At 60.8% G+C, this 55,032-nt stretch carries 60 protein-coding genes and 2 riboswitches (1 of these 62 only partly in view); of the genes, 41 read left to right on the forward strand and 19 right to left on the reverse strand.

Annotated features, from left to right (window positions below; translation table 11 throughout):
* Positions 1–1,102, reverse strand: a 1,102-nt coding sequence (locus VE934_RS15565) for an arginine--tRNA ligase (protein ID WP_324889139.1), incomplete at its 3' end; no start/stop codon positions are given.
* Between the two features lie 61 nt (positions 1,103–1,163).
* Positions 1,164–1,255, forward strand: a riboswitch (glycine riboswitch).
* A 7-nt stretch (positions 1,256–1,262) separates the two neighbouring features.
* Positions 1,263–1,361, forward strand: a riboswitch (glycine riboswitch).
* 110 nt (positions 1,362–1,471) lie between these two features.
* On the opposite strand from VE934_RS15565, the gene VE934_RS15570 reads away from it, so the two are divergent.
* Entirely contained in the window at positions 1,472–2,779 is a 1,308-nt protein-coding gene (locus VE934_RS15570; RefSeq protein ID WP_324889141.1) for a D-amino acid dehydrogenase, read from the forward strand.
* Here VE934_RS15570 and VE934_RS15575 read toward each other — a convergent pair.
* Positions 2,770–3,696 carry an HTH-type transcriptional regulator ArgP gene (locus tag VE934_RS15575; protein ID WP_324889143.1) on the reverse strand — a complete coding sequence of 309 codons (927 nt, stop codon included), beginning with the start codon at positions 3,694–3,696 and terminating at the stop codon, positions 2,770–2,772. The two genes, VE934_RS15570 and VE934_RS15575, sit on opposite strands and share 10 nt — an antisense overlap.
* Before the next feature lie 84 nt (positions 3,697–3,780).
* Here VE934_RS15575 and VE934_RS15580 point away from each other — a divergent pair, with 84 nt between their 5' ends.
* Entirely contained in the window at positions 3,781–4,416 is a 636-nt protein-coding gene (locus VE934_RS15580) for a LysE/ArgO family amino acid transporter (RefSeq protein ID WP_324889145.1), read from the forward strand.
* On the opposite strand, the gene VE934_RS15585 is transcribed toward VE934_RS15580, so the two are convergent.
* Positions 4,413–4,865, reverse strand: a complete 453-nt coding sequence (locus VE934_RS15585) for a DUF2214 family protein (RefSeq protein ID WP_324889147.1) — start codon at positions 4,863–4,865, stop codon at positions 4,413–4,415. The genes VE934_RS15580 and VE934_RS15585 overlap by 4 nt on opposite strands.
* Before the next feature lie 30 nt (positions 4,866–4,895).
* The gene (locus VE934_RS15590; RefSeq protein ID WP_324889149.1) at positions 4,896–5,819 is read right to left on the reverse strand and encodes a LysR family transcriptional regulator; all 924 of its coding nucleotides are present in this window, start codon (positions 5,817–5,819) and stop codon (positions 4,896–4,898) included.
* 266 nt (positions 5,820–6,085) lie between these two features.
* Here VE934_RS15590 and VE934_RS15595 point away from each other — a divergent pair, with 266 nt between their 5' ends.
* Positions 6,086–6,391 (forward strand): hypothetical protein, encoded by a 306-nt coding sequence (locus tag VE934_RS15595; RefSeq protein ID WP_324889151.1) that lies wholly within the window; start codon positions 6,086–6,088, stop codon positions 6,389–6,391.
* Between the two features lie 97 nt (positions 6,392–6,488).
* Here the strand turns inward: VE934_RS15595 and VE934_RS15600 are convergent, their stop codons facing one another.
* On the reverse strand, positions 6,489–7,703 hold the full coding sequence (locus tag VE934_RS15600) for a CaiB/BaiF CoA-transferase family protein (protein ID WP_324889153.1): 1,215 nt from the start codon (positions 7,701–7,703) through the stop codon (positions 6,489–6,491).
* Positions 7,696–8,637, reverse strand: coding sequence for a hydroxymethylglutaryl-CoA lyase (locus tag VE934_RS15605; protein ID WP_414693860.1), 942 nt, complete (start codon positions 8,635–8,637; stop codon positions 7,696–7,698). The genes VE934_RS15600 and VE934_RS15605 overlap by 8 nt, the downstream gene beginning before the upstream one ends.
* An 81-nt stretch (positions 8,638–8,718) precedes the next feature.
* Between VE934_RS15605 and VE934_RS15610 the strand changes: the two genes are divergently transcribed.
* Complete coding sequence (locus tag VE934_RS15610; RefSeq protein ID WP_324889155.1) at positions 8,719–9,447, forward strand: IclR family transcriptional regulator; 729 nt, start codon at positions 8,719–8,721, stop codon at positions 9,445–9,447.
* Positions 9,448–9,457: 10 nt separating this feature from the next.
* Here VE934_RS15610 and VE934_RS15615 read toward each other — a convergent pair whose 3' ends face one another.
* On the reverse strand, positions 9,458–10,384 hold the full coding sequence (locus tag VE934_RS15615; RefSeq protein ID WP_324889157.1) for an aldose 1-epimerase: 927 nt from the start codon (positions 10,382–10,384) through the stop codon (positions 9,458–9,460).
* Between the two features lie 33 nt (positions 10,385–10,417).
* Positions 10,418–11,359, reverse strand: coding sequence for an SMP-30/gluconolactonase/LRE family protein (locus tag VE934_RS15620; protein ID WP_324889160.1), 942 nt, complete (start codon positions 11,357–11,359; stop codon positions 10,418–10,420).
* A gap of 145 nt (positions 11,360–11,504) precedes the next feature.
* Here VE934_RS15620 and VE934_RS15625 point away from each other — a divergent pair, with 145 nt between their 5' ends.
* The 4 genes from VE934_RS15625 (at position 11,505) to VE934_RS15640 (ending at position 18,714) form a co-directional block, all read left to right on the forward strand.
* Positions 11,505–12,287: an SDR family oxidoreductase gene (locus VE934_RS15625; protein ID WP_324889329.1), complete on the forward strand. Its 783-nt coding sequence runs from the start codon at positions 11,505–11,507 to the stop codon at positions 12,285–12,287.
* A 305-nt stretch (positions 12,288–12,592) separates the two neighbouring features.
* Positions 12,593–14,803: a malate synthase G gene (locus VE934_RS15630; protein WP_324889162.1), complete on the forward strand. Its 2,211-nt coding sequence runs from the start codon at positions 12,593–12,595 to the stop codon at positions 14,801–14,803.
* A gap of 299 nt (positions 14,804–15,102) precedes the next feature.
* A complete protein-coding gene (locus tag VE934_RS15635; RefSeq protein WP_414693861.1) occupies positions 15,103–15,672 on the forward strand; it encodes a fasciclin domain-containing protein in 570 nt (189 codons plus the stop codon).
* Between the two features lie 486 nt (positions 15,673–16,158).
* Positions 16,159–18,714 (forward strand): DUF1631 family protein, encoded by a 2,556-nt coding sequence (locus VE934_RS15640; protein WP_324889164.1) that lies wholly within the window; start codon positions 16,159–16,161, stop codon positions 18,712–18,714.
* Positions 18,715–18,951: 237 nt separating this feature from the next.
* Here VE934_RS15640 and VE934_RS15645 read toward each other — a convergent pair whose 3' ends face one another.
* Positions 18,952–19,575 (reverse strand): hypothetical protein, encoded by a 624-nt coding sequence (locus tag VE934_RS15645; protein ID WP_324889166.1) that lies wholly within the window; start codon positions 19,573–19,575, stop codon positions 18,952–18,954.
* Between the two features lie 85 nt (positions 19,576–19,660).
* Between VE934_RS15645 and gspG the strand changes: the two genes are divergently transcribed.
* The 10 genes from gspG to gspF are packed head-to-tail and all read left to right on the forward strand — an operon-like array spanning position 19,661 to position 29,054.
* Positions 19,661–20,068, forward strand: a complete 408-nt coding sequence (gene gspG / locus VE934_RS15650) for a type II secretion system major pseudopilin GspG (protein WP_324889333.1) — start codon at positions 19,661–19,663, stop codon at positions 20,066–20,068.
* A complete protein-coding gene (locus tag VE934_RS15655; RefSeq protein ID WP_324889168.1) occupies positions 20,049–20,507 on the forward strand; it encodes a prepilin-type N-terminal cleavage/methylation domain-containing protein in 459 nt (152 codons plus the stop codon). The genes gspG and VE934_RS15655 overlap by 20 nt, the downstream gene beginning before the upstream one ends.
* Positions 20,504–20,857 (forward strand): type II secretion system minor pseudopilin GspI, encoded by a 354-nt coding sequence (gene gspI, locus VE934_RS15660; RefSeq protein WP_324889170.1) that lies wholly within the window; start codon positions 20,504–20,506, stop codon positions 20,855–20,857. The genes VE934_RS15655 and gspI overlap by 4 nt, the downstream gene beginning before the upstream one ends.
* Positions 20,857–21,516, forward strand: coding sequence for a PulJ/GspJ family protein (locus VE934_RS15665; RefSeq protein ID WP_324889172.1), 660 nt, complete (start codon positions 20,857–20,859; stop codon positions 21,514–21,516). The genes gspI and VE934_RS15665 overlap by 1 nt, the downstream gene beginning before the upstream one ends.
* The gene (gene gspK / locus VE934_RS15670; protein WP_324889174.1) at positions 21,513–22,493 is read left to right on the forward strand and encodes a type II secretion system minor pseudopilin GspK; all 981 of its coding nucleotides are present in this window, start codon (positions 21,513–21,515) and stop codon (positions 22,491–22,493) included. The genes VE934_RS15665 and gspK overlap by 4 nt, the downstream gene beginning before the upstream one ends.
* Positions 22,490–23,725: a type II secretion system protein GspL gene (gspL, locus tag VE934_RS15675; RefSeq protein ID WP_324889176.1), complete on the forward strand. Its 1,236-nt coding sequence runs from the start codon at positions 22,490–22,492 to the stop codon at positions 23,723–23,725. Before gspK ends, gspL begins: the two co-directional genes overlap by 4 nt.
* Positions 23,722–24,213 (forward strand): type II secretion system protein GspM, encoded by a 492-nt coding sequence (gene gspM, locus VE934_RS15680; RefSeq protein ID WP_324889178.1) that lies wholly within the window; start codon positions 23,722–23,724, stop codon positions 24,211–24,213. Before gspL ends, gspM begins: the two co-directional genes overlap by 4 nt.
* A 44-nt stretch (positions 24,214–24,257) precedes the next feature.
* The gene (gene gspD, locus VE934_RS15685) at positions 24,258–26,387 is read left to right on the forward strand and encodes a type II secretion system secretin GspD (protein WP_414693862.1); all 2,130 of its coding nucleotides are present in this window, start codon (positions 24,258–24,260) and stop codon (positions 26,385–26,387) included.
* Between the two features lie 8 nt (positions 26,388–26,395).
* Positions 26,396–27,784, forward strand: a complete 1,389-nt coding sequence (locus VE934_RS15690; RefSeq protein WP_324889337.1) for a GspE/PulE family protein — start codon at positions 26,396–26,398, stop codon at positions 27,782–27,784.
* A gap of 31 nt (positions 27,785–27,815) precedes the next feature.
* The gene (gspF, locus tag VE934_RS15695; RefSeq protein WP_324889181.1) at positions 27,816–29,054 is read left to right on the forward strand and encodes a type II secretion system inner membrane protein GspF; all 1,239 of its coding nucleotides are present in this window, start codon (positions 27,816–27,818) and stop codon (positions 29,052–29,054) included.
* A gap of 17 nt (positions 29,055–29,071) precedes the next feature.
* Here gspF and VE934_RS15700 read toward each other — a convergent pair whose 3' ends face one another.
* The gene (locus tag VE934_RS15700) at positions 29,072–30,106 is read right to left on the reverse strand and encodes a hypothetical protein (RefSeq protein WP_324889182.1); all 1,035 of its coding nucleotides are present in this window, start codon (positions 30,104–30,106) and stop codon (positions 29,072–29,074) included.
* Positions 30,107–30,908: 802 nt separating this feature from the next.
* Here VE934_RS15700 and VE934_RS15705 point away from each other — a divergent pair.
* Both VE934_RS15705 and VE934_RS15710 read left to right on the forward strand, forming a co-directional pair.
* The gene (locus VE934_RS15705; protein ID WP_324889184.1) at positions 30,909–31,334 is read left to right on the forward strand and encodes a hypothetical protein; all 426 of its coding nucleotides are present in this window, start codon (positions 30,909–30,911) and stop codon (positions 31,332–31,334) included.
* A gap of 68 nt (positions 31,335–31,402) precedes the next feature.
* Positions 31,403–32,176, forward strand: a complete 774-nt coding sequence (locus tag VE934_RS15710; protein WP_324889186.1) for a Crp/Fnr family transcriptional regulator — start codon at positions 31,403–31,405, stop codon at positions 32,174–32,176.
* Positions 32,177–32,201: 25 nt separating this feature from the next.
* Here the strand turns inward: VE934_RS15710 and VE934_RS15715 are convergent, their stop codons facing one another.
* Positions 32,202–33,506: a zinc-binding metallopeptidase family protein gene (locus tag VE934_RS15715; RefSeq protein WP_324889188.1), complete on the reverse strand. Its 1,305-nt coding sequence runs from the start codon at positions 33,504–33,506 to the stop codon at positions 32,202–32,204.
* Positions 33,507–33,711: 205 nt separating this feature from the next.
* Here VE934_RS15715 and VE934_RS15720 point away from each other — a divergent pair, with 205 nt between their 5' ends.
* Complete coding sequence (locus tag VE934_RS15720) at positions 33,712–33,897, forward strand: 4-oxalocrotonate tautomerase (RefSeq protein ID WP_324889190.1); 186 nt, start codon at positions 33,712–33,714, stop codon at positions 33,895–33,897.
* 25 nt (positions 33,898–33,922) lie between these two features.
* Here VE934_RS15720 and VE934_RS15725 read toward each other — a convergent pair whose 3' ends face one another.
* Positions 33,923–34,087, reverse strand: coding sequence for a hypothetical protein (locus tag VE934_RS15725; RefSeq protein ID WP_324889359.1), 165 nt, complete (start codon positions 34,085–34,087; stop codon positions 33,923–33,925).
* Here VE934_RS15725 and VE934_RS15730 point away from each other — a divergent pair.
* Both VE934_RS15730 and VE934_RS15735 read left to right on the forward strand, forming a co-directional pair.
* On the forward strand, positions 34,026–34,175 hold the full coding sequence (locus tag VE934_RS15730) for a cysteine-rich CWC family protein (protein WP_324889339.1): 150 nt from the start codon (positions 34,026–34,028) through the stop codon (positions 34,173–34,175). The two genes, VE934_RS15725 and VE934_RS15730, sit on opposite strands and share 62 nt — an antisense overlap.
* Before the next feature lie 8 nt (positions 34,176–34,183).
* Positions 34,184–34,969, forward strand: coding sequence for a class II glutamine amidotransferase (locus tag VE934_RS15735; protein ID WP_324889192.1), 786 nt, complete (start codon positions 34,184–34,186; stop codon positions 34,967–34,969).
* Here VE934_RS15735 and gshB read toward each other — a convergent pair.
* Both gshB and VE934_RS15745 read right to left on the reverse strand, forming a co-directional pair.
* Positions 34,959–35,906, reverse strand: coding sequence for a glutathione synthase (gene gshB, locus VE934_RS15740; protein WP_324889194.1), 948 nt, complete (start codon positions 35,904–35,906; stop codon positions 34,959–34,961). The two genes, VE934_RS15735 and gshB, sit on opposite strands and share 11 nt — an antisense overlap.
* A 30-nt stretch (positions 35,907–35,936) precedes the next feature.
* Positions 35,937–37,136, reverse strand: a complete 1,200-nt coding sequence (locus VE934_RS15745; RefSeq protein WP_324889196.1) for a benzoate/H(+) symporter BenE family transporter — start codon at positions 37,134–37,136, stop codon at positions 35,937–35,939.
* A 141-nt stretch (positions 37,137–37,277) separates the two neighbouring features.
* Between VE934_RS15745 and thiL the strand changes: the two genes are divergently transcribed.
* The 5 genes from thiL (at position 37,278) to bamE (ending at position 41,320) form a co-directional block, all read left to right on the forward strand.
* The gene (gene thiL, locus VE934_RS15750) at positions 37,278–38,252 is read left to right on the forward strand and encodes a thiamine-phosphate kinase (protein ID WP_324889198.1); all 975 of its coding nucleotides are present in this window, start codon (positions 37,278–37,280) and stop codon (positions 38,250–38,252) included.
* Positions 38,253–38,417: 165 nt separating this feature from the next.
* Positions 38,418–38,885 carry a phosphatidylglycerophosphatase A family protein gene (locus VE934_RS15755; protein ID WP_414693864.1) on the forward strand — a complete coding sequence of 156 codons (468 nt, stop codon included), beginning with the start codon at positions 38,418–38,420 and terminating at the stop codon, positions 38,883–38,885.
* Positions 38,886–38,893: 8 nt separating this feature from the next.
* Complete coding sequence (locus VE934_RS15760) at positions 38,894–39,388, forward strand: CinA family protein (protein WP_324889343.1); 495 nt, start codon at positions 38,894–38,896, stop codon at positions 39,386–39,388.
* A gap of 7 nt (positions 39,389–39,395) precedes the next feature.
* Entirely contained in the window at positions 39,396–40,631 is a 1,236-nt protein-coding gene (locus VE934_RS15765; RefSeq protein WP_324889200.1) for an MFS transporter, read from the forward strand.
* A 122-nt stretch (positions 40,632–40,753) separates the two neighbouring features.
* Positions 40,754–41,320, forward strand: coding sequence for an outer membrane protein assembly factor BamE domain-containing protein (gene bamE, locus VE934_RS15770; protein ID WP_324889202.1), 567 nt, complete (start codon positions 40,754–40,756; stop codon positions 41,318–41,320).
* 128 nt (positions 41,321–41,448) lie between these two features.
* Here the strand turns inward: bamE and VE934_RS15775 are convergent, their stop codons facing one another.
* The gene (locus tag VE934_RS15775) at positions 41,449–42,195 is read right to left on the reverse strand and encodes a DUF4386 family protein (RefSeq protein WP_324889204.1); all 747 of its coding nucleotides are present in this window, start codon (positions 42,193–42,195) and stop codon (positions 41,449–41,451) included.
* Between the two features lie 48 nt (positions 42,196–42,243).
* Positions 42,244–43,248: an NAD-dependent epimerase/dehydratase family protein gene (locus VE934_RS15780; RefSeq protein WP_324889206.1), complete on the reverse strand. Its 1,005-nt coding sequence runs from the start codon at positions 43,246–43,248 to the stop codon at positions 42,244–42,246.
* 89 nt (positions 43,249–43,337) lie between these two features.
* Here VE934_RS15780 and VE934_RS15785 point away from each other — a divergent pair, with 89 nt between their 5' ends.
* The 4 genes from VE934_RS15785 to VE934_RS15800 all read left to right on the forward strand — a co-directional run bounded on the left by VE934_RS15785 (position 43,338) and on the right by VE934_RS15800 (position 46,240).
* Positions 43,338–44,225: a LysR family transcriptional regulator gene (locus VE934_RS15785; protein WP_324889208.1), complete on the forward strand. Its 888-nt coding sequence runs from the start codon at positions 43,338–43,340 to the stop codon at positions 44,223–44,225.
* 206 nt (positions 44,226–44,431) lie between these two features.
* Complete coding sequence (gene sugE / locus VE934_RS15790; protein WP_324889210.1) at positions 44,432–44,752, forward strand: quaternary ammonium compound efflux SMR transporter SugE; 321 nt, start codon at positions 44,432–44,434, stop codon at positions 44,750–44,752.
* Positions 44,753–45,001: 249 nt separating this feature from the next.
* Complete coding sequence (locus tag VE934_RS15795) at positions 45,002–45,748, forward strand: hypothetical protein (protein WP_324889213.1); 747 nt, start codon at positions 45,002–45,004, stop codon at positions 45,746–45,748.
* Between the two features lie 54 nt (positions 45,749–45,802).
* Entirely contained in the window at positions 45,803–46,240 is a 438-nt protein-coding gene (locus VE934_RS15800; RefSeq protein ID WP_324889215.1) for an FKBP-type peptidyl-prolyl cis-trans isomerase, read from the forward strand.
* A gap of 134 nt (positions 46,241–46,374) precedes the next feature.
* Here the strand turns inward: VE934_RS15800 and VE934_RS15805 are convergent, their stop codons facing one another.
* Positions 46,375–47,370, reverse strand: a complete 996-nt coding sequence (locus VE934_RS15805; RefSeq protein ID WP_324889217.1) for an LLM class flavin-dependent oxidoreductase — start codon at positions 47,368–47,370, stop codon at positions 46,375–46,377.
* A 72-nt stretch (positions 47,371–47,442) separates the two neighbouring features.
* Positions 47,443–47,730, reverse strand: a complete 288-nt coding sequence (locus tag VE934_RS15810; protein ID WP_324889219.1) for a DUF3606 domain-containing protein — start codon at positions 47,728–47,730, stop codon at positions 47,443–47,445.
* 247 nt (positions 47,731–47,977) lie between these two features.
* Between VE934_RS15810 and VE934_RS15815 the strand changes: the two genes are divergently transcribed.
* The 7 genes from VE934_RS15815 to hprK all read left to right on the forward strand — a co-directional run bounded on the left by VE934_RS15815 (position 47,978) and on the right by hprK (position 53,393).
* A complete protein-coding gene (locus VE934_RS15815; protein WP_324889221.1) occupies positions 47,978–48,466 on the forward strand; it encodes a nuclear transport factor 2 family protein in 489 nt (162 codons plus the stop codon).
* Positions 48,467–48,479: 13 nt separating this feature from the next.
* The gene (locus VE934_RS15820; protein WP_324889223.1) at positions 48,480–49,406 is read left to right on the forward strand and encodes an alpha/beta hydrolase; all 927 of its coding nucleotides are present in this window, start codon (positions 48,480–48,482) and stop codon (positions 49,404–49,406) included.
* Entirely contained in the window at positions 49,403–50,446 is a 1,044-nt protein-coding gene (locus VE934_RS15825; RefSeq protein WP_324889225.1) for an alpha/beta hydrolase, read from the forward strand. The genes VE934_RS15820 and VE934_RS15825 overlap by 4 nt, the downstream gene beginning before the upstream one ends.
* 21 nt (positions 50,447–50,467) lie before the next feature.
* A complete protein-coding gene (locus VE934_RS15830) occupies positions 50,468–50,929 on the forward strand; it encodes a GNAT family N-acetyltransferase (protein WP_324889227.1) in 462 nt (153 codons plus the stop codon).
* A 525-nt stretch (positions 50,930–51,454) separates the two neighbouring features.
* The gene (gene hpf / locus VE934_RS15835; protein WP_324889228.1) at positions 51,455–51,787 is read left to right on the forward strand and encodes a ribosome hibernation-promoting factor, HPF/YfiA family; all 333 of its coding nucleotides are present in this window, start codon (positions 51,455–51,457) and stop codon (positions 51,785–51,787) included.
* Positions 51,788–51,929: 142 nt separating this feature from the next.
* Positions 51,930–52,403 (forward strand): PTS sugar transporter subunit IIA, encoded by a 474-nt coding sequence (locus VE934_RS15840; RefSeq protein ID WP_324889230.1) that lies wholly within the window; start codon positions 51,930–51,932, stop codon positions 52,401–52,403.
* A 39-nt stretch (positions 52,404–52,442) separates the two neighbouring features.
* Positions 52,443–53,393 carry an HPr(Ser) kinase/phosphatase gene (gene hprK, locus VE934_RS15845; RefSeq protein ID WP_324889232.1) on the forward strand — a complete coding sequence of 317 codons (951 nt, stop codon included), beginning with the start codon at positions 52,443–52,445 and terminating at the stop codon, positions 53,391–53,393.
* Positions 53,394–53,639: 246 nt separating this feature from the next.
* Here hprK and fur read toward each other — a convergent pair whose 3' ends face one another.
* Positions 53,640–54,092, reverse strand: coding sequence for a ferric iron uptake transcriptional regulator (fur, locus tag VE934_RS15850; protein WP_324889234.1), 453 nt, complete (start codon positions 54,090–54,092; stop codon positions 53,640–53,642).
* A gap of 139 nt (positions 54,093–54,231) precedes the next feature.
* Here fur and VE934_RS15855 point away from each other — a divergent pair, with 139 nt between their 5' ends.
* Positions 54,232–54,807, forward strand: a complete 576-nt coding sequence (locus tag VE934_RS15855; RefSeq protein ID WP_414693865.1) for an outer membrane protein assembly factor BamE — start codon at positions 54,232–54,234, stop codon at positions 54,805–54,807.
* On the forward strand, positions 54,804–55,032 hold the beginning of the coding sequence (gene dapB / locus VE934_RS15860) for a 4-hydroxy-tetrahydrodipicolinate reductase (protein WP_324889236.1). Its footprint extends 593 nt past the window's final position; 229 of the gene's 822 nt are visible here — the first part of the coding sequence; its start codon is at positions 54,804–54,806; its stop codon lies off the right edge, out of view. The genes VE934_RS15855 and dapB overlap by 4 nt, the downstream gene beginning before the upstream one ends.

The following is a 55,032-nucleotide window of genomic DNA, read 5'->3' on the forward strand; positions in this document are numbered from 1 at the left end:
GGTAGCCTTGCGGAATGCCGTCCCCTGCCGCCTGCAGGCCGGCCCGCACACGGGCAATCGTGCCGTGGTGGTCCATGCCCTGGATGTTGATGGCCTTGGTAAAGCCACGCTCCCACTTGGCCAGGTGGTAAGCCACATCAGGCACAAAGTAGGTGTAGCTGCCGTCGCCCTTTTTCATCACGCGATCTTTGTCGTCGCCGTAGTCGGTGGACTTAAGCCAGAGCGCGCCGTCCTGCTCATAAGTCTTGCCGGCTTCCTTCAGTTTGGCGACGGCCGATTCGACCCGACCCGAGCTGTACAGGCTGGACTCGAGGTAGTAGTTATCGAAGCGGACCGAGAAGGCCTGCAAATCCAGATCCTGCTCGTGGCGCAGGTAAGCCACCGCAAACTGGCGAATCGCATCCAGGTCTGTGATGTCGCCAGAGGCCGTGAACTCCCGGTCATCAGACTTGACGGTTTTCTTGTCCTTGAAGTCCCGGGCAATGTCGGCGATGTAGTCGCCGTTGTAGGCAGGCTCCGGCCAGCCGGCATCACCAGGCTTGAGCCCTTGCGCGCGAGCCTGGGTGCTGGTGGCCAGCGTATGGATCTGCACCCCGGCGTCGTTGTAATAAAACTCGCGGTGCACGTCCCAGCCCTGGGTTGCAAACAAATTGCAGATGGCGTCGCCCAGCGCCGCCTGCCTGCCATGGCCCACGTGCAAAGGGCCGGTCGGGTTGGCTGACACAAATTCAACCAGCATGCGCCGCGCTTTGTCGGCGGGCCTGGTGCCATAGCCGACGCCAGCCGCGAGCACCTCGCGCACGGTCTCCTGTTTGGCGGCGGGTTTGAGCCGAAAGTTGATAAAACCCGGCCCGGCAATGTCAATTTCATCAACCCAGCGCTGGTACACCGGCGCTGCCAGCAGCGCGTCGCGCAGGCTTTCCGCGAGCTGGCGCGGATTGAGCTTGAGCGGTTTGGCCAGCTGCATGGCGGCGGTCGAGGCGAAATCACCATGCGCAGCAACCTTGGGGGATTCGAAAGCCGCCTTCTGGCCGGCGCCGGGTGACAGTTTTTCCAGCTCGGCGGCCAGGACCGCGAGCAATTCTTGTTTGACTAGGAGCATGGCCTGATTTTACGGGCCGGTATCCCTGTTGCCCCCTGCGCAGCTTGGGCATGGCAAAATACAGTTTCATTCAAGAGAGTGTTTGCGCATAGCGCAAACCGCCGAAGGCGCAATCTCCCATGATCGCTCAGGCTCCCGTATTGAATGAAAAACGCCGAATCTGGAGAGCGTTGCCGCGCAATGCGGTGACCACCGAAGGAGCAAAGCCTGCACAGCGCCGAATGCGCCAGAGGCTGAATCTCTCAGGTACCAAGGACAGTGGGAGCGGCACCCTGGCGGGTGCACGCTGCCGCTCTGAAATGCTACTTATTTCATAGCTGCTTACGCGCATGCGCCGTGGGCTTGCGACCTTTTTTCCTTGGAACTCTCATGAAAATCACCGTTTTAGGCGCCGGCGTGACCGGCATCACGTCTGCCTGGTTTCTGCACCAGGCGGGTCACGAGGTAACCGTTGTGGACCGTCAGCCCGGCGCGGCGCTGGAAACCAGTTTTGCCAATGGCGGGCAGGTCTCGGTCAGCCACGCCGAACCCTGGGCCAACCCTGGCGCACCGCTCAAAGTGCTGAAGTGGTTGATGCGCGAAGACGCGCCGCTGCTGTTTCGCTTGCGCCCGGACCTGAACCAGTGGCTCTGGGGTCTGGACTTTCTGCGCCAGTGCACACCGGGGCGTACACGCCACAACATCAAACAGATGGTGAACCTCGGGGTGTACAGCCGCACCAAGCTGCAGCAGTTGCGCGCCGCCACCGGCATGGACTACCAGCAAAAGACTGAAGGCATCCTGCATTTCTACACCAGTGAAAAAGAGTACGCAGACGCGCAGGGTCCTGCCGCCGTGATGCGCGAGTACGGCTGTGAGCTCGACATGAAAACGCCGGATGAATGCGTGGCCATTGAACCCGCGCTGGCTGCCAGCCGCGGCCAACTGGTAGGCGGCAGCATGACGGCGAGCGATGAGTCGGGCGACGCGCACCAGTTCACCAGCAAACTGGCAGCGCTCTGCGCCTCAGCCGGTGTGGCTTTTATGTACAACACCCGCGTCGTGGGCGCGCGCAAGGAAGGTGACACCTTGGTGGGCGTGCAGATCGCCAATGCCGACGGCATCGTAAGCGAGCTGAAATCCGACGCCTATGTGATGTGCCTTGGCGCTTACAGCCCGCAGTGGGCCAGGCTGTTGGGCCAGTCGCTGCGCATTTACCCGGCTAAAGGTTACTCGGTCACCCTGCCCGTCATCAACGAGGCGGCTTCCTTTAATGTGTCGCTGACCGACGACGAGTACAAGCTGGTGTTCTCGCGTCTGGGCAACCGCCTGCGTATTGCCGGCACTGCAGAGCTGGACGGCTACAACACCGACCTGAACCTGGTTCGCTGCGAGGCGATTGTGCGGCGCGTGCGCCAGCTTTTTCCCGACATGACCGATGGGCAAAACGCGCAGTACTGGACCGGCTTGCGGCCCGCCACGCCGTCCAATGTGCCGTATATCGGCGCCTCCAAAACCCGCAACCTGTTTCTCAACACCGGGCACGGCACCCTGGGCTGGACACACGGCTGCGGATCGGGCGCAGCAATTTCCGACATCATCAGCGGGCGCGCGCCCGAGGTGGACTTTGCTTTTACAGGCTTGGTGCCAGAGCGACGGGGGCTCTGGATGGGCAAGCCAGCGACGGCTCAGGCCTGACGCAGGCGGTCGCGGGCAGCGTCTTTCACGGCCCGCGTCAGCCGCTGCGCGAGCACTGGCTCCCGCGCCCAGTGCTGCCAATACAGGGCCACGTCCACGTAACGGCCCGGCAGCACCTCAGCCAGCGGCGGTCGGTGCGCGCGGCCGGCAAGCAGCAGCTCTGGCACCATGCCCCAGCCCATGCCCAGCTCCAGCGCCACCTCGAACGCATCCACAGCAGGCACAAAATGGCGCGGGTAACTCGCATTGCGCAGCTCAAAGTGCTGCTCAAGAAAAGTGTCCTGCAGGGCGTCTTTGCGGTTGAAGATGACGGCCGGGCTTTCCAGCAAGTGGTGGATAGACAGCGCGCCCTTCGAAGCACCTTTTTTCCACTGCGCGATCAAGGCCGGTGCCGCCATGCAGCAATAACGCATCGTCCCCAACGGTTCAGCCACGCAGCCGCGCAGGGGCTCTGCCAGAGTAGTGACGCAGCCGCTCACGTCGCCGCTTTGAAGCGCGTCATGGGTGTGGTCCTGATCGTCAATCACGATCTCCAGCAACAAATGGTGCTTGCGCAGGGATGCAGCCATCCCCGGCAGAAACCAGCTGGTGAGAGAGTCAGCATTAACGGCCACGCTCAGACTGCGCAACTGAGCCGACTTGCCAGTTGCACCATGGCCTTGCTGCCCGTCCAGCGTGCCCAGCAAATCCGCTTCCATCAAGCGGACCTGACGCAAATGTGCCAGCAAGGTCTGGCCCGCCGGCGTTGCACGCGCGACCTTGCCGCGCACCAGCAGACGCTGGCCCATGCTGTCCTCGAGTGCCTTGATGCGCAAGGAAACCGCGGCCAGAGTCAGGTTCAGCGCTTTGGCGGCGCCGCTGAAACTGCCGTGTTCAATGACGGCGGCAAGGGCATCAAGCTGGCGAGCATCGAGCATGTAATTGGTTAACTTTTAATTGAGCAAATTTGATTTTAGTTAATTTTCTTAAATTTATATGCCGTGCGGCAGATACTTTGGCTGATGACATCCCTGATCAACTCCTCGTTTTTTGCCGGCATGGTGCTGAGCCTGTCGCTGATCATGGCGATCGGTCCGCAAAACGCGCACATCATTCGCATGGGCTTGTTGCGCCAGCATCTATGGTTGACCATCGGTGTGTGCGTTGCGACCGATGTGGTGCTGATCGCCATCGGCGTGGCGGGGGTGGCGCAACTGGGGGATACGTCGGGCTCGGTTCTGCACGTCATGACGGCAGCGGGCGCCATTGTGCTTTTTTTATACGGTGCGCAAGCCCTGCGCCGCTTTCTCAAGCCGGCCCGGCCCGCGGCACCTGATAGCGCAGAAAAACCAGCGGGCCACACCACGCGCCGTCAGGCCGTCGGACTGGCGCTGGCGCTTTCCTGGCTGAACCCGCATGCCTGGCTGGACACCGCCGTATTGATTGGCGCGGCTTCGCTGGCGTATGCCCAACCCCACAACGCTGTATTTGGCGTAGGCGCGGCAACCGGATCGCTGGTGTGGTTCACCGGCCTCGGTGCAGCACTTTGGTGCGTGGGCCACCGGCTTGATTCACCTGCGATGTGGAAGGCACTCGATCTGCTGGTCGCTCTGATGATGTGGGGCACTGCTTTCTGGCTACTGCGAAGTCTGCTCTAGGAACCGAAGCCGCGCGCCAGAAAAACTGCGGCGAGGGGAATCAAGGGAAGAATATGCGCCTGGACCATCACCAGTTTTCGCACTTTCTGCACCTGCACCGGATCAGGCAGCGCGCCGCTCGCACGAAGCTCGCGCCGCCACCTGGCAAACATCAAGGTGGGCTTGATGGATAGCAATCCGATGCCGATAAACAACGCCAGCTTGACGTAAAGGAGGTAATTCGCACCGTACCAGGGCCCGCCCTTGACCCCGTAAAAGACACGTAGCAATCCCGTCACGAAAACCGCGCCAGCTGCAACCCCGTAAATCCCGTCAATTCTGGCCAGCCGTTCGACAACCGCGGCGTTCATCCATTCGGCGCGGCACAAGGCTGCTTCACTCGCAAGAAACACCACCATGGTCAGAATCGCAAGAATATGGGCGTACGCTAGCAAGGCTTCCAGGGTCATGGGGTGTGGCTCCTATTCCGATTTTTTTTGTCAAGCGCGCTGGGCCCGGGCGCCGGCCCAGAAAGCGGGCCGACCGTAATTCTCTTTGAGAAAGTCTATCCACAAACGCACCCGTAAAGGCAGGTGCTTGCGCTGCGGAAACACGGCGTAAATCCCGTTGGGCGGTGCATCAAAAGCTTGCAGCACCGGCACCAGTTGGCCCGCGTCAATTTCGGCTTCCACTTCCCAGGTGCTGCGCCAGGCAATGCCGTGGCCGTTGATACACCAGTCGTGCAACACCTGGCCATCTGAACAATCCAGCGGCCCACCGGGTTTGAGGTGTACCAACTCACCAGCTACCTGAAATGCCCAACCCCGGGTTTGCGACGCATCGCTGGACAAGGTGAGGCAGGCGAAGCGGGCCAAGTCTGTGGGGTGTTGTGGGGTGCCGTGGCGCCGCAGGTATTCGGGTGTGGCCACACACATGCGCCGGTTGTCGGCCAGGCGCACGCTGACCAGAGAAGAGTCAGGCATGTCGCCAACACGCACCGCGCAATCAAAACCCTCACCGGCCAGATCAACCACGCGGTCGCTCAGGTTCAGCGAGATCGTCACGTCTGCATGCAGCTCGCGAAAGATGGGCACCAGTGGCGCCACATGGCGGCGGCCAAAACCCGCCGGCGCAGTGATGCGTAAATGTCCGCTGGCCTTGACGCCTCCCGCAGACACGCTGGCCTCGGCATTGGCCACATCGATCAGCAGCCGCTGGCAGTCCTCCAGAAAGGCGCTGCCTTCATGCGTCAGGGATATGCGGCGCGTGGTGCGAACCAGCAGCTTGACGCCCAGGCGTCCCTCCAGCGCATCCAGTCGTCTACCCATGATGGCAGGCGCAACGCCCTCCGCGTTTGCCGCGGCCGTCAGGCTGCCCCGGGTCGCCACGGAAACGAAAGATTCGAGCTGCTTGAGTTTGTCCATCGCGCCGATTATGCGAATAAAAGGTGGCAATGGCGGCCAAAACCTCTTTCATTATGGCTATGAGGTCGATAGTCGGGTCGCAAAGTCTTTTCTTCTTGATAAATACTGCTTGGGCCTGGATACCCACGGTCTTTACCGGTTTGCGCCTACGCGGGGAGGGGCGGCGGTGAGATACAAATGGTGTTGACGCCGCAACTCCAAGCACCTGCACATTCCGCAGCTGTCCGGGAAAACGGGCTCTGTCTAACTTCCAAGGAGTTTTTTTTATGAAGTCTTCCATTATTCTTGCCGCTGCCCTCGCTGTATTCGCACTGGCCGCCTGTGACAACCGTCCCGCCACCGTTGTGACACCCGCTGTCGTTTCCGTGCCTACACCTGTACCTGGCCCTCCTGGCCCTGCAGGCGCTACTGGCTCTACGGGATCCACTGGCTCCACAGGTTCAACTGGCTCCACCGGTTCCACAGGCTATACCGGCGCAACTGGTTCCACTGGTGCAACCGGCGACACGGGCGCAACTGGCAAAACCGGCGACACCGTCGTGATCGTTCCAGCTACGCCAGCGAAACCGTAATACCTCTCTCGCAAAAAAAGGGCCCTCTCGGGCCCTTTTTTCTTTTGCGCGTTGCCATTCAGATCCGCCCTGATTTCTCAACGGTCGTGACGATATATCAACCGGCGACGCCGCCCTCAAGCAAAGCCTGGATTTCCTTTTCAGCGTAGCCTATCCCGCGGAGCAAACTGTGCGTGTGTTCGCCCAGGCGTGGTGGACTCATGCGCACGCCTGGCCGCGTTCCGCCCAGGGTCAGCGGCATCAGTACGGTAGGGGTGGACTCACCCGCCCTCTTGCCATCCGGCAGGGTCATGGACGCCAGTCCCCCTGTCGCTTTCAGGTGGGGATCATTGAAAAGATCTTCCGGGCGAGTGATGGGTGCGTAAGGCAAACCGTTTTTTTCGAACACGGCCCCGATGTGCGCAGCGCCGTGAACTGACAGTGTGGACCTCAGCAAGGGGATCAGCCATTCGCGCTCTCGAACCCTGTGGTTGTTGCTGAGAAGCCGCACGTCGTCCCGCAGATCGGACAGGCCGAAGGCCTCACAAAACACGGTCCATTGGGTGTCGCTGACCACTGCTAAAAATATCTGTTCGCCATCCTTGACGGTGAAGACGTCATAGACCGCCCATGCTGAAATCCGGCTGGGCATGGGTGCGGCGGGCTCGCCGGTGACGGCGAACTGCATCATGTGCTGCGCCACCAGAAACACATTGTTTTCAAACAACGCGGACTGCACCTCTTGCCCTTTGCCGGTTTTTTCCCGCGCGGCAAGCGCGGCCATAGCGCCAATGGCGCCAAACATGCCGCCCATGATGTCATTGACGCTGCTGCCAGCGCGCAGCGGATCGCCCGGCCTGCCCGTCATGTACGCCAGCCCGCCCATCATCTGCACCACTTCGTCCAGCGCGGTGCGGTGCTCATAAGGCCCCGGCAAAAATCCCTTGTGACTGACATAGATCAGCCGTTCATCCAGTTTTGAAAGGCTTTGATAGTCCAGGCCCAGCTTCTGCATGGTGCCCGGCTTGAAGTTTTCGCTGACCACATCAGCGGTGGCTATCAGCTTGAGCGCGATCTCGCGCCCCTCGGGCGTTTGCAAGTCCAGCGCGATGCTTTTCTTGTTGCGGTTGAACAAGGGAAAAAACCCCGAGCCCGAGCCCAGCAATTTTCGGGTGTTGTCGCCCTTCAAAGGCTCAACCTTGATGACCTCTGCGCCCAGGTCTGCCAGCACCATTCCGCAGGTGGGCCCCATCACCATGTGGGTGAACTCGACGACGCGAAGGCCGACGTACGGCAGCGCATTTTGGTTTTGGGATGGGGACGCTTCAAGCATGTTGGCTTCCGCGCACAAAGTTTTTCGGCAGCCCTGCCTCGGGCGTCATGCCGTACAACGGTTCGTCTGGCAGACCGGCGTGCAGGGGCACGCGTGCCGCAAACAGCCTGGGCAAGTCAACGCCTGTATTCACACCCATTGCTTCAAACATGAACACCAGATCCTCCGTCACCACATTGCCTGATGCCCCGGGAGCATAAGGACAGCCGCCAAGCCCGCCCAGAGAGGCGTCAAATGTTCGCACGCCTTCTTCATAAGCAGCCAGGCAGTTGGCCAGCCCCAAGCCACGCGTGTTGTGCATGTGGGCGGCGCCGGCCTTGTTGCCAATCTCGGCTCGCAGCCGCCTGAAGAGGCGCCGTACCTGGGCCGGATTTGCGTAACCTGCGGTATCTGACAAGCCCGCTTCGTCGGCACCTGCCTCCATGCATTGTTCGGCCAGCCACATCACCTCGTCCTCTGGGACGTGGCCCTGTAGCGTGCACCCGAACGCGGTGGAAATCCCCACCTCCACGCCGACATCGGGCGCAAGGTGCCGGCGCAACGCCGCAATGGCACGGACTTCTTCAATCATCTCTTCCCGGGTCTTGCGCACATTGGCCAGCGAATGTGCAGCGCTGGCCGAAACCGGCAAACTCAATTTGTGTACGCCCGCCTCCAGCGCGCGCTGCGCGCCACGACGATTGGGAACCAGCGCCATCACGGTCAGGCCCGGCAAGGTGGTGGCGTGTTTCACCATCTCGGCCGTGTCCGCCATTTGCGGCAAATAGCTGGCCGGCACAAAGGACCCCACTTCGATTTCGCGCAGACCAGCGTCGTACAAAGCGGTGATCCAGCGCAACTTGTGGGCCGTGGCCATGGTGCGGGGGACGCTCTGCAGGCCGTCACGCGGTCCGACTTCGCTGATCAGCACATGATTTTCAGGAGAAATTGGCATTCATCAAATATTCTGTCAGATAGAATAATGTTCTTTCTGAAGAAATATTGTAGCAAGTCCACAGCGCTGTCAGTTCACCCCATGCCACGCAAAGCCCAGACCGAATCCCTTGCCGATGCAGACGCAGCGCCGGGCGGGGCTGCGTCTGTGGACCGCGCGCTGACCCTGCTGTCAGCCTTCAGAACCGGTGACACCTCCCTGAGCCTGGCCGAACTGGCTGAGCGCACCCAACTTTATAAAAGCACTGTGCTGCGCTTGCTGGCCTCGCTGGAACACGCGAGGCTGATTCAGAAACTGGACGATGGCCGCTACGCACTGGGCGCGGAAGTTGCCCGTTTGCACGGGCTGTATGCAGCCGCGTTTTCGCTGGACCGCGTGGTGCTGCCGGTTCTGCGCGAACTGGTTGCCGCCACTGGCGAAAGTGCGGCTTACCATGTGCGCCAGGGTGATGCGCGCCTGTGTCTGTACCGCGTGGATTCCCCGCATCCCATCCGCGACCACATAAAGGCTGGCGATGTGCTGCCGGCAGATCGCGGCACGGGCGCTCGCATTTTGATAGCATTCAGCACCCGTGAACAAAGGGCAAGAGGCCAAAAAGACCATCAGCTCAACGCCCGCATCCGCGAACAGGGCTACTACACCGCTGTGGGAGACCGGCTGGCCGAAGTCGCCGGCATTTCGGCGCCGGTGTTCCGTGCGGACGGCACCCTGGCCGCGGCATTGACCTTAACCATGCCCGCACATCGGTATGTTGAACGCCACATCAAGGCGGTGGTCCGCGCGGCCGGCAAACTCAGCGGAGAGGTCTGATGCCTGGAGATCAGTCCTGCGCCGCCAGGGACTCGACGCGCCACTCGATGTTGAGCGAGAGCTGCTCATCTTTGCCCAACACGCGCAGACCCGGCTGACCTGGCATGTGGAAGGCATCAATCGGCTGCGTGATCGGCTCAAAGCAGAACGCAGGGCCCTGCGGCGGCCGATAGACCAGGCAGAAGTGCTGATCAGCACCGCCGTCCCGTTCAAAGTCCGGCATGCTGGCGGTAAGCTGCAAGCCCAGCTCCGGCCAGGAGATTCGGGCCGTGCCGCCCCAACCGGTGTAGCAGTTGTCCATTAGCGGACCGTTGGCAGGCGCGCCTTCGTTGAGATTCCAGCCCGCTGGAAAGTTCGCCGTGTGTTCGGTCGGTATGGGGTCATTGCCACAGAGCCAGACGCCCTGCACCGGCGCACTGATGCTGGTCTGCGGCGTGCGCGGAAACCAAGGATGCACGCCCAGGCCATAGGGCAACGGCTGGTCGCCACGATGACGGACCTGCACGTGTTGGTTCAGGCCCCCTGCTACAAGCTTGAAGGTCTGAACAGCGTCATATTCATAAGGGTTGCCGTCGAAGCTTGTGGAGACCAGCGTCATGACCAGCGTGTCCGCCTGCGGCTGTGAAATCTGCCAGGGTTGCAGCCAGCCGTCGCCATGGATGGGGTACACCTCGCCGCTGCGGTTGGGCGCCATGGGATAAAACTGCCCATCCTGGGTGAAACCGCCGCCGCTGATGCGATTGGACCACGGCACCATGGCAAAGGATGCCGTCTGGTAGAGGTCGTTCGTCTTTCCGTCCCACGGCCGCCAGAGATCAATCGGTCCCTGCGGACGATCGAGCTGCCAGGCGGCGACGCTGCCGCCCAGGGAGGGCACAAGCCCAAGGTGTTGGCCAGCATGACGTAGCCAGACAATGGGGTGCAAAGGGTCACTCATCGAAGATCTTTCAAAGTCAAGGCCGCGCAACTCTCACCCGGCAAACATATTGGCGGGGATGCCCGGGCAATCCATGGGGACAGCGAACAGGCCGCCCGCCAGCGGCTCGGCGGCCAGCTGCACGGCCGTAAGACCGGTGCTGGCGCTGGTAATAAAAAGTGTGCGCAGATCCGGCCCACCAAATACGCAGTTGGTCACCTGGCTGACCGGCAGCGGCACGCGACACAACTCCCCGGCACTCACCGGATCATGGCAACTCACGCATGAGGCGCCCCAGTGCGCAATCCACAAGCGGCCTGCAGCGTCCGTGGTCATGCCGTCGGGCACGCCGTCGCCGGGGCTAAATGCAAGCCACAGGCGCTTGTTCGACAAAGTGCCGCTGGCAAGGTCGAAGTCATACGCATAAATGCGGCCATTCTTGGTGTCGTTGAAATACAGAGTCCGCCCATCGGCCGACCAGGTTGGGCCGTTGGTAATTGCAAAACCTTCTTCATGCCGCGTGCAGCGCCCGTCCGGGTCAAAGCGGTACAGCGCCCCGGTCGCGTCGGTGCAGGCGAAATCCATGGTCCCACCCCAGAAACGGCCTTGCGCATCGCATTTCCCGTCGTTGAAACGGTTGCCCGGCAAAGCGGGCTCGGGCTGGTGCAGGTAGCGCGGCTCACCGCCTGATGCAGGGTCAAACAGTGCAAATCCGCGCCGCAGGGTGACGATTAATCCGGGGCCCTGGGCCCTCTCTGCCACCGCAGATATCTCTTCAGAAAAGGCCCACGTCGTGCGCTCTCCAGTGGCCGGATGAAAACGGTGCAGACGGCAAGAAAGAATGTCCACCCAGTAAACCGACTGCTCGCGCTGCGACCACACAACACCCTCCCCCAGCAGAGCTCCGGCTGGCACAACACATTGCGGCTTACCGTACACAGGCTTGGAAAAGGCAGGCTGAGGCGGGGTGTCCGCCTGGCGATCAAAGGTGCTCAATCCAATCTCCAACTACGATATCAGGGTCCGGCTCGCGAATCTCGTCGCGTTAAATCATATCAACGCACAGTGGTGCTTGAAGCCTGGTATTTCGAACTAAATTCATACTTAAATTGCAATGCCAAACACTCTTACCGTTCCCAATATGCGCGCACCTCAAACAAGCCTCTTGTCCCACTTTCCCAGTCTTCAAGGCCGCAACGTTTTTGTAACCGGCGGTGGCAGCGGCATAGGCGCGGCCATCGTGACAGCGTTTGCGCAGCAAGGCGCACGCGTCGCATTTATCGACGTCGCGAAAGATGCCAGTGAAGCCCTGGTGAAGGAGCTGGTGTTGGCCGGCCATGCAGCCCCCTGGTGGCGGGTATGCGACGTGCGGGACATCGCAGCGCTGCAGCAAACCATCACCGAAGCGGCCGCAGCCCTTGGCGATTTTTCGGTACTGGTCAACAACGTGGCCAGCGACGACCGGCACAGTCTGGAGTCCGTGACCCCCGCCTATTACGACGAACGCATGGCGATCAACGAGCGGCCCGCCTTTTTTGCCATCCAGTCAGTTGTGCCCGGCATGCGGCGCCTGGGCGCCGGCTCGGTCATCAATCTCGGCTCTACGGGCTGGCAAGGCAAGGGGGCCGGCTACCCCTGTTACGCCATCGCCAAATCGTCCGTCAACGGCCTGACACGCGGCCTTGCCAAAACGCTTGGGCAGGACCGCATCCGCATCAACACGGTGTCGCCGGGCTGGGTCATGACCGAGCGGCAAATCAAGCTCTGGCTCAATGAGGAAGGCGAGAAAGAACTGGCGCGCAACCAGTGTCTGCCCGACAAGCTGATGCCGCACGACATTGCGCGCATGGTGCTGTTTCTGGCGTCTGATGACGCAGCGATGTGCACCGCGCAGGAGTTCAAGGTGGATGCCGGGATAGTGTGACCTTCAGTCCATCGCAAGCTTGCGGCCACACAGGGTGAGGGCTGGCGTCGGATCCGGATTTCAGTCCGGAATTACACCCATCAATGTCACAGATAACTAACTTTTTGATTAATTAATTATCGGTTAAGTATCAAATACAGTTGAGGTGATGGCCTGTTGCCGTGCAGCGGGCGTATCCGTTCGCTGCGTTTTTGGCGCTTGCCCGCCGCGCTCCGGGTTTCGACGCCTGGCAGCGCGATCTGTCGGCGTCTTTTTGCCAGCGTAAACTTTTCGCTTTTTCTCCCTTCCATTTTTGAGGTTTCTTCATGACTACAAGTCCACGCACATCGCTGCACAGCCTGCAGGTGGCCACCGTGCTGCAACGATTTATTGATGACCAGGTTCTGCCCGGTACCGGCGTTGACAAGGCGACTTTCTGGAAGGGTTTTGACGCCGTTGTTCAGGACCTGGCGCCAAAAAACATCGCCTTGCTCGCAGAGCGCGACCGGCTGCAGACCGAGATGGACAGCTGGCACAAAGCTAACCCCGGCCCGATCGCCGACATGAAGGCCTACCGCGCCTTTCTCGAACAAATCGGCTACCTCGTGCCATCTCCAAAAAAGGTACAGATCACCACCGGCAACGTTGACGCAGAACTGGCCAAGCAGGCCGGGCCGCAACTGGTGGTGCCGATCTTGAATGCGCGTTACGCGCTCAACGCAGCCAATGCACGCTGGGGCTCGCTGTATGACGCGTTGTATGGCACGGAAGTCATCCCCGAAACGGACGGCGCCGACAAAGGCAAGGGCTACAACCCGGTGCGCGGCGCCAAGGTGATTGAATACGCCCGCTACGTGCTGGACCGCACGGCACCATTGAGCAAGGGCTCGCATATCAACTCGACTGGCTACGCTGTCAGGGGTGGCAAGCTGGTGGTTTCGCTCAAGGGTGGCAAAAGCAGTACGCTGGCGGATGCAAAGCAGTTCATTGGCTTTCAGGGCAAAGCCTCTGCGCCGACTTCTGTTCTTCTACAGCACAACGGCCTGCATATTGATATCCAGATCAACCGCAACACCCCCATCGGCAAAACTGACGCGGCTGGCGTCAGCGACCTGGTGCTGGAAGCGGCTCTCTCAACCATTCTGGATCTTGAAGACTCGGTGGCCGTGGTCGACGCGGACGACAAGGTGCTGGCATACAGCAACTGGCTGGGCATTTTGCAGGGCACGTTGACCGAAAGCGTGACCAAGGATGGCAAAACCTTCACACGCGGGCTGAACCCGGACCGCGAGTACACCTCCCCCAATGGCAAGCCCGTCACGCTGCATGGCCGCTCGCTGATGTTTGTGCGCAATGTTGGTCACCTGATGACCAACCCCGCAGTGCTGTACACCGCTGCCGATGGCTCTACCAAAGAAATCCCCGAAGGCATTCTGGACGCCGTGGTTACCACCACGATTGCTATTCATGACCTCAAGCGCAAAGGTAAAACCGGCATCCGGAACTCACGCAAGGGCTCGGTCTACATCGTCAAACCCAAAATGCACGGCCCGGCAGAAGTCGCCTTTGCAGCCGAACTGTTTACACGCGTTGAAAAAATGCTGGGCCTGCCAGATAGCACCGTCAAGCTGGGCATCATGGACGAAGAGCGCCGCACCAGCGTCAACCTGCAGGCTTGTATTGCAGCAGCTTCAAGCCGCGTTGCCTTCATCAACACCGGCTTCCTGGACCGCACAGGCGACGAGATGCACACCGCCATGCACGCGGGCCCCATGATCCGCAAGGGCGACATGAAAACCAGCGCATGGATTGCGGCCTATGAAAAAAGCAATGTGCTGGTGGGCCTGTCATGCGGCCTGCGTGGCAAAGCGCAGATTGGCAAAGGCATGTGGGCCATGCCCGATTTGATGAAGTCCATGATGGAGCAGAAGATTGCCCACCCCAGGGCCGGCGCCAACACAGCTTGGGTGCCCAGCCCGACCGGGGCCACGCTGCACGCGCTGCACTACCACCAGGTCAAGGTCAGCAAAGTGCAAAAGGATCTGGAAAAGACAGATGCCAACAAAGAGCGCAACACGCTTCTCAATGGCCTGCTGCAAGTGCCAGTGACAGCGACGCCCGACTGGGATGAGGCAGCCAAACAGCAGGAGCTGGACAACAACGCGCAAGGCATTTTGGGCTATGTGGTGCGCTGGATTGACCAAGGCGTGGGTTGCTCCAAGGTGCCCGACATCCACAACGTTGGCCTGATGGAAGACCGCGCCACGCTGCGCATCAGCAGCCAGCACATCGCTAACTGGCTGCTGCATGGCGTGGTGAGCAGGGCGCAAGTGAAAGAAACCTTCGAGCGCATGGCAGCCGTCGTAGACAAACAAAACGCCGGCGACAAGTTGTACCGTCCCATGGCTGGCAACTTTGACACCTCGGCGGCTTACAAGGCCGCCTGCGACCTCGTCTTCAAAGGCCTGGAGCAGCCTAGCGGCTATACCGAGCCACTGCTGCATGCCTGGCGGCTCAAGGTGAAGGCTGTCGGTTGACTTCCGCGCCGCAACAGTTTGCTATTTAATTTATAGCGACTCGCGCCCGCCATTAAAGGGCCAACGGTCGTTTTTCTCTATAAACCTGAACCAATGGCGCCCGTGGGCGCCATTTTTTTTGCCAGCGGCCCTGGTTTGGCCCCCAGGTTCAGCCGCTTCAGCACGCTACGCCCACAAGCCCCGGATTCCCCGCTGAATCCAGTTGCGATCTTCCCGCGTATCACTTGCAGGCGGCTCGAACGCTCACCCGCTGTGGCGGATTCCACAGATCGAACCTCAACAACTTTCAGGAGTTTTCTATGAAGAAACTAATCATTGCAGCCGGTGTTGCCGTTCTGCTCAGCGCTTGTGCCGGCGGCATGTCCAACAGCCAGATGTCCGGCGGCCCGTCGGTCATGGTCGGCGGCGCAGCCATGTTCCCCACAAAAGACATCATTGACAATGCCGTCAACTCGAAAGACCACACCACACTGGTTGCCGCCGTCAAGGCTGCCGGCCTTGTTGACACACTCAAGTCGCCAGGTCCTTTCACTGTGTTTGCACCGACAAACGCAGCGTTTGACGCCCTGCCAGCCGGCACCGTTGCCACTTTGCTCAAGCCCGAGAACAAAGCCACGCTCACCAAAATCCTGACCGCACACGTGGTGCCCGGCAAACTGGACGCAGCCGCCTTGAGCCAGCGTGTGATGGCCGGCAATGGCCGCACCACCCTGACCACCGCTTCTGGCGACAGCCTGATCGTCACAACCAGCGGCTCCAACGTGATGGTCACCGATGAAAAGGGCGGCGTTGCCATGGTCAGCATTGCCAACGTGTACCAGTCCAACGGCGTGATCCACGTGGTCAACAAGGTTTTGGTCCCGAACTGATTTTTTTGCGCGAGCACCCCGGTCAGCTGGCCATCCCGGCGGGTGGCGGCTGGCGCGGGGTTTTTTAGCCACAACAAACTGCAACGGTTTGTTGTGGCTTTTTACTGGGCGAGAGGTCTGGCCGTCGCATGTTCAGCAAAAGACGCATTGACGCAGCCCGCGGCGCAAACCAGTACAACTCCTGATTTTGTAGCAGGCAAGCACCGTCAAATAAGGGCCAAGAGGCTTTTTTATGCCTCCACACAAGGGGGACGTACGCTAAGGCGGCGGGTCCATCAACGGCTATAGCACACGGACCCAGTGTATTTAAATGTAATCGGCCGCTTTTTTGGTAGCCAACCAGTTAGGAATCGTTACAAGAAATTCTGGAACAGCCATTGGCAAAAAACAAGTTAAGCACACACTTCGTCTTTGGGGGAGTAAATCGCGGGCTGTCAAAAACTCCCCTTCCCCATTTGAACTTTTTCACACACCCCGTCTTCAACGATGCCCGCCCACGCTGATGTTTTCGACCGCTGTCTGAGGGAGGCTTCCGAAGCTGCGCGGCCTGCGCTTGAGCGATGCATCAGCCACGCCGTAGCAGCACTGCAGGTCGCCGAAACCCAGAGCATGAAGCTGGCAGAGCGTGACGAGCTTGCCCTCGCCTGGCGCGAACTCCTCAAACACGGTGACAACTGGTGCGCGCAGTACCCTGCAGTTTTACTGGCCGCCTTCACCACCAAATCGCCCGGCGCAACACCACCCTCGGGGCAGCTGCTCACGCCGCGTGCGCCGCGTCCCGACCAGAGTCGCGATCCGGTCGCCGACATGTTCTCGCTGGTCGATGACGCCAAGGTGGAGGATGACATTGAGTCCGCGCGGCTGCTTCAACAGGTATTGCCGGTGGTAGAACAGTCTTTAGCCGAACTGGACGCCTTAATGAGTTCAGCGCAGGGACTGGTCAACGTCAGTCCCGAATTCAATCCGGTGCGGCCTGACGTTTTTGCGCAGACATTGCGTGACCTCATCGCTGGCACCACGTCAGAGCCAGCCATCAGCGCGATGTGGATCAAACATCTGGCGGAGCCTTTGGGGCGTGAGCTCAAACAGCTTTATGAGCGCCTGATCAATCTGCTGGAACTCTCGCAGGTGACGCCGGCCAGCTACCGGGTATTGCAGAACCCGGTGACAGTGGCCAAGGCAAAAGGCGGCACAACCGTCAGCGCCAGCGCCAGCTCAGCCTCTGGGCAGGACGCATCGGCCAAGTCCAGGGGCGGTGCGGTCGGTTATGCGTCCGACGAAAGTCCGACCCGCAACCCGCACCCCTACGCGGACCTGTCCAACTACGAAATCCGGGACGAGTTGTTTCAGGACTTTTTATTTCGCGGCGGTGGCAATGCCGATCACGGTCTGGCGCCTTCTTACTACGCCACCATTGAAGAAGAACTGACCGCGCTGAAAGCAACGCCGGACTCGGCCCCCGCGCCGTTGCACGACAGCCGACCCGCTGCCGAGCCCGGCGATTACAAGGGCACCCGCAGTGATCCGCAGCGTGAGGCACTTCCGGCCGGGGATTTTGCGGACGAGGACACTCCGTCGCGCATTGTGGACGTGCTGAGCCAGCTGAGCTCGCAGGTCTGGGGCGTGTACGGACGGGCGCGCGAGCGGGCCCTGGTGCGCACGCAACTGAAAAAGGACGCCACGCGCGTCGGGCAGGTGCTGGGCATGGAGGTGGTGCGCAAACTTGTCAACCAGGTGGCGCAAGACCCCCGGCTGCTGGCGCCGGTACGCGAAGCAATTGTGGCGCTGGAGCCATCGCTGCTGCGCCTGGCAATGGTGGACCCGCGGTTCTTCAGCGATGCGCAGCACCCGGGCAGACGTCTGATGGAGCGCGTTGCCCAGCGCAGCTTCAAGTACAACGATGAGTTTGGCACGCCTTTTGAAGCATTTTTCCAGGCGGTGAGCCAGGGCTTCAACGCGCTGAACACCCAGACCATAGAGGACGCCCGCCCTTTCGAAGCCGAACTGGGCACACTTGAACTGCTCTGGCAATCACAGGACCGTCAAGAGCAGACCCAGCGGAGCGCTATCCGGCAGACCATGCAGTTTGCTGAAGAGCGGCAAAGCCAGGCCGACCAGATTGCCTACGACATGAGCATGCGGGCCGACCTCGACCACGTACCGGGCGTGGTGCTCGACTTTCTCTTCGGGCCCTGGGCGCTGGTGTTGGCACACGCTCGCCTGACGGACCAGGCGCGGCAGATTGACCCCGAAGGTTACGGTTCGCTGGTCACGGATCTGTTGTGGAGCGTCAAGCGCGACGTCACACTCAAGCGTCCTGCCAAACTCATTGAAATGATTCCGGGCATGCTGGGCAAGCTGCACGCCGGACTCGCCTCACTGGGACAGGATCCGCGCGAGACCGAATCCTTTTTCAAGGCGATGGAAAAACTGCACCGCCCGGTGCTCAAGTTGCGCCGCGTGCGTAGCCGCCGCGACGCGGCAGAGTCAGAACCAGCGCCGCTGGAGGTGATGCTTGAAGAAGCTCCTGTAGAGGAGACCGATCTCAGCGACCTCCTCCCCGCGACGGCCGAACAGCGCAAGGCCAAGGTGGCAGGCCAACCCTGGTTGACACCGCAGGAACTGGACAATGCCGGCTTTGAAGACACCATGCCCTCCGGACCAGCTGAGCTCAATGAGGAGCATTCTGAAGACACGGTGCAGCCCCCTGCAGAAACCGAAAATCCTGAAGAAGGCCCAACGGCGCAAGCCAAACCCGGTGCAGAACAGGTCTTGCTGAGTCTGCGCGAGGGAAGCTGGGTCGATCTGCACTCCAAGCGCCGCTGGCTGCGCGCCCAACTGATATGGGCCAGCACACGGGGCACGCTGTTCATGTTTGTCAGCCACGGCGGTCAACCTCACTCGATGACCAAGCGCATCTGCGAGCGCCTGATCACCCAGGGCCTGCTGCGTGCGGTCAATACCGAGGGCGTTGTCGACCATGCACTGGACGCCTTGCGGGCGCAGAGCGAAGCGCCAGCAGAGCCCGTGTCCCGGGTCTAAAAGGCGCGCGTGGTTGCACGCAATGTGTGAAGTCTGGTAAATAGGCCCTGTCCTACGACGGCTTGCGGGCACGACTCCCCAAAATCCCTGGCGCACTGCGCAAAGCTCGCAGTTGAATTGAAGACGCAAGAATCACTTGCGTCTCCCCTTGCCAAGGAGATTTATGCCATTCGCAGTATTTTCGGGCCCAGGCCAGGCAGTACTGCCCGACTGTTTTCGCGCCAGCCTGCAGCCTACTCAAGGCCCCCGTTTGTCCTCACGGCGCAAAGACGTGGGCTGCTGGCGACGGGAATCCGCCCTTGGGGGTGGCCCGGCTGGCACCGCTTCTGGAGGCGCAGCTGCGCTCGCAGCCGGAACGGGTACTGCCGCAGGATTTGAGAGCGCCAAAGCCGGCGTACTTCGCACCGCCGGCGAAACTTGTGCCGACAGTTGCAAAACAGTCCGTACGGGCGACTGCAAATCGTCTGCAACCAGGGCTTCCTTGGGCCCAACCGCCACCAGCACAGAGCCCGGCGCGATCTCCGCACCTACCGGAAAAGCCCGCGCGGGTTTCCCGTCCACTGAAATCAACGCGGCCCCCTGGCCCCGGCCATCTGCAATCACGCCCGCCAGGGTCAGCCGCTCAACCGCCGGCCGGGTCGACGCGTCCAAAACTGGCGGTGAAGCGCCCAGGAGTCTCGCCAGGTCTGAAGGGCTGGTGATGTTGGGCGGAAGCACAGCGGGAATCGCACTGCTACCTGTGCGGCTGGCGCCGGACATCACGGCCTGCGCCCAATACCAGCCCGACGCCAGCACCAGCAGCCAGACCACCGCCGCACCCAGACGCGGAACTGTCGCCACTCGCAAATTCATCATGTGCATGCCTTCATCCTACAACTACCCTGACAACTTCCTGTCCCGACCAGTTTTGACGCCAGCCCACAAGGCAAAGCGGGTGCATGGCTTCCTGAACCGGGGCTTCACACTGATCGAGTTGATGGTGGTGCTGGTCATCATTGGTGTACTTGCCGCGCTGATTGTTCCCAACGTGCTGGACCGGGCGGACGACGCCCGTGTCGCAGCAGCAAAAACCGATGTCAACAACCTCATGCAGGCACTCAAACTCTACCGCCTGGACAACCAGCGTTACCCAACTGCCGAGCAGGGCCTGCAGGCACTTGTCGCACGCCCTGCTGCGGCACCGGTCCCCTCCAACTGGAAGTCATACATAGACAAGCTGCCCAACGACCCCTGGGGTCAACCTTACCGCTATCTCAATCCCGGGCTACAGGGTGAAATTGACGTGATGTCGTTTGGCGCAGACGCCCAGGCAGGTGGCGAAGGCAGGAACGCCGATGTGGGTAGCTGGCAATAAGCGCGCCGGTTTCCCGCTTGGCTCCGGCATGACCCTGCTGGAGCTGATGGTCGTTGTCGCCATCATTGCCATCGCAAGTGTCGGCATCAGCCTGTCGATTCGCGACTCCTCCGAGGCCCAGCTGGAACGCGAAGGCGTGCGCCTTGCTGCGCTGCTTGAAACGGCGCGTGCTGCGTCACGCGCCAGCGGCACTCCGGTACGGTGGCACGCAACGGAAGGCGGTTTTCATTTTGAGGGCCTTGCGCGCGGAACACTTCCTGAGCAATGGCTCGGGGCAGGAATTTTTGCCCAGCCTCCGGCAAGTTTGGTGCTGGGCCCCGAACCCATCATCGGGCCCCAGCAGGTTTCCCTCAGAGCATCCGCCTCTCCGGGTCGTCTTCTGAATGTGGGAACCGACGGGCTGCGTCCTTTTATGGTTCAGGGTGCAGCGCCAATATGAAGCAGCGTGGATTCACCCTGATCGAAGTCCTGGTCGCGCTCGGCATGGTGGCAATCACCCTGATCGCCGGCCTGAGCGCCAGCATGGCATTGACCCGCAGTACCGAGCGCTTGCCCGAAACCATGCTTGCACAGCTCTGCGCCAACAACGCGCTGGCGCAAATGCGCCTGTTTCCCCAACTGCCGGCGCTGGGTGACAGCACCGCAACTTGTCTTCAGGCTGGCCATCAGTTCGAGGTGACGCTGTCGGTCGTGCAGGCGGCTAATCCCGACTTCAGGCGAGTGCACGCGCAAGTCCACCGGCAAAACCTCAGGCTGCTCAAACTCTCCACGGTGGTCGGGCGGTATTGATGAAGCACCTCAACCGCCACGCCGGTTTTACCTTGGTTGAACTGCTGGTATCGCTGAGCGTGATGGCCTTGCTGGCCGTCATGAGCTGGCGCGGGCTCGACGCGATGATAGGCGCGCAACATGCCAACCAGCGCCGCTCCAGCGAGCTGCAGGGGCTTCAGGCCGGGCTCGCCCAATGGACCACAGACCTCGACATGCTGACCGCCACCGGGGCCGTCAATGCGTTGCACTGGGACGGCCAGGTGGTGCGCCTGACCAGACGCAGCAATACCCCGCCGACCGAGGGCCTGGTGGTCGTCGCATGGTCCAGCCGCGCCACCGGCAGAAACACGCAATGGGTACGCTGGCAATCGCCAGCATTGCAAAACCGCAAGGAACTGAGCGACGCCTGGGCGCAGGCGGCACGATGGGCTAGGGGCAGTGGCGAGGCAGACTTCCAGCGTGAAGTTGCAGTGACGCCCGTAACCAGTCTTCGCATTCTTTTTTATCGCAACGGTGCATGGACCGAAACCGGCTCCGCGAATGCTGCGGTGGCGACAGACGTCAGCGGCGTGCCGAACGGGGTGCGCCTGATCCTGTCCCTGCCACCGGGAAGCGGTCTTGAAGGCACGGTGACAAGCGACTGGGCCAACCCGTTGGCGAACGTGGGCAAGTCATGACACACCAACCCCAAAAAGGCTTGATCGCGGCGTCGCGGAACACAGGCGCTGCCCTCATAGGTGCCATGCTGACGGTGTCCCTGGTCGCAATTCTTTCAGCCAACGCCTTCTGGCAACAATGGCGCAGCGTGGAAGTTCAAACCGCTGGCCTCAACCAGCTGCGGGCGAGCTGGCTACTGACCGGCACGCTGGATTGGGGACGTGCGAAGCTTCACGAGGACGGCCGTCTGGCTGGCGGTATCGATCATCTGGGTGAAGCGTGGGCGCAGGAGATAACTGACATCCCGCTTTCGGCCTTTATGGCGCTTGGAGGGGCGGGCTCCGTGCCGCGCGGCGCATTGGACGAACTCCCGGAGGCGTTTGTTTCGCTTCAACTGAGTGACGCGCAGGCCCGCATGAACGTGATCAACCTGATTGAAGGCCAGAGCATCTCTGCCGCCTGGATGGACGCGTTTGGCAAGCTGTTTGCCGCGCTGGGCCTTCCTGCGACAGAGCTTGACGCCCTTGCAGAGAATCTGCGAGTGGCCAGTGCGGGAAGCGGCGCGGCTGGTGACACAAGCACGGCCCCCCTGCTTCCCCAACAAGCCGCTCAGCTGACAGGGCTCGGCCTGACGCCATCCACTTTGAAGGCGCTTGAACCCCATATCACCGTGTTGCCGGTGCGTACGCCGATCAATCTCAACAGCGCCAGCGTGGAGGTGATGGCGGCAACTGTGCCCGGCTTTACGCGGTCGGACGCGGACAGGGTGGCCGCGTCCCGAAAAGGGACCCCGCTGCAGTCCGTGGCAGACGCAGGCGTTCCTGTGCAGCTTATTAACGGGCAGTTAAGCGTGGTGTCACGCTTTTTCGAGTTCAGGTCCGCGCTGCGCATGGGGCCCATGGTGATGACAGAGCAGGCCCTGCTTCAGCGCGAAGGCCTGGACGTGCGCCTGTTGTGGCACAGGCGCCCCGCTACACCTGTTGTGCCTCATATATGACCACCCTGATTTTTTGCCCCCCGCCTCAGCCCGAATCGCCTGACGCGCGCTGGCACTATGTCATCACACATGATGGCCTGTCTGTCGCGGAAGAAGGCACAGCGTCGGTTTCAGACCTCGCCGCGTACCGGTCGCCTGACTTCAGCGTCGTGGTGCTTGTCCCCGCCAAGTTTCTGTCGTGGCACCGGGCGCAGTTGCCCCAGGGAGTGGCGCTCAATTCCGTCCGCATGCGCGCGGTGCTGGAGGGATTGCTCGAGGAGCAGCTACTGGATGAGCCCGCTTCGCTGCATTTCGCCCTGTCGCCGGGGTTTCAGGCAAACACGCCGCAGTGGGTTGCAGCCTGCGACAAGCGCTGGCTTGCCCAGGGGATCAAGGCGCTGGAAACCGCATCGTTCACCCCCCGCAAGATCGTTCCCGAATGGGAACCCACGAGCCATGAGGTTCATTGGCATGTGAGCGGGACACCCGCCCATGCACAACTGACCGTTCAAGGTCCGGAGGGGGTCAACCACTTTCCTTTGACGCCAGATGCAATGGCGATGGTGCGCAGCACCCCTGCCCTGATCACAGACATCCCCGCTACGGCTGAACCTCTCGTGTCGGATCTTGCTGCGCAACTTCTTGCCCACACCGTCACGCCCCTGACGGTCGCTGCGCGATGGGTATTGGCTTCACGCTCTGCCTGGAACCTGGCGCAGTTTGAACTCGCCAGCTCGACGCGCTTGCGTCTGCAAAAACGTGTGCAGGAGGGCTGGCGTGACTGGCTGCATGCACCCCGTTGGCGCGCAACTCGCTGGGGTGCAGCCGTGTTGCTGGGAACGAACCTGCTGGGTTTGAATGTGATGGCGTGGCAGGAGAAGCGCCAGCTGGAACAGGCGAGCGCCGAGGTGCGCAGCATGTTGAGCCGCAGTTTTCCCGAGGTGAAGGTAGTTGTGGACGCGCCACTGCAAATGGAGCGCGAAGTACGCCTGCTCGAGCTCGCAACCGGCGTGCGTTCTGCCGACAGCCTGGAGGCCATGCTGGATGTACTCAGCGGTACTCTCGCGCCCGGCTCTGTTTTGCAAAGTGTCGACTACAGCGCGGGGGAATTACGCGTCAAGGGTGTGGAAGTTGCCCCGGCAGAAAGTGCCGCGCTGATGGCCCGGCTCCAGGGGCGCGGCTATGCTGGAAAAGCCCAGGGCAACACACTGGTTGTGCAGCCGCGTCCAGGTGATAGCAGGTCGCAACGATGAATGCATCCTCGGCACGTGTACGCGGCGTCTGGCGGGGGCTGGCAAAACGCGACCAAACCATTCTTGGGCTGGGCCTGGCTTCTGCCATCGCCATGATTGTCATCTTGCTGGGAATCATTCCCGCAGCAAGAACTTTGCACAGCGCGTCCACGCGCCAAGCCCAGGTGGATAAGGTGTTGCTTCACATGCAGGTTCTGCAAGCGCGCGCGCAGGCTTTGCAAACACAGCCCCGGCTCAACCGCGACGAAGCCTTGCAGGCACTACAGGCCTCACTTCCACTGCTCGGTGACAACGTTCAAATGGCAGTCAACGACCAGCGGGCCACAGTGACAGTGCTGGCCGCACGCCCGGACGCGCTCGCCCAGTGGCTCGTGCACGCGCGCGTCAACGCACGCGCCATTCCGCTCGAGGCGCGACTGATCCGCAGCAGAACAGGAATCGAGGCGACCTGGGATGGCACGCTGGTCCTGACCCTGCCAACCCGTTGAGGATGCCCCCTCATCATCTGCACCCTTTCTCACCCCTCCCCGACATGACAATCACCTCTGCTTCACCACGCTTTATCCGCCCTCTTTTCGCAGCCATGGTCCTGCTGCTTGCCGGTGCCTGTTTGGCGCAGTCCAGTACTGGCGGCGCAGGCGCGCCACGTCGCGGCGAAGACATCACGCTCAACTTTGTCAACGCCGACATTGAGGCCGTGGCCCGCACCATGGCCATCCTCACCGGCCGCAATGTGGTGGTGGATCCGCGCGTCAAAGGCGTTATCAGCCTCACGACAGAGCGACCGGTCAGCCCAGCGGTGGCGTTCAACCAGTTTGCGGCGCAATTGCGGACCCAGGGATATGCCGTGGTGGACTCTGCCGGTCTCTACAAAATCGTTCCTGAAGTCGATGCCAAGCTGCAAAGCGGCGTGGTGTCAGCAGGCCCCGTGGCGGCATCCAGCAACCAGATCGTTACCCAAATCTTCCGGTTGAACCATGAAAGTGCGCAAAACCTGTTGCCCGTGCTGCGTCCGCTGATCAGCGCGAACAACAGCATCAATGTCAACCCGGGCAACAACTCCCTGGTCATCACGGACTACGCGGACAACCTGCAGCGACTCGGCCGGATCATTGCGGCTCTGGATGTGTCCAACGCCAGCGACATCGAGATCATTCCCCTCAAAAATGCGTTGGCGACCGATCTGGCCCCGCTGGTCACACGGCTGATCGAATCAGGCAGCGCCGCCAGTGGCGCACCAGGACAGACCGACACGTCGTTTCGCACCACTTTGATTGCCGAGCCTCGGGGAAACTCGCTGATCTTGCGCGCGGCCAACCCTGCGCGGGTTGCCCTGGTGCGTTCGCTGGTCGAGAAACTCGACCGCCCCCCGGCGCCCGGAAGCGGTGGGGAAAGCGGCAATATCCATGTGGTTCACCTTAAAAATGCGGATGCCACACAGCTTGCCATCACCTTGCGCGCGGCCCTGGTAGGTGAACCACAGGCCACGCTCGCCACGGGCGGCGTGGTCACGCCGTCTGCTCCGCCCGGCGCGCCCGGTGCGACGGGCGCACCGGGCGCAAACCAGGCCACCGCTCCTTCAGGCGCATCAGCTTCGCGCCCGCCATCAACAGGCGGTCAGATCCAGGCTGACGCATCCACGAATTCGCTGATCATCAGCGCGCCCGAGCCGCAATACCGCCAGCTGCGCGCGGTCATCGACAAACTGGATGGACGCCGCGCCCAGGTGTTTGTGGAGAGCCTGATCGCTGAGGTCAACGCCGACAAGGCGGCAGAGTTCGGCGTCCAGTGGCAGGGGCCTCTGGGTCGGTCCGGCAACAGCGTGATCGGCCTTTTGGGCACCAACTTTGGCGCGGGTGGCAACAACATCATTAACCTGGCGACGCAGGGACTCAGCGGCACCACGCCCAATGGCGTGACGCCGGGTGCCGGGCTGAACTTCGGCGCATTCCAGCGGACCAACGGCGTTTATGTACTGGGGTTTCTCGCGCGGTTTCTGGAGCAGACCGGCAACGGCAACATCCTGTCTACACCCAACCTCCTGACGCTCGACAACGAGGAAGCCAAGATTGTGATTGGCCAAAACGTCCCCTTCGTCACAGGCCAGTTCACCAACACCGGCTCCGGCAATAACGGCTCGGTTAACCCGTTCCAGACCATTGAACGCAAAGACGTCGGCCTCACGCTGCGGGTAAGACCCCAGATCAGCGACAACGGGACTGTCAAGCTGGCGATTTATCAGGAGGTCAGCAGCGTGCAGGCCTCCTCCGTCAATTCGGCCTCTGGCCTGATCACCAACAAGCGCTCCATCGAGTCCAGCGTGCTGGTGGAAGACGGCGCCCTCGTGGTCCTGGGCGGGCTGCTGCAGGATGAATACTCGGGCAACCAGGAAAAGGTACCCGTGCTGGGGGACATTCCGTTCGTTGGCAATCTTTTCAAAAACGAAACACGCACGCGCAAAAAGACCAATCTCATGGTGTTCCTGCGCCCGGTGGTGGTGCGTGATGCGCCCTCCAGTGACAGCCTTTCCATGGACCGCTACGACTTGATGCGGGGCATTCAGCAGGGTGCACAGCCCGCGCCCAGCACGATGCTGCCCATCGATCCTGCTCCGGTACTGCCGCAGCGCGCGCCGGCTCCTACCGTGCCACGGACCAACTGAACATGCCTGTGCGCTACCCTCTGCCCTACGCGTTTGCACGCAGCTACCAGCTCCTGCTTGAGGAAAGCGACGGGCTGCTCACGCTCTGGCATGCGGGCCATCCGGCGCAAGGCGCCTGGAACGAGGTAATGCGCAAATACACAGTACATGCCATTCAACAGGCAGACCTGGGCGTGCTGGCGCAACGCATCAGTACGGCCTACGCACAGGGGGAATCCAGTGCAGCCACCGTAGCCAGCGAGGTCGAGAATGATGTCGATCTGCCCCGCATGATGCAGGAGCTTCCCGCGGTAGAAGACTTGCTGGCTACCAGTGATGACGCCCCCATTGTTCGATTGCTTAATGCATTGCTGACACAGGCCGCACGCGATGGTGCCAGCGACATCCATATTGAACCGTACGAACAACATTCGGCGGTCCGGTTTCGCGTGGACGGCACGCTTCGCGAGGTGGTGCAGCCCAATCGCGCCCTGCATGCAGCATTGATTTCGCGGTTGAAAATCATGGCAGACCTCGATATTGCTGAAAAACGCCTGCCGCAGGATGGCCGGATTTCCCTGCGCATAGGCACCCGCGCGGTGGATGTGCGGGTTAGCACCTTGCCCAACGCGCATGGAGAGCGTGCCGTGTTGCGCCTGCTTGACAAAAGCGGTGCCAAACTCAGCCTGGAATCTGTAGGCATGGAGGGCGACACGCTTCGGCGTTTCACCGCCCTGATCACGCAGCCACACGGCATCATCCTGGTGACTGGCCCCACGGGATCAGGCAAAACCACCACGCTCTATGCAGCCTTGAGCCGCTTTGACGCGTTGAGCAGCAACGTCATGACGGTGGAAGACCCGGTGGAATACGAACTGCCTGGCATTGGACAGACGCAGGTTAATGCGCGAATTGACCTCGACTTTGCGAAAGCCCTGCGTGCCATCTTGCGACAGGACCCCGACGTCATCATGATTGGCGAGATCCGCGATTTTGAAACTGCACAGATTGCGATTCAGGCCTCGCTCACGGGGCATCTGGTTCTTGCCACACTGCACACCAACGATTCGGCCAGCGCGATCACGCGCCTCACCGACATGGGGGTTGAACCCTTCTTGCTCAGCTCGTCTCTGCTGGGTGTCCTGGCGCAACGACTGGTCAGAAAACTGTGCGCACCATGCGCCGGCAAAGGTTGTACGGCTTGCGCGCTCACAGGCTACACCGGGCGCACGGGGGTGTTCGAGCTGCTGGTCACGAATGATGGCATTCGCGAGCAGATCCATAACCGCAACTCGGAAGCAGAGATCCGCCGGGCAGCGCTCGCATCCGGCATGACACTCATGCGCGAGGACGGTGAGCGGCTGGTACGCGCGGGACTGACGTCTGCCCAAGAAGTCATGCGCGTGACGCGCGATTGACGCGAGCCCTCTGACGACTCGGCGGATTTTCATGCCTTCCTATTTTTTTGAAGCCCTCACTGTTGAGGGACAACTGCGCAAAGGCGTGGTCGAGTCCGATACTGTGCGTACAGCGCGCAGCCTGTTGCGGTCTCAAACGCTGATCCCCTTGCGTGTGGAGCCGGTGAGCCCCGGCACTTCGGGCGCTACACAATCCCCGCAGAGTGGGCTGCGCAGTCGCATGTTTTCTGGCAGGGCTTTCAACGCGACTACCCTGGCGATATGGACCCGGCAGCTCGCCGGCCTGGTGAGCTCCGGCTTGCCACTTGAAAGAGCCCTTACCGCATTGGCGGATGAATCCGAAAATGAAGGTCAGCGCCAACTGCTTGCTGCACTTCGCGCCGACGTCAACGAGGGGACCTCGTTTGCCGGCGCACTTTCCCGTCATGCCGGTGAGTTTTCTCCCATTTACGTGAGCGCCATTGGTGCGGGGGAGGAAACGGGCAAGCTCGGACTGGTTTTGTTGCGCCTTGCGGATGATCTGGAGGAAAGACAAACACTGAAGTCAAAGCTTGTTGGCGCAGCGTTGTATCCAGCCATTGTCACGGTGGTGGCGCTGGTCATCGTCGCCTTCCTGATGGCTTATGTGGTGCCCCAGGTGGCGACGGTGTTTACCAGCAGCAAGCGGGCTCTGCCCTTCGTCACGCTGGCCATGCTCGCGGTCAGCAACTTTGTGCGTAACTGGGGACTGGTGGCTTTGATTGTTTCAGCCCTGGCCATGATGGGCCTCTCGCTCTCACTGCGGAAACCGGCCTTCCGGACCCGCTTCGACGCGGCGTGGCTAAAGCTGCCGCTGGTGGGCAGGCTTTCGCGCAATTACAACGCGGCCCGTTTTGCAGGAACGCTGGCCATGCTGACGGGTGCCGGGGTTCCCATCCTGAAGTCGCTTCAGGCGGCCGCTCAAACCCTCTCCAACCATGCGATGCGTGCTGACGCGCTTGAGGTGCTGACCCAGGTGCGGGAAGGCACACCCCTTGGACTGGCTCTCGGACGGGTCAAGCGGTTCCCCGGCCTGCTGGGCATGTTCGCCCGCCTCGGCGAACAAACCGGGCAACTGCCCGCGATGCTGCAACGCGCGGCGACTCAGCTGAGTACCGAAGTACAACGCCGCGCGCTTTATCTCACGACCATCCTGGAGCCCTTGCTCATTGTGCTGATGGGGGGCGTCGTCATGCTCATCGTGCTGGCCGTGCTGCTACCCATCATCCAGCTCAACCAGTTCGCTCGCTGACCATCACGCGACATGCATCAAACGTCTGCCCTGCCCGCCAACACGCTTTGTGTGCGCTGGTAGAAGCCGATTTCATTGATGGTGATCATCGGACGGTTTGTGGTGAACGTTTTTTCCATTGACGCGAGTTGCGCTTTAGCCAGAGCGGTCTGGCCGCGTTTGGCTGCGGCGAGTCCAAGGACCGCGAATGGATAGGGATCCAGCGTGCCTTTTTCCCACCCCACAGAGTTGCTGCAGAGAAAACTCCAGGCACGGTCGTAATAGCCTGACAGCTCCGTCACACCAAACACCTGCGGAAACACCTGGCAGCTGGTGCCCGGGTAAAACGAGGTATCCGTCTGAATGGACAGATCAGCCATGCGGAACCCGCTGGGGGCCGCGCTGAACAGACCCTGCAACGCTGTGCCGATGTTCTTGGCAAACAAGTCGTAGTAGGCAGCGTCAGCCGTATCGCCCCGCTCCCTGAGCATGGCTGAGAAATCGCGCAGCCCGCGATACACCTCGCAGTTGTCCATCAAATATCCAGCGTTGTTCGTCTGGCTTCGGGGCGCCTGGAACACGCTGGTCAAACCATTGGGCTTGACGGATATGGCGATGTTTCGATACGCCATGTCCTTGAGCCGGGTCTTGTTCTTGTCCCACCAGGCCCAGTTCTGGCTTGCACGCACGTAGCGCACAGCCAGCGTCAGGGTGGTTGCGGCGTAAGAGTCATCCGAGTCGGCCATGGCCAGTGTGAAGCTGCTGGGATTGGCACGGCCGAAGGGGAAGTGCACGTCCTTGATGGACATGTCCGGTTCAAGCTTGCTGATGTACAGGTCCAGGTAGGTCCGGATGTACTTGTCCAGATCGGGCGCATCGAGGTATTGAACGATGGAGATGAGTCCGAGGTTGGTGAAGTACCAGTTGGACAATCCGTTGGGCGCAATTTCGTAAGCGCCGGCATAGGGTCCCGTAGGAATCCGCAATGCCTTGATTTCTGCCACGGCGTTGATACCACCTGCTGGCGGGGGTGGGACACAGGCATCCACAGTTTGGGCAAGGCTGGAGCTCATACCGCCAAGTATGGTGGCACTCAGCGCAGCAGTTCGAAGGAAAAAGTTTCGTCTTTGCATAAAAGTCCCATGAAATAAGTCGTCGGTGAAAGAGGCCTGTCAACACCCCAAACTCATTTCCAGTCAACTGCCCTTGGAGGCAACTCTGGTATGGAGCTCGGCTGTTCACATGGCCCTAATGTGAAGCGGAATGGTGAACCGGTCCGCTATGTGCGACAGACCACATAGCCGTAGGAGTTGGACTACATGGCGTAGACATTTCGCACCACTCTTGCCATCCAATTTGTAGGACGCGGCTTACAGGATTTTTTAATGGCCTAACGCCTCGCCCTAAAGGCGAAAGGGAACTGGCTCCCCCAGTAAAGCGCCGTAGAAGCGGCTGACATTTTGTAGGCATTGGCCTACAACATGAGCTCGCGTAGTTATCGCAGTCCGCGCGTAAATGTAGGACTACTCTTACATCAAATTGAGCCGGATTAAGAGTCTGAACGGCGGTTACAGGTCAGCGTACAGTGTGCAAAAAAGCTTCCCCGATGTCGGGAAATAGTCACGAGAGCACCTGATTTCGACTCTTTATGTAATTGTTTGTACCTTCGACGGAAACAGATTTTTACGTAGACATCAACTGTCTTACGGATGAGTCCCCTAACTTGCTGCAAGCGTCTGGCGCTGTGGGCCCTTTCTGACATAGAAGCAGCCGATCGACCGAGGTAAAAGCCCCGCCGCAAGCGCGACCATCGCGGAAATGCCCACGAAGCTGGGGAAATAGTGACTCCCCGATCTAAACCACGCGTCAAGAACCATGAACAAGTTTGTCCGATCTACCCCGTACGCCCTCACGGTCTTTGTTGCCCTGGCGAGCACAGCCATGGCCGCTCCGCAAACTGGTGTTGCCGCCTTTGTGAGTGAGGGACGAACCTATCAAGCTAGCTACGCCGCCAGGAATCAGGCCATTTCAGTCACCATCGATGGAATCGTTTATCGCGGCAACTATGCCGCGCATGCGAAGGACAGCAGTTTGGGCGCTGGCGACGCGCCAGTGGGCAAGTGGGGCCGCGCGTTCTTGTTCGCCAGCAGCGCCAAGGTGTTGCAGTGCCAGCTTGATTCAGGTTTCCCGCGCGTCAGTGGGCGCTGTCAGGGGGCGGACGGGCGAAACTTTGATTTAAAGCCCGGTGCACGGGTTAAACGCCCGCGTTCAGGGTCGGCCGCCGCAAGGCCTTCATCCTGATAACAGCTATGAAGATCGACTGAGGTCGTCGTGCGGCACTGCAAAAACCTTCCTCACAGGGGAATCACTTGTTGCTCCAAAAGGACTTGTCTCTCGCCAATCGTCTGATCGCGCTCATGCCTGCGGCTGATCGCGCATTCTTTATTGAACACAGTGAAATAGTGGACCTGAAAGTCCAGACGGTCCTCGTTCACGCCGGAGAAAATCCCGACCACGCCTACTTTCCGGTGGACTGTGTCATGGCAACGCTTTTACCTCTCCCGGGCAGCCAAGGCCCGGACCGCGTTGAAGTTGGTTTGGTGGGCAACGAAGGCATGGCGCCCTCTTCAATGGTGCTGGGTGTGGACACCGCCGCGTTCACGGCGGTCGTGCATGCTGCAGGGCGGGCCTTCAGAATTCATCGCAACGCATTTGGAAAACTTCTGGCATCCGACACCTGTTTGCGCACCGTTCTCAACCGCTACATCGAGGTTCGCATGAGCCACCTTGCGCAGCAAGTGGCTTGCAAAAACGGGCATACCGTAGAGCAACGGCTTGCGCGCTGGCTCCTGATGACGAGAGACCGGGTCCAGGCCAACGAGCTGTTCCTGACGCATGAAGTGCTTGCCCAGATGCTGGGAGTGCGGCGCGAAAGCATCACCCAGGCAGCGCGTTCGCTGCAGCGGCACGGACTTATCAGTTACACCCGTGGGTATGTGATGCTGATGGATACGGAAGCTCTGACCCAAGTGGCCTGCCCCTGTTATCGGAGTGACCTTGCCGTGTACGAGCGCACACTCCGGCAGCCTCACAACGCCGGAAACCGTCTCCCTATGGTGGAGCCGGAGAGGGCTTTGTCCTGAGAGTCGGGCTCTCGCAGCGACCAAATCAGCTCCAGCTCTGGCCTTGCATTTTCTGCTGACCAGTCTGCTGCCCTTGCACCTGTTCCTGCTCCCCCTCTTGCGCGAGGGTCACTTCTGCGGGCGCGTCCACTACTTCGGTCTGCTCATCCATGGCAGCTTCCGGGGCTCGTTCGTCGGCGACGGTCGTCCCAACGGAACTCACAAGAAGGTGAATGAAATGAAGCTTGGCGACCACCTCGTGCGGCAAGACAAAGGGGTAGAAGTCGGGTTGGCCCATGGCGCGCGACATCTCGTTCAGCATCGTGGTGAGCTGGGTCCAATGATTCAAAAACGCCAGGAAGCTTTCTGCCTCAGGATGGTCGGGCTCGTATAACGCGTCAAGCGTGAAAGCCGTGAATTCAAGTTGAGCGATGTCTGGGGACAGACCAAAACTGAGCGCCGTGTCCACCGTGTCACGCATATGCAGGTAGTGGGCCCAGCACTCTGCCCAGTCTTCCCACGGATGCACGCTGGCGTAAGCGCTCACGTAATGGAGCGCCCAGTCAGGACGAGGCCCCTCATCGTAATTAGCCCGCAGGCTGCTCGCGTAGTCCTGCGTTTCGTCGCCAAAAAGCATCCTGAAGGGATCCAGCCACGGGCCGCCAGCCACCAACCGGTCCCAATAGTAGTGGCCCACCTCATGGCGAAGATGGCCCAGCAAGGTCCGGTAGGGCTCGTGCATGGCCTTTCTCACGGCCTCGCGTGTGGCGTCGTCCGCCTCGTTCAGATTCAGCGTGATCAGCCCGGTGTCGTGTCCCGTCAGGATATGTGGCCCGTAATCCGGCGAGCGCAAAAAGTCAAACATCAGACCAGAATGAGGGTCTTCGCTCACACGGGACGTCAAAGGCAAGCCCAGCACCAGCAAGGCCGAAACCAGGCGGCGCTTGGCGAGCTCTACACGGCCCCACAGCACTCCGTTATCGGGATGCTCGGGATCGTTGAGGTCGGGGATGGTGCGATTGAGTTGGCATGCGCGGCATAGCAGGCCCTGAGTTTGTCCTGCGGTCACGGGCACGAGCCAGTTGCAGGCAGCAGGCGTGCGCAGGTTGCTGCAACGCAGAAATGCGGGCGCGCCCTCATCTGCATCCCAGGCCACCCAGGTATCTGGCTCATTGCCCGGCTTCAACGGCAACAGTCTCGCCTGCCCGGGGTCATACCCCAAGGGTGTGCGACAGGCCAGGCAAATACTGTTTCTGAAGAAAACCGGACAGCCGCACTGGCAGCGATAGGCACGTCCTGCGAGCCCAAGCAGATGCGCATGGTTGGCAGGCGATGAGGAGGTATGAGGCAAGGCGTCTTTTATGGATTGAGACCAAGCGGCGCCGGGTCAGATCAACACACAAGTTTGCCATGTTTGCGTGGCGTGCATGGGGCATCATGTCGTGTGCGCGTGTCAGAGCAGACTGACAAAACACGGCCGCATGGGCCCCCACATCAGTCGTGGTCATCGGGGTTTTATCATGTGACGCCCCTTTTAATTTCATCCGAGGAAAACCATGCCCACTTACCACGTCGAAATGATGGAAGGTCGCACCATCGACCAAAAGAAAAAGCTCGTGGCCGAACTCACCCGGGTCAGCGTTGAAATTCTCGGTGGCGCGCCAGAATCGGTCGATGTCATCATCACGGACATCAAGCGGGAGAACTGGGCCACGGGCGGCAAGTTGTGGTCGGAGCGCTAGCGATTCCTGGCGACCTGCAGCCGCGTTAGACTGCCAGCATGTCCTCGTCCATCGCCTCCGTCGCCACCCACTGCCCGCTTTGCGGGCTGGCAAACCAGTGCGCGATGGAGATAGAACGCAGCACCGGCATTCCCCAGTCGTCCTGCTGGTGCACGCGAACCGATTTCCCGCCAGCGCTGCTTGAAAGCATTGCACCTGAGGCCCGGGGCAAGGCCTGCATTTGCCAGGCGTGTGCCCAGGCGGCCAACAGTGCCGCTCCAACAACACAAGAGAACTGAGCACAGCCATGTGCCAGTTGTTGGGAATGAATTGCAATACGCCGACAGATGTGACCTTCAGCTTCACCGGTTTTGCGCAGCGTGGCGGCAAGACCGATCATCACGGCGACGGGTGGGGCATTGCCTTTTTTGAGGGTGACGGTGCGGAAGGCTGCGACAAGGGATTGCGCCATTTCGTGGACCATCAATCCGCCTGCGAGTCACCCGTGGCAGAGCTGATACGGCGCTACCCCATCAAAAGCCGCAACGTCATTGCCCACATCCGCAAGGCGACGCAGGGCCGGGTCGCGCTGGAAAATTGTCATCCGTTTGTGCGCGAGTTATGGGGCCGTTACTGGGTGTTTGCGCACAACGGCGATCTGAAGGACTTCAACCCGCGACTGCATGGCAGCTTCCGTCCCGTGGGCAGTACGGACAGTGAGCGCGCCTTTTGCTGGATCATGCAGGAGCTTGCCAAATCGCACGCTGGTGTGCCGTCCATTGCCGAGCTGACACTGACGCTGCGCGAGCTGGCGGCACAAATCGCGCCGCACGGCACCTTCAACTTTCTGCTGGGTAACGGCCTTGCGTTATGGGCGCACGCTTCCACCAGTCTGTATTACGTTGAACGCAAGCATCCTTTTGCGCACGCCACGCTGAGTGATGAAGACCTCAGTGTCAATTTTGTGGAGCACACCGACCCCGGCGACAAGGTGGCGGTGGTGGTAACCGCGCCTCTGACCACGAACGAAGACTGGCACGCGTTTGCGCCGGGTGAGCTCAAGGTCTTTGAGGGTGGCGCGCTCAGGCCTTGAGCGCAGCTTCCAGCGCGTCGATGAACATTGCCGCCACATCAAAGCCCGTCTGATCAAAGATTTCCTGAAAGCAGGTCGGGCTGGTGACATTGATTTCGGTGACGTAGTCCCCGATCACGTCCACACCCGCCAGTAACAGACCGCGTGCCGCCAGCACGGGGCCAAGCGCGTCGCCAATTTCCTGGTCACGTGCTGACAGTTTTTTGGCGACACCCAAACCACCGGCAGCCAGATTTCCGCGCACCTCGTTGCCTTGCGGAATCCGCGCCAGGCTGAAAGGCACGGGTTTGCCGCCTATCACCAGGACGCGTTTGTCACCCTCGGTAATTTCGGGCAGGAATCTCTGAACCATCACACTTTGCGCGCCGTCCTTGTTCAGTGTCTCGATGATGCTGCCCAGATTCAGGCCATCGGCCTTCACGCGGAAGATGCCCATGCCGCCCATGCCGTCGAGCGGCTTGAGGATGATGTCCTTGTGTTCGGCGTGGAAGCTCTTGATGTCCTGCGCGCTGCGGGTAACCAGCGTCGGGCCGCTGAATTGCGCGAATTCCAGAATCGCGAGTTTTTCGGGATGGTCGCGCAGGGCACGCGGTTTGTTGAAAACTTTGGCGCCTTCGCGCTCGGCCTGCTCAAGCAAATGTGTGCTGTAAAAAAACTCGCTGTCGAAGGGTGGATCTTTGCGCATCAGCACGGCGTCAAAGCTGGTCAACGAGTGACGCTCTGGCGCTTCGCCGGTGAACCAGTTGTCAGCATCCCCCGTGAGCTTGATCGATCGCGCAAGCGTGGTCACTTTTTCACCGGTTTGCCAGCGTATGTCTTTGGGCTCACAAACACTGAGCGTGTGGCCGCGCCGCTGCGCCTCACGCATCATCGCAAAGGTTGTGTCCTTGTATATCTTGAAAGAGGAGAGAGGGTCGGCGACAAAAAGGATGTGCATGAAAAACTCGATCAGTGGATGGGCAGCACCTTAAAGGCTGCGTTGGCGATATTGTTGTACAAATAGCGCAACCGCGCCGGCCACCACGCCCCAGAAGGCCGAGCCTATGCCCGCAATCACCACACCCGACAGCGTGACCAGAAAAGTGATAAGAGCCGCTTCGCGGTGTGACTCGTCACGCATTGCCTGCGCAAGGCCGCTGCCTATCGTGCCCAGCAAGGCCAGCCCGGCAATGGCCACCACCAGTTCTTTGGGGAAAGCCGTGAGCAGACCGGTGACCGCCGCGCCAAAAATGCCGATCACCACGTAGATTGCTCCGCAGGCCACTGCAGCGGTATACCGTTTGCGCGGGTCTTCATGCGCCTCTGGACCCATACAAATGGCTGCGGTGATGGCACTCAGGTTCAATGCAAATGCGCCGAAAGGCGCGAGAACCAGCGTTGCCAGGCCGGTCAACGTGATGACTTTGGACACCGGAATACCGCCGTCGGGCGCATCCGGGCCATAACCCGCCGCACGAATGGCTGCAACGCCGGGAAGGTTTTGAGACGCCATGGTCACAACAAAAAGTGGCAGAGCCAGACTCACCACCGCGGCAAACGTGAACTGGGGAGCGACGAACACCGGCACGGCGAAGGAGAAGTTCATGGCCGTCCAGCTCATCTCACCACGTACCGCTACAAATACCATGGCACCCAGCAAAGTCAGAACCACCGCATACCGCGGCATCATGCGTTTGCCAAGCAGGTAGATCGCCAGCATCAGGAGCACCAGAGGCAATGCCGTCTGGGCAGCCGCAAAGGCCTGAATGCCAAAACGCGCCAACACGCCAGCCAGCAAGGCCGCGGCAATAGCCATCGGGATTTTGTTCATGACCTTTTCAAACCAGCCGGTGACGCCAAACAACGTGATCAGCGCAGCGCTAACCATGAACGCCGCGACCGCCTCACCCATAGAGAACCCGCCGGCCAGCCCGGCCGTTGCCAACACGGCCGCACCAGGTGTGGACCATGCCACCATGACCGGTTTTTTCAACCACAGCGATGGAATAACAGAGCACAGCCCCATGCCCCAGCCGAGGGCCCACATCCATGAAGTGATCTGCTCAGGCGTGGCGTTGAAAGCCTGTGCCGCCTGAAAAACAATGGCCACTGAGCTGGTAAAGCCTACGAGGACGGCAACGAAACCCGCGGTGAAGGCGGAGAGGTTTAGGTCTTTGAAGAAATGCATGGCGGGATTTTGGCAGGGTTGCATAACCGGAATAGGCGCCAAAACAGATCCTTGGTCGTTCAAGCTAAGCCTGTTGTAGCCTGTCTTTTGCTCCATATCCAGCAACGAAGCAAAGAGACGCCACCACGTTATGCTCCTCCCATGGGTGAATTCGACCTGATCGCACGCTACTTCACACGCCCCACCGCACAAGCCGTGCTGGGCGTAGGCGACGACTGCGCGCTGTTGCAACCAGCGCCGGGTACGCAACTGGCCATCTCCAGCGACATGCTGGTCGAAGGCCGGCACTTTTTCGCCGACGTTGATCCCCACACCCTCGGACACAAAGCGCTCGCCGTTAACCTCAGTGACCTCGCAGCTTGCGGTGCCAGGCCACTTGCCTTCACCCTGGCACTGGCTTTACCACGCGTTGATGAAACCTGGTTGGCGCCGTTTTCGCGCAGCATGCTGGCGCTCGCCGACATGCACGGTTGCGAGCTTGTCGGTGGCGACACCACGCGAGGCCCCTTGAACATTTGCATCACCGTCTTTGGCGAAGTGCCACAAGGACAGGCTTTGCTGCGCTCCGGTGCACGTGCGGGTGACGACATCTACGTCAGCGGTACTCTGGGCGATGCAAGACTGGCGCTTGACGCGATTCGCGGGGACCTTGCCCTGCCGGCCGAATTGCTGCAAGACCTGCGGCACCGCCTGGAGCAACCCACACCACGTGTGGCGCTGGGCCTGGCGCTGCGTGGCGTCGCCAGCGCGGCTGTTGATATCAGCGACGGCCTGACTGGCGACCTCGGCCATATCCTGAAGGCCTCCGGCCTGGGGGCCACGATCGAGACCTCCGTTGCTATGAATTTACTAGCTGCCCGCGCCCATTCTGCCTGGGCTAACGAGCTTATTTCTCACGAAAAATGGCTGCAATGTGTGCTGGCGGGTGGTGATGACTACGAGTTGGCCTTCACAGCGCCCGTAACAGCGCGTGATGCGGTGCAACTGGCGTCGCACTACGCGCAAACACCAGTGACCCGCATTGGTCAGATAGATGCCGCACCCGGTCTGCGTCTGATCGATGCCCATGGGCGGGAGCTGCGACGCCAGGACGCGTCCTTCGACCACTTTGCCTGACCAAGCCGGGCGCTTGCTGCCCGCGCCTGCCCTGCCGATAATCAGCGCTTGCGCCTGCGCGCCCACACCTTGAGCCCGATGCTTCCCCCTACCTCACATTCCCAGAGTATCCCTGCGACCCCCGACCCGACGGAGGCACCACGCAGGCCTACCGCGCGCTTCATGATGTCGCACCCGGCCCATCTGATCGCGCTTGGCTTTGGCTCGGGGCTGAGCCCGGTGGCGCCCGGAACCGCCGGCACTTTGTGGGCCTGGCTGGCCTTTGTGGTGCTTTCGCTCTGGTTGACGCCAACGCAGATGGGTGTGCTGATTGCCGCCTCGCTGGTGGTGGGCTGGTGGGCGTGCACCGTCACCGCCAGAAACATGCGCGTGCTGGACCCCGGCAACATTGTGTGGGATGAGGTGGTCGCCTTCTGGCTGATCCTTTGGCTGGTGACGCCGGCCGGTTTGGGTGCGCAGTTTGTCGCGTTTGTGCTGTTCCGGTTTTTTGATGCCGTCAAACCCGGGCCGGTGGGCTGGGCTGACCAGGCCTTCAAGGGCTTGAACGCACGGGGCGGCTTTGGCATCCTGTTTGATGACCTTGTCGCTGCTTTTTGCACCTTGCTGGTCATCGCCGCATGGCGTTTTCTGTGACTGCGCACATGCTACTAAATTCAGAGCAAACTCTGCCCGCCATAAAAGGGCAGCTGGCCGATTTGATGCTTAAACGCGGCTGGATGCTGGCCACAGCCGAAAGCTGCACCGGCGGCATGATTGCGGCGGCGTGCACTGACCTGGCCGGCTCCAGCGCCTGGTTTGAGCGCGGCTTCGTCACCTATTCCAACGAGGCCAAGTCTGAACTGCTGGGCGTTGATGCGGCGCTGATTGCCCGGCACGGCGCGGTCAGCGAAGAAGTGGCGCGCGCGATGGTGCAAGGCGCCATCAGCCGCTCCCGCGCACAAGTCGCCGTCGCGGTAACCGGTGTCGCAGGGCCCACGGGCGGCAGCGCGGCCAAGCCGGTGGGCACGGTTTGGTTTGGCTTTCAGGTCAACGGCCAGCTCACCAGTGAAGTCCGTCATTTTGACGGTGACCGGGCGACGGTTCGCGCGTCCACCCTGGAGCACGCATTGCAGCGACTGCTACAACTTTTAAAGTAAATCCCTGATGCACGCCGCCCCCGCCGCTGCCGAGTTGATTGACTCCGCCACCGCCTGGCGCCGTCTGCTGATCACGCTGGCGCTAATGACTGTCGGTGCCGCCGGCATGTATGTGGTGCCTGTGGTGTTGCCCGCAGTGCAGGCTGACTTTGGTGTGGCGCGGGCCGACGCTGCGTTGCCCTACACCTTGCTCATGATCGGCTTCGGCATCGGCGGCATGCTCATGGGGCGCCTGGCCGATCGTTTTGGTGTGACCATGCCGCTGAGCCTGGGCGCGGTCGGCATGGGCCTGGGTTTTGCTGCGGCCGCGCTGTCGGGCAGTGTCTGGTTGTTTGCGCTGGCCCACGGCGTTTTGATTGGCCTGCTTGGCAGCTCGGCCACGTTTTCGCCCTTGTTGGCCGATACCTCGCTCTGGTTCCTGCGGCGCCGCGGAATAGCCGTTGCGGTATGCGCCAGTGGCAACTACCTGGGCGGCGCGCTATGGCCCCCCATCATCCAGCACTTTGTTGAAAGCGTCGGCTGGCGCCAGACCTACTGGGGACTGGCGGTGTTTTGCAGCCTGGCGATGCTGGGCCTGGCCCAGTTGATGCGGCAGCGTCCGCCTGCACTGGCATTGGCGCCGGTTACCGTTCGGGGTGTCGCCGCCAGCGACCGGCCCTTTGGCCTGTCCCTCGGGCAAGCGCAGGCGCTGCTGTGTGTGGCCGGTTTGTCCTGCTGCGTTGCCATGTCCATGCCGCAGGTGCACATCGTGGCTTATTGCAGCGACCTTGGCTTTGGCGCGGCACGCGGCGCTGAAATGCTGTCATTGATGCTGGCCTGCGGCATTGTGAGCCGGCTGATCTCTGGCGCCATCTGTGACCGCATTGGCGGGCTGCGCACTTTGCTGCTGGGTTCTGCATTACAAACCGTAGCGCTGGTGCTGTTCATTCCGTTTGACGGCCTGGTCTCGCTCTATGTCATCTCGGCCATGTTTGGCCTGTTTCAGGGTGGCATCGTCCCAAGTTACGCGATCATCGTGCGCGAACATTTCCCTGCAGCCGAGGCTGGCGCCAGAGTCGGGACGGTCATCATGTTCACCATGCTGGGCATGGCGCTGGGCGGCTGGATGTCGGGCAAGGTGTTTGACCTCACGGGTTCCTACAACGCAGCTTTCTTCAACGGCATTGCCTGGAACCTGCTCAATTTTGCAGTGGTGCTGTTTTTGCTGCGCCGCACGCTCAAGCCCCAGGCGCGCGCCGCCTGACAGGCGGCGTCTTGCCCGCTGTCAGGGGAGGCTTGTCGTCACCCTGCCCCGTCCAGGCTTCATAATGCAACCCGGCCAGGCCCAGCGCTCGATGGCCAGTAACAACAAAACCGGGAGAAACCATGTCTTTACGTCTTGCCTTGTCCACCCTCTTGCTGGCCGCAGCCCCCACCGCCGTGATGGCGCAAGCGATGCCCGACGGCTTTCTTTGCTGCAATATGCGGACAGACGGCAAGTGGATCAGCGATATCAACTACGTGGCGCCAGGCAAATACGTGCTGCCCGCCGGCACGCCGATCAAGGTGACGGGTTATGGCCGGCACCGCGTGATGACGCAAATAGAAGGCCAGCCCCAGATTCTGGGCAACGACTACAGCCGCGACTTGCAACTGGACACTTTTGCGCAGCGCTATGTGGTGGCAGCCAACCCGCAAACCAAAATCAGCACCTTCCCGCCCCGCGTTCGCGAAGCCATCAAGTCTTCACGACTTTTCGTCGGCATGACCCGTGAGCAGGTGCTGATGTCCGTGGGCTACCCCGTCACCAGCGAAAACCCCCGGCTTGAAGCCAATATCTGGCGTTACTGGCTCAACATGAATGAAGAATTCCAGGTGGTTTTTGATGCGCAGGGCTTGGTCAAGGAAATTGGCGCGCTGCCCTTGGCACGCAGCCAGATCGTGATGGAGTAAAAACCGCGCTTCCTGCCTACGCGGCCGGGAGGATGTGGGCCTGCAAGCCGCAGCGTCGCGCAGGCCCCACCTCGCAGAACGAGTGCTTCGGCCGTAGTAATGCCCCGGCCCAAAACGCGTTTCGCGAATCAGGCGGTGCGCTTGCTGACGGCAACCCACACACCGAAGGCCAGCATCCATACAGAGACCAGGCTGGCTGATACCGCGATCGGCACTGGGAATGCAATGCCGACCGTGGGCAAGAACATGCCGAACAACAGTGCCGCCGACACTAGCCCCAAACCGGCTAGCCAAGCCGGGGTGCTGCGCAAACGCAGGGCACCCATCATGGCGATGCTGAGCGACGCTGCCATGAAGAGGGCCACGCCCAGCAGCTCACCAATGCCGCCGCCCCACACGGTCACTGCGCGAAAGACGGTCTGTATGACGGCCTGGCCTTGCGGGTCCGCCGACGCATGCGCTGTCGCAAGCTGCGGCATGACGGTGAGCCAGCGCAAGATGCCAATACTGCGGGCCAGCACCGACAGCGCCGCAAAGGCGATCACCAACTGGGCCATCGGGTGTGCGAGATTACCGAAGACACGGCGCGCCACCACCAGCATCACGGGTAACACCAGCACTGAAAAAAGCAGATAGACCCCGTAGCCGGCAGCAACAGCTCCCTGCTCTCTGAAGATCGCGGCCAGCTGGTCTGCAGCCGGCGCGCGTAGTGATGCCGGCCAGCCGATGGAGGGGCCCAGGATGGCGATGGGTGCAAAAGAAAGCAGGCCAGTGCCAATCAGGATAGCCGCGTCCAACAAGCGGTTGGGTTGCGCGTGGGCCGTCGCAGGAGCTGGGTCAGCCGGAAAGCGATTGGCAGTCAGAGTGTTCGTCATGAGATCTCCAGGGAATGGTTAAACGGCAAAAAATTGACGGCATTGAGTTCAGGCTGAACGCAGCGCCGGCTCTTGTGTGTCGGTCAGCAGATCGGCAAGCGCCTGTTGAACCGCTTGAGCAAGCGGCGTGTGGGGCTCGGTGCCGATGAGCGCCTGCAAACGGCTGTTGTCCAACGCGTGCGGTGTGTTCCAGACATAACGCGTCTCCACCAGCGACTGCATGGTCGGCATCACCACCCCCAGCACCCTGAGCAGCGGCCAGGGTAGGGCATCGACCTTGAGCTGCGCGTCCTCCGCCAGCCAGCCACGCGCGCGTGCCACAGGTGTGATCGCGTCAAGCCAGTCCTGGCCGGTGAGCTGGTAACCGCGGAAGTGAAACGTCTGCGCACCGCGCAATACCTCGCGCCGCTGCGCCACGCGCACGAAGGTCTGCGCCAGATCTGGCAGGTAGGCCCAGGCGGTGGGAATGTGCAGCGCGGCCGGGTAGCCCATGCGCCCTTTGGCGATTTTGGGCACCAGCACCCGATCAAAGAGTGATCCCGTTCCGCTTCCAAAAAAGTCCCCTGCCCGGATCACCGCGCTGACCAGGCCATGCGCTTGCGCCGCCTCTTCCAGTTGCTGCTCGAGTCCGACGCGGACCTCGCCTTTGGCGTTGCTGGGGCGCTGAGGCGTGTCCTCGCGCAGCACGCCCGGCATGGTGGCGCCGAAGTTGTAGACGTTGCCCGGAAACGTCAGCAGCGCGTCGAGGACTTTGGCGACGGCAATGGCCGCGCGCATCTGGCCCGGCGCCTCCGTGCGCCAGGCCGCATTGGTGTAGGCGGCGTTCATCGCGTGAATCACCACTGACACCCCACGCGCCTGAGCTGCCAGCGCGGCGGTGTCCTCCACGTCCAGGTCCACCCACCGGATGAGAGGATGCACTGCGCCCGAAACGGCACGGGGAGAGCGTCGCTGCGCCAGCACTGTCCAGCCCGCACTGGCAAACGCCTGGGTGGCAGCGCGGCCAAAGCGGCCTCGGGCGCCAAGAATGAGAACGGAAGGCGGGTGGTTCATGCAAAGCTCCGATGGATGTCGATGAGGTGATTGTGAAAACTTGCAAGCTGTTCGACAATCCACTAACTCTTTACAACTGATATGCACAAGTGAATATCAACAACTTCGACTGGCGGCTGGTACGCTCATTTCTGGCAGCGCTGGACCAGGGCAGCCTGCTGGGGGCCGCCCGGGCACTGGGCGCCACGCAGCCCACCATGGGTCGCCATATCGCCGAGCTGGAAGCCCAGCTTGGCGTGGTGCTATTCGAGCGCACGGGACGCGGACTGCTGCCCACTCCGACCGCGCTGCAGCTGGCACAGGCAGCGCGGGCGATGGACAGCGCCGCCAACCAGCTGGCGCGGCAGGTGTCCGGCGCGGAAGCGGGTGCATCGGGAACAGTGCGCATCACGGCCAGCCAGCCTGTGGCGTGTTACCTGCTGCCGCCCATCCTGGCGCGGATGCGTCTGGCGCTGCCCGAGGTGCAGGTGGAGTTGGTGGCGAGCAACGCTGTCAGCAACCTGCTGCGGCGCGAGGCCGACATTGCCGTACGCATGACGCAGCCCGATCAGGCTACCCTGGTGGTCAAGCGCATCGCCAAAATCACGCTGAGCACCTATGCGCACCGCGACTATCTGCGCCGGCGCGGCACCCCCCGGCAACCGCTCGACTTGTTGCAGCACGATCTGGTGGGCGCCGATCGCGATGAAACTATTCAGCGCGGCATGACAGCGTTTGGTGTGCCGGTCACACGCGAGTCCTTTGTTTTTCGCAGTGACGACCTGATCGCCTACTGGGAAGCCGTGCGCGCAGGGCTGGGTATTGGTTTTGTTTCAGACTACATGGCCGCGACGGACAAGGAGGTAGTGGCCATCTTGCCGTTGATCAAGGTGCCGCCGCTGCCGGTGTGGCTGACCGTGCACCGCGAAATCCGCACAAGCCGCCGCATCCGGGCTGTGTATGACTTTCTGGCGCAGGCTCTGCCTCGTGCGCTTTAGGATGCACGCTGAGGGGGCGCATATTTGACAAGCCCCCGTTTTCCCCGGGTGGTTGATACACAACAGCCGGATGCAGCCATGATTTGAGGTTAAATTGGCCTCTCACCCCTTATATACGGGCGTAAGCAGCTATTGTTTACATAGCAAGGGACGGACCTACAGAGGCCGTACCCCGGTCCACATTCACACGTTTGACAGGAGTTGGTATGCCTTGGGTTCTGCTTTTTATTGCCGGTCTGCTGGAAGTGACGTGGGCCATCGGCCTGAAGTACACCGAAGGCTTTACGAAACTTTGGCCGAGCATTGGCACGCTGGTGGCCATGGCACTCAGTGTCCTGCTGCTGGGCTTGGCGATGCGCAGCCTGCCGGTCGGGACAGCCTATGCGGTGTGGACCGGCATTGGCGCAGTGGGTACGGTGATTCTGGGCATCGTGCTGTTTGCTGAGCCCGCGACGGCGGCGCGAATTGGCTGCGTTGGCCTCATCGTTGCCGGTATTCTGGGACTCAAACTCACCAGCCCAACGTAGCGCCTGGTGGGCCGTTGGCTCCCGGTATGTAAAGTAGTGCATCACGCACTGTGCGGCAGCAACGGGCGTGTAGAGTTGGTTTTTCGCCCGTGGCACACCCGCTTGACTGGCGAATTGAACAGGGACTTGATGCTGATACCGCGATGGATCCAGAGAATTTGGCACAACGCTGCTCCGGCAGTGAGCTGCCGCGTATTGCGTTCGTGGCGCCAAGTCGGTCGTATCGCTTGCGCGATGGGAGTACTGGTGATGGCACCAGGTGCACAGGCACTTGAGTTCCAGTACACCAACCCATTCACCGAAGGCCCCCAGGCCGGCGTTGCACGCGGTCTGCGAATCAGCGGTCAGGTTATGCAGGGAGATACGGCCAGGCTGATTCAACTCTTCAAACGCAAACCCGCGGACGCATGGTCGGCACTGGGCCGCGTCGAGCTGGCGATATCCGGCGGTGACCACACGGAGGCGCTGCAGCTGGCAGAAACACTGGCCCCGCTCTACCCCTACGTGGTGGCGACGACCGACTGTGCCGGGCCCTGTGCCCTTGTCTGGTTGTCCGGGGCCTGGCGTTTGGTTCCCAGAGGGCGCATAGGTCTGCAAAAACCGCCCGCCGTTTCAACGGCCAATGCAGTGCCCCGACCGGGAGATGCACCGCCGGCCTTCGACGTGCAGGCCGCACGGCTGCGCAGCTATCTGGTCAAACAAGGTTTGCCTTCACAGCTGTATGAGCGCGGCTATGTGGAAAACAGCGACCAGGTGTACTGGCTCTCAGAGGAAGACACCAACGCAACCGGCACCTGGCCTCCCTACTACTTTGAAAAGCTGCATCCCAAGTGCCCCAAACTCAACGAGAGCGAAGAGTCCTTTCATGCCCTGCGCCGCTGCGCTGCGCGGCTGGTGATCAGCCAGAAAGCCTTCGCACTGGACGCGTTGCTCAAAGGCGTGAACGATCCCTGGTGGAACGACAACAAAGACCTGTTTTTCAACGCGCCCCGGTGACCGTTCAGGCCACCATCGGGAATTTTTATATCTCAAGACTCAAGGAAATCTTTCATGCGACACATCCTCAGCGCCGGTATTTGTTCATTGGTACTTTCCACCGCAGCTTGTGCGCAAGCCGATGTGGCTGCGGCCGCTGCGGCCAAAGAAGCCGGTGCGTCCGTCACCTCAAGCGGTCTGGTTTACCGCGCACTCAAAGAAGGGACCGGCGCCAGCCCTGCGGCCAGTGACACCGTGAAGGTGCACTACCGCGGCAGTTTTCCCGATGGGCGCGAATTTGACAGCTCTTACAAACGCAACGAGCCAACCGAATTTCCGCTGAACCGCGTGATCCCCTGCTGGACCGAGGGTGTGCAGAAAATGAAAGTGGGCGGCAAGGCCAAGCTCACCTGCCCGGCAGCGATTGCCTACGGTTCGCGCGGAGCCGGTGGCGTGATTCCGCCGAATGCAACGCTGCAATTTGAAATTGAGTTGCTGGAAGTCAAGAAATAGGAACAACCCTCGGCTTGTCATCCCGGGCTTGACCCGGGATCCATGCTGGCATGACCCAGACTGACGGTTCATCGTGAGATGGATCCCGGGTCAGGCCCGGGATGACAGATCAGTTGCGCGCGGATTGACGCAAACTAAGCCGCACCGGTGGCCTGCACGCCCGCCGTGATCTCGTAAGAGCGCAGGCGCGCCTTGTGATCAAAAATCTGCGAGGTGATCATCAACTCATCAGCACCTGTGCGGGCAATAAAGTCCTGCAAGCCGTGCCGCACGGTATCGGGCCCGCCCGCTGCAGCGCAGCTGAGCGTCTGCGCCAGAATAGCCCGCTCCGGTGGCCCCAGCCGCTCTGCATAGTCCGCCACTGGCGGCTGTAGCCTTGACGATCGCCCACTGCGCAAGTTGACAAAAGCCTGCTGCATGGAGGTAGACAACAAACGTCCTTCTTCATCTGTATCGGCTGCAAACACGTTGAAGCCCAGCATCACATAAGAACGCCCCAGCTGCGCGGATGGCTTGAAGCGGCTGCGGTAAATGTCGATGGCCTGCATCATCTGCGCCGGGGCAAAGTGCGACGCAAAAGCAAAAGGCAAGCCCAGCTCGGCGGCCAGTTGTGCGCCGAACAGGCTGGAGCCCAAAATCCAGACCGGCACATTCAACCCCGCGCCCGGCACGGCCCGCACACGCTGGCCTTCGGTCACGGGCCCGAAGTAATGCATCAGCTCCACCACGTCCTGCGGAAATTCGTCGGGGTTGGCATTCAGGTCGCGCCGCAGTGCGCGCGCTGTCACCTGATCAGAGCCGGGCGCCCGGCCCAGTCCCAGGTCAATACGGCCAGGAAACAAGGACTCCAAAGTGCCAAACTGTTCGGCAATGACCAGCGGCGAATGGTTGGGCAACATGATGCCGCCAGCGCCCACCCGGATACGCGAGGTGCCTGCCGCCACATGCCCAATGACCACAGCGGTCGCTGCGCTGGCAATGCCGGGCATGCCGTGGTGTTCGGCGAGCCAGTAGCGCTGGTAACCCCAGCGATCGGCGTGTTGTGCAAGGTCAAGGGTGTTGCGCAGCGACTGTGCGGCGTCGCCGCCCTCCGCGATGGGGGAGAGGTCCAGAACGGAAAAAGGAATCATGCAGGGCAGATGGGTCGGCTTGAGGCTTTATCAATGCCTTCAATACCTCATGGACCCACGCCCCGCTGCAATTTATTGAAAGAGGTGTACGCGACTGCTCGCGAGGAGCTTGTGGGCCTGGGCCGACATCTGGTGCCGCAAGGATGGTGAGGGGTGGACGGCCAGGCTGCCATGGCTGCGTTTTGACTTGTCCAGATAGGCCTTGACATCTGCGACCGAGACGCCCACCGCATCTACCGCTGCGCGCAACTGCTCAGAGGTGCAGCGCAGCTTTTCGCCCCAATACAGCTCTTCCCATGGCTCATACACGTTGACCCTCTGGGCATCAGCCGGGGCGCGATTTGAATGCTGGGGTCTCATGTCGTCTCTCCTGAGATAGTCGTCGGAAGGATGTTTATACGTCCGCTATGTGACAAGGACTAGGGGCAATGGTGTTAGTTGGGGGGCCCGGGGCAATATGTCACAGGGTTTGCGCCGCCGCTCATGCTTTTTGATGCAAAAAAGCAATTTCACCGCTGCGGCTTTATACAGGTGTACGATTTCCATACTCGTCCTGCAGCTGTGTATTCCACTTGTATAGGCCGCGCGCAGCACCTTGAAAGCCTCCATGCACCCCAATCAGCAAACCCTCGAGAAGTTTTACGACGCTTTTTCGCGTCTTGACTCCGGCACCATGGCGCAGTGCTACGCGCCCGATGCGAGTTTTGACGACGAGGCTTTTTCGCTTCGCGGCCACAAGCAGGTGACAGGCATGTGGCACATGCTGTGTGATGCCACGAAGGCGAAAGGGCGCGATGTGTGGAAGCTTGAGTACAGCGGCATCCGCGCCGATGCCACCAGCGGGCAAGCGCACTGGGAGGCGCACTACCGCTTCAGCGCTACCGGGCGCATGGTGCACAACATCATTGACGGCCGCTTCACCTTCACCCCGGAGGGATTGATTGCCACTCACCGTGACAGTTTTAATTTTTGGGCCTGGTCACGCCAGGCACTGGGCACACCCGGCGTTCTGCTTGGCTGGACGCCGTTTCTGCGTGCCAAGGTTAGTACAACCGCGGCGCGTAATTTGCAGAAATATTTGTCCGCCAGGACCTGAGAGGAAACGCACCATGGCCTCTACCCTGCCCGACACCTGGTTTGAAGGTTTTGAAGCGCGCGACTTCGAGGTCAACGGCACCTCCATCTTTGCCCGCTTTGGTGGCAACCCGCAGGGCCCAACGCTGTTGCTGCTGCATGGCTTTCCGCAAAGCCATGTCATGTGGCACCGGGTGGTGCAGGCATTGCGGTCGCGCTACTTCATTGTGTTGCCTGATCTGCGCGGTTATGGCGACTCATCCAAAGTCCCCGGCCTGCCCGATCACAGCAACTACAGCAAACGCAACATGGCGCAGGATGCCGTGGGCGTGATGGAAGCGCTGGGCCGCGGCAGCTTTTACCTCTGCGGTCATGACCGCGGTGGCCGTGTGGCACACCGGCTGGCGCTGGACCACCCCGCACGCGTGGACAAACTTTGCCTGATTGACATTGCCCCCACGCTTGACATGTACAACGCTACCGACATGCGTTTTGCAACGGCTTACTACCACTGGTTCCATCTGATCCAACCCAACCCGCTGCCTGAAACCATGATTGGCGGCAACCCCATCGCCTATCTGCACGCCAAGCTGGGTGGCTGGGGCAGCAGCGGCCTGGGTTATATCGAAGCCGAGGCGCTGATCGAATACGAGCGCTGCTTTTGCGCACCTGAAGCCATTCACGCAGCGTGTGAGGACTACCGCGCCAGCGCCACCATTGATTTGGTACACGACCGCGAAAGCCGCACGCGCGGAGAAAAGGTTGTGTGTGACATGCAGGTGTTGTGGGGCGAGCGCGGTGTGGTGCAAAAACTGTTTGACCCCCTGGCCCTGTGGCAGGCGCAGTGCACCGGCATCGTCAGCGGCCACGCCATGCCTGCAGGGCACTTTATTCCCGAGGAGTTGCCACAGGAAACCGCCAACGCTTTGGCTCAATTTTTTAATACCCCAAAGACCTCATGACGCTCAAATCAACCTCAGCCGCGATGCGCTTCGCCGCAGCTTCAGTATTAGTCGCAACCACAGCCCTGCTGGGCGGATGCGGCACATATGAGCCCATCAACCCGGCGTATTTCAACATTGAGCAAGGCCAGCTGCCCACGCCGAACACCACGCTTAACATTGCCGGCCTTGGCCCCTGCACAGACAACCCGGACCGCAGCCTGCACCTGGACGCCAGCAAACCTGTTCACGTGTTGGTGCACGGCTGCTTCGGATCGTCCGGGCAGTTCAGGGGCTTGGCCCAAGTGCTGGCCTTTCATGGCCAGCAGACAGCGTGTTACACCTATGACGACCGGGCCAGGTTGTCGAAGGTTGCCAGTGACCTGCAGCAAGCCATGGGGCAACTGGCTGCGCAAACCCGTGCACCGCAAATCACACTCATAGGTCATAGCCAGGGCGCACTGATTGCCCGCAAGTCGATGACTGAATCCATCAGCCAGACATCGCCCGTCGGGCCATCCAGTTTGCGCCTTGTCACCATCTCCGGCCCTTTTTCGGGCATCGATTCGGCACGCACTTGCGGCAAGTCATGGCTGTACCCACTCTCCATCGGCCTCCTGCCTTTGAGCTGCTACATCGCCACAGGCCCCAAGTGGGCCGACATCACATTCTCTTCGCGCTTCATCCGCGAGCCGGGCACCCTAGCGCCGCAAGTGACTGACTACCTGAAGATCGATACCGACGAACGCAACACCTGCCGGCGCGAAGAAGGTGGACGCTGCGTGGAGGACGATGATATTTTCACCTTGGCGGAGCAGCGCCAGGCGGCTGTCGAGACCGACACGCGTACCCGGCGCGTTGAGGTCAATGCGGGCCATGTAGAAATTGTCGGGGACAAACGCGTAGCCCCCACCAAACTCATCTCCGTACTGCAAGAGCAGGGCGTACTGCGCCCAACCCCCGTAGCGCAACTGCCAGCTTTCAGGCAGTTGCTTGCCCGCGTGTATGAAACCGCCCCCGCCACTCAGCAGAACCAGCCAAAAACCGCATCTCAACCTTGAATTCGGAAACCTCTCACGAACATGCCCCAACCCATCACCGTACGCGCCATCCAGCAATCTGACTTTGACGCATGGAAACCCCTCTGGGACGGATACAACGCCTTTTACGGCCGCAAGGATGAAACCGCACTGGCACCAGAGATCACCCAGGCCACCTGGCAGCGCTTCTTCGATCCGCTGGAACCCGTCTTTGCACTGGTGGCAGAGTCCGATGGGAAATTGCTGGGCCTGACCCACTACCTGTACCACCGCAGCACCACGCGTATTGAACTGACCTGCTACCTGCAAGACCTGTTTACCGACCCATCAACACGCGGACGCGGCGTGGGCCGTGCGTTGATCCACGGCGTGTACGAGCAAGCCAAAGGCGCAGGCATCAAGCGCGTGTACTGGCAAACACACACGACCAATGCAGCGGGGCGCATGCTGTATGACAAAGTCGCCGCGCACATGGGCTTTCTCATTTATGCGCAGGATGTTTGACCAATATTGGCGCTAGCTGGCTATCACTTCATCAATGAGTGGGCCAAAACCGCTGCCCTTGTCGTTCACTTTGCCGTCGTCACAGACTCTGAGATGGCGGACCCGCAAAGTTTGGTGCCACGGTTGCACATAACCTCTGCTTTGTCAGCAATGTGTTTACGTCAGAGGATGAAGCGCTCGCACGGTGTGAGACACAGAGAGTGACATAAATTCCGTAGCGTTGAGGAACCGGCTAGCTCCATCCATCGCTGGATGAACACCCATCCCAACTCAACTGGGTGACCTTGGCTCGCGCGTTTTTGCGTCATCGCTGAAAAGCCATATGAATCAAGGGCGTTTGAAACGCGGCCCACCCGCGAGCCGGGGAATTTCATACCGTTTCATTTTTTGCTGCAATGCACGATTGCCTTTGGCGCAGTTCGGGCGCATAGTGAATCCAAGAGAGTTGTCCGTCCACCGCTTGACGCAGTAGCGCCCACGCGGTGTTTTTAAACCCCAATCCAGTCATGGAAAAGGAGTCTCTTTATGAATTTGACGATCAGCGGCCACCATCTTGAAGTCACCCCCGCGCTGCGGGGCTATGTGACCAGCAAGCTGGACCGGATTACGCGGCATTTTGATCAGGTTGTAGATGTCAAAGTCCTGTTGACGGTTGATAACATGAAGGAAAAAGAAAGACGACAACGAGCGGAGTGCAATGTGCACGTCAAGGGCCGCGACCTGTTTGCCGAGTGTTCACACGCTGATCTTTACGCCGCCGTCGATCAACTGGCGGACAAGCTGGACCGTCAGGTCGGGCGCTACAAAACCAAAACCCAGGACCACCATCACGTGGCGGCCAAAAAAATGCAGATGTAAAGCTCCGATCACGGGTTCTTTTCCCGCCATTGGTTGTTATTTCCCCCTATAGCCACAAGCCGCCTTCCGTCAGGCGGCTTTTTTGTGACTTATTGATCCTCCAAGGGGGTGAGGGTGCATAATTTGTGCTCCAAATAGCGTTATGAACCGTCTTTCGCAAATTTTGCCCCCTACCCAAGTGCTGGTGAGCGTAGAAGCCACCAGCAAGAAGCGCGCTTTTGAAGAAGCCGGTCTGCTGTTTGAAAACCAGCACGGCCTGAACCGCGCCTTGATCACCGACAGCCTCTTCGCGCGGGAGCGGCTGGGGTCGACCGGCCTGGGCCACGGCGTGGCCATCCCCCACGGGCGCATCAAAGGCCTGAAGGCGCCGATGGCTGCGGTGTTTCAGCTGCGGGCCCCCATTGGCTTTGATGCGCCGGACGAGCAGGCCGTCGGATTGCTGATTTTTCTCCTGGTGCCCGAGGCCGCCACCCAGAAACACCTTGAAATCCTGTCCGAAATTGCCGAGCTTCTAAGCGACAGCGCCCTGCGCGAGCAGATCAAGGCCAGCACCGATGCGGCAGAGTTGCACCATCTGATCGCGTCCTGGCAGTCCAGCCACGCGGTCGCCTCCTGATTTCATGACCCGGCTGCAGCTTATTCCAACTCAATTGGCATGAAGCCCACCGTCGTCAGCGCCGACGTCCTGTTTGAGGACCACCGCGCTGCCCTGAAGTGGGAGTGGGTTGCGGGGCTGGGAGCTTCAGAGCGGCGTTTTGACGAGGTGGCCGTTCGCGCAGCCCGGTCGGGCGCCGATCTGGTGGGTTACCTCAACTACATCCATCCTTACCGAGTGCAGCTACTGGGCGAGCGGGAAGTCGCCTATCTAACCGACGGCAGTCCTGAAGACTGCGCCCGCCGGATCTCGCGCATCGTCACGCTGGAGCCGCCGGTGTTGATCATTGCCGACGGACAGGTTGCTCCGGACACACTGTTGTCCATGTGCGAGCGTGCCCAGATTCCCATGTTTGCGACGCAGGAGTCGGCGGCCTTTGTCATCGACGTGTTGCGGGCCTATCTGTCCAAACATTTCGCCGACCGAACCTCCATGCACGGCGTGTTCATGGACATTCTGGGCGTCGGCCTGATGATCACCGGTGAATCCGGTCTGGGCAAAAGCGAGCTCGGGCTGGAGTTGATTTCCCGCGGCCATGGCTTGGTAGCCGACGACGCGGTGGACCTGTACCGCATCAACCAGACCACGATCGAGGGGCGTTGCCCCGAGCTGCTGCAAAACCTGTTGGAGGTGCGCGGCATCGGTTTGCTCGACATCAAGGCCATCTTTGGCGAGACCGCTGTTCGGCGCAAGATGCGGCTCAAGCTCATCGTGCATCTGGTGCGGCGCGAAACGCTGGAACGCGAGTACGAGCGCATTCCTTATGAACCATTGATGCAGGACGTGCTCGGCATCCCGGTGCGCAAGGTTGTGATTCAGGTGGTGGCCGGCCGCAATATTGCGGTGCTGGTGGAAGCCGCGGTGCGTAACGTGATCCTGCAATTGCGCGGCATCGACACTTACCAGGAGTTCGTTGAGCGCCACCGCCAGGCGATGGAGCGGGGAAGCTAGCCCCCACGGTCGCTCACTGCGTGTAGCTTCCTGCCCCCCGAGGGGGCTGCTGCGCCTGCGGCCCGGCGGAGCCGGTTCCAAGGCCCCTGCTTGAATTTGGGAGCCCGCACGCTTGTCTATGGCGCGTCGCGGGTTTGCAGGCGTGACATCAAAATTGCTACTAAATCGATAGCAATCTTCGCCCGCAAATAAAGGGCAAACCCTGTTTTTTGCCAACAACCAACGGGAACAGGCTGCCCGATTAACTCAAAGGTGAGTGTGGTGCCGTGGAGAGCTTGGCCGGTGCGGGCACTTATCCTTGGTGCAATTGGCGTAAATCGACAGGGAATGGTCGGCAATGGCAAAACCCTTGGCCTTGGCTACGGAGTGTTGCCGTTTTTCAATGTCGGCGTCGTAAAACTCCTCGACCCTTCCGCAGTCCAGACACACCAGGTGATCGTGGTGCTGGCCTTCATTGATTTCGTAGACGGCTTTGCCGGCTTCAAAGTTGCTGCGGTTGAGCAGCCCCGCCTGCTCGAACTGGGTCAGCACGCGATACACGGTTGCTAGCCCGATGTCCGAGCGGTCTTCCAGTAACACGCGGAAAACGTCCTCAGCCGTCATGTGGCGCTGCTTACCCGCCTGGAAGATCTCAAGAATTTTCAGACGGGGCAGGGTCGCCTTCAACCCGGTGCTTTTGAGTTCGTCGATGTTGCTCATGCAAGAATCCTGAGGAAAAAATGCCCCGTCAAGGCAGAGGTAAAGCCCGCTGTTTGCGGGGTGGCCTGGGCCGCGGCTGGCAGCACCCTGCCGCTACAATGGGCCATCATATCGCTTACACCCCTCTACTATGTCAGCCATGCCCGCAAATTATCGTTACGGCGTCCGAACTGCCTTCACCGTTCTCGCCTGTGTCGCCCTGACCGCGTGTGGCAGCATGAAAAGCATGACCGGCGGGTTGAGCGAAAGCAGGATCAATCCCGTCAACTGGATCACTCCCTACAAAATTGAAGTCGTTCAGGGCAACTTTGTATCCAAGCAGCAGGTCGAGCTGCTCAAACCTGGCATGCCCAGGGCCGCGGTGCGGGATGTACTGGGAACGCCCCTGCTGACAAGCGTGTTCCACGCCGATCGCTGGGATTATGTTTTCACCCTGAAGCGCCAGGGCACGGAGCCCCAGGCCCTCAAACTCACCGTATTTTTCAAGGGCGACGTTCTTGAGCGCTTTGAAGGCGACGACATGCCCAGCGAAACGGATTTTGTCGCCGGGCTGGACTCCAAACGCAAGCTGGGCAAAGTGCCTGTGCTTGAGATGACCGAAGAGCAGCTCAAGGCCGCCGAAAAAAAAGCGCCGGTTGTTGCCGCTCCCGCCCCGGCGCCCGCCAGCACACCGGCCGCAGTAACTTATCCACCGCTGGAAAGCCCGGCACGGTGAGCGGCGCAGCCCAGCACCGTCACCGGATTGCGGTGGCAGGCGCCAGTGGGCGCATGGGCCACATGCTGATAGAAGCCATTCGCGCCAGCGACGACTGTCAGCTCGCAGGCGCCCTTGACATCGCTGCAAGCCCTGCACTGGGCGCTGACGCGGCAGCCTATCTGGGTCAGACCACTGGCATCAACATCACATCAGACGTTCGCGCGGGCTTGTCCGGTGCGCAGG

Origin of the sequence: Polaromonas sp., assembly GCF_035638815.1 — a bacterium.
Lineage (GTDB): Bacteria > Pseudomonadota > Gammaproteobacteria > Burkholderiales > Burkholderiaceae_C > Polaromonas.

Coding starts and splice junctions, on each gene's coding strand:
- VE934_RS15570 (WP_324889141.1), top strand. CDS start 1,472: ATGAAAATCACCGTTTTAGGCGCCGGCGTGACCGGCATCACGTCTGCC.
- VE934_RS15575 (WP_324889143.1), bottom strand. CDS start 3,696: ATGCTCGATGCTCGCCAGCTTGATGCCCTTGCCGCCGTCATTGAACAC.
- VE934_RS15580 (WP_324889145.1), top strand. CDS start 3,781: ATGACATCCCTGATCAACTCCTCGTTTTTTGCCGGCATGGTGCTGAGC.
- VE934_RS15585 (WP_324889147.1), bottom strand. CDS start 4,865: ATGACCCTGGAAGCCTTGCTAGCGTACGCCCATATTCTTGCGATTCTG.
- VE934_RS15590 (WP_324889149.1), bottom strand. CDS start 5,819: ATGGACAAACTCAAGCAGCTCGAATCTTTCGTTTCCGTGGCGACCCGG.
- VE934_RS15595 (WP_324889151.1), top strand. CDS start 6,086: ATGAAGTCTTCCATTATTCTTGCCGCTGCCCTCGCTGTATTCGCACTG.
- VE934_RS15600 (WP_324889153.1), bottom strand. CDS start 7,703: ATGCTTGAAGCGTCCCCATCCCAAAACCAAAATGCGCTGCCGTACGTC.
- VE934_RS15605 (WP_414693860.1), bottom strand. CDS start 8,637: ATGCCAATTTCTCCTGAAAATCATGTGCTGATCAGCGAAGTCGGACCG.
- VE934_RS15610 (WP_324889155.1), top strand. CDS start 8,719: ATGCCACGCAAAGCCCAGACCGAATCCCTTGCCGATGCAGACGCAGCG.
- VE934_RS15615 (WP_324889157.1), bottom strand. CDS start 10,384: ATGAGTGACCCTTTGCACCCCATTGTCTGGCTACGTCATGCTGGCCAA.
- VE934_RS15625 (WP_324889329.1), top strand. CDS start 11,505: ATGCGCGCACCTCAAACAAGCCTCTTGTCCCACTTTCCCAGTCTTCAA.
- VE934_RS15630 (WP_324889162.1), top strand. CDS start 12,593: ATGACTACAAGTCCACGCACATCGCTGCACAGCCTGCAGGTGGCCACC.
- VE934_RS15635 (WP_414693861.1), top strand. CDS start 15,103: ATGAAGAAACTAATCATTGCAGCCGGTGTTGCCGTTCTGCTCAGCGCT.
- VE934_RS15640 (WP_324889164.1), top strand. CDS start 16,159: ATGCCCGCCCACGCTGATGTTTTCGACCGCTGTCTGAGGGAGGCTTCC.
- VE934_RS15645 (WP_324889166.1), bottom strand. CDS start 19,575: ATGCACATGATGAATTTGCGAGTGGCGACAGTTCCGCGTCTGGGTGCG.
- VE934_RS15655 (WP_324889168.1), top strand. CDS start 20,049: ATGTGGGTAGCTGGCAATAAGCGCGCCGGTTTCCCGCTTGGCTCCGGC.
- gspI (WP_324889170.1), top strand. CDS start 20,504: ATGAAGCAGCGTGGATTCACCCTGATCGAAGTCCTGGTCGCGCTCGGC.
- VE934_RS15665 (WP_324889172.1), top strand. CDS start 20,857: ATGAAGCACCTCAACCGCCACGCCGGTTTTACCTTGGTTGAACTGCTG.
- gspK (WP_324889174.1), top strand. CDS start 21,513: ATGACACACCAACCCCAAAAAGGCTTGATCGCGGCGTCGCGGAACACA.
- gspL (WP_324889176.1), top strand. CDS start 22,490: ATGACCACCCTGATTTTTTGCCCCCCGCCTCAGCCCGAATCGCCTGAC.
- gspM (WP_324889178.1), top strand. CDS start 23,722: ATGAATGCATCCTCGGCACGTGTACGCGGCGTCTGGCGGGGGCTGGCA.
- gspD (WP_414693862.1), top strand. CDS start 24,258: ATGACAATCACCTCTGCTTCACCACGCTTTATCCGCCCTCTTTTCGCA.
- gspF (WP_324889181.1), top strand. CDS start 27,816: ATGCCTTCCTATTTTTTTGAAGCCCTCACTGTTGAGGGACAACTGCGC.
- VE934_RS15700 (WP_324889182.1), bottom strand. CDS start 30,106: ATGAGCTCCAGCCTTGCCCAAACTGTGGATGCCTGTGTCCCACCCCCG.
- VE934_RS15705 (WP_324889184.1), top strand. CDS start 30,909: ATGAACAAGTTTGTCCGATCTACCCCGTACGCCCTCACGGTCTTTGTT.
- VE934_RS15720 (WP_324889190.1), top strand. CDS start 33,712: ATGCCCACTTACCACGTCGAAATGATGGAAGGTCGCACCATCGACCAA.
- VE934_RS15725 (WP_324889359.1), bottom strand. CDS start 34,087: ATGCTTTCAAGCAGCGCTGGCGGGAAATCGGTTCGCGTGCACCAGCAG.
- VE934_RS15735 (WP_324889192.1), top strand. CDS start 34,184: ATGTGCCAGTTGTTGGGAATGAATTGCAATACGCCGACAGATGTGACC.
- gshB (WP_324889194.1), bottom strand. CDS start 35,906: ATGCACATCCTTTTTGTCGCCGACCCTCTCTCCTCTTTCAAGATATAC.
- VE934_RS15745 (WP_324889196.1), bottom strand. CDS start 37,136: ATGCATTTCTTCAAAGACCTAAACCTCTCCGCCTTCACCGCGGGTTTC.
- thiL (WP_324889198.1), top strand. CDS start 37,278: ATGGGTGAATTCGACCTGATCGCACGCTACTTCACACGCCCCACCGCA.
- VE934_RS15755 (WP_414693864.1), top strand. CDS start 38,418: ATGTCGCACCCGGCCCATCTGATCGCGCTTGGCTTTGGCTCGGGGCTG.
- VE934_RS15760 (WP_324889343.1), top strand. CDS start 38,894: ATGCTACTAAATTCAGAGCAAACTCTGCCCGCCATAAAAGGGCAGCTG.
- VE934_RS15765 (WP_324889200.1), top strand. CDS start 39,396: ATGCACGCCGCCCCCGCCGCTGCCGAGTTGATTGACTCCGCCACCGCC.
- bamE (WP_324889202.1), top strand. CDS start 40,754: ATGTCTTTACGTCTTGCCTTGTCCACCCTCTTGCTGGCCGCAGCCCCC.
- VE934_RS15775 (WP_324889204.1), bottom strand. CDS start 42,195: ATGACGAACACTCTGACTGCCAATCGCTTTCCGGCTGACCCAGCTCCT.
- VE934_RS15780 (WP_324889206.1), bottom strand. CDS start 43,248: ATGAACCACCCGCCTTCCGTTCTCATTCTTGGCGCCCGAGGCCGCTTT.
- sugE (WP_324889210.1), top strand. CDS start 44,432: ATGCCTTGGGTTCTGCTTTTTATTGCCGGTCTGCTGGAAGTGACGTGG.
- VE934_RS15795 (WP_324889213.1), top strand. CDS start 45,002: ATGGCACCAGGTGCACAGGCACTTGAGTTCCAGTACACCAACCCATTC.
- VE934_RS15800 (WP_324889215.1), top strand. CDS start 45,803: ATGCGACACATCCTCAGCGCCGGTATTTGTTCATTGGTACTTTCCACC.
- VE934_RS15805 (WP_324889217.1), bottom strand. CDS start 47,370: ATGATTCCTTTTTCCGTTCTGGACCTCTCCCCCATCGCGGAGGGCGGC.
- VE934_RS15810 (WP_324889219.1), bottom strand. CDS start 47,730: ATGAGACCCCAGCATTCAAATCGCGCCCCGGCTGATGCCCAGAGGGTC.
- VE934_RS15815 (WP_324889221.1), top strand. CDS start 47,978: ATGCACCCCAATCAGCAAACCCTCGAGAAGTTTTACGACGCTTTTTCG.
- VE934_RS15820 (WP_324889223.1), top strand. CDS start 48,480: ATGGCCTCTACCCTGCCCGACACCTGGTTTGAAGGTTTTGAAGCGCGC.
- VE934_RS15825 (WP_324889225.1), top strand. CDS start 49,403: ATGACGCTCAAATCAACCTCAGCCGCGATGCGCTTCGCCGCAGCTTCA.
- VE934_RS15830 (WP_324889227.1), top strand. CDS start 50,468: ATGCCCCAACCCATCACCGTACGCGCCATCCAGCAATCTGACTTTGAC.
- hpf (WP_324889228.1), top strand. CDS start 51,455: ATGAATTTGACGATCAGCGGCCACCATCTTGAAGTCACCCCCGCGCTG.
- VE934_RS15840 (WP_324889230.1), top strand. CDS start 51,930: ATGAACCGTCTTTCGCAAATTTTGCCCCCTACCCAAGTGCTGGTGAGC.
- hprK (WP_324889232.1), top strand. CDS start 52,443: ATGAAGCCCACCGTCGTCAGCGCCGACGTCCTGTTTGAGGACCACCGC.
- fur (WP_324889234.1), bottom strand. CDS start 54,092: ATGAGCAACATCGACGAACTCAAAAGCACCGGGTTGAAGGCGACCCTG.
- VE934_RS15855 (WP_414693865.1), top strand. CDS start 54,232: ATGCCCGCAAATTATCGTTACGGCGTCCGAACTGCCTTCACCGTTCTC.